Annotated in this window: 52 protein-coding genes, 1 tRNA gene and 1 pseudogene (2 of these 54 only partly in view); 26 read left to right on the plus strand and 28 right to left on the minus strand. The window is 70.8% G+C overall.

Annotated features, from left to right (window positions below):
* From ACFYQA_RS11360 to ssd, 3 genes are all read right to left on the minus strand, one after another.
* A protein-coding gene (locus tag ACFYQA_RS11360; RefSeq protein ID WP_388915154.1) for a type II secretion system F family protein crosses the window boundary here: on the minus strand, window positions 1–531 show its 5' portion. Its footprint begins 321 nt before the window's first position; only the first 531 of its 852 coding nucleotides appear in the window; its start codon is at window positions 529–531; the stop codon falls past the left edge of the window.
* A gap of 136 nt (window positions 532–667) precedes the next feature.
* Window positions 668–1870 carry a TadA family conjugal transfer-associated ATPase gene (locus ACFYQA_RS11365; protein WP_388914902.1) on the minus strand — a complete coding sequence of 401 codons (1203 nt, stop codon included), beginning with the start codon at window positions 1868–1870 and terminating at the stop codon, window positions 668–670.
* 215 nt (window positions 1871–2085) lie between these two features.
* Window positions 2086–3192 (minus strand): septum site-determining protein Ssd, encoded by a 1107-nt coding sequence (ssd, locus tag ACFYQA_RS11370; protein ID WP_386393397.1) that lies wholly within the window; start codon window positions 3190–3192, stop codon window positions 2086–2088.
* Between the two features lie 566 nt (window positions 3193–3758).
* On the opposite strand from ssd, the gene ACFYQA_RS11375 reads away from it, so the two are divergent.
* A complete protein-coding gene (locus ACFYQA_RS11375) occupies window positions 3759–4604 on the plus strand; it encodes an HAD family hydrolase (RefSeq protein WP_388914905.1) in 846 nt (281 codons plus the stop codon).
* A 449-nt stretch (window positions 4605–5053) separates the two neighbouring features.
* Here ACFYQA_RS11375 and ACFYQA_RS11380 read toward each other — a convergent pair whose 3' ends face one another.
* Together ACFYQA_RS11380 and ACFYQA_RS11385 are read right to left on the minus strand one after the other, a co-directional pair.
* The gene (locus ACFYQA_RS11380) at window positions 5054–5917 is read right to left on the minus strand and encodes an oxidoreductase (protein WP_386393392.1); all 864 of its coding nucleotides are present in this window, start codon (window positions 5915–5917) and stop codon (window positions 5054–5056) included.
* A 94-nt stretch (window positions 5918–6011) separates the two neighbouring features.
* Entirely contained in the window at window positions 6012–7283 is a 1272-nt protein-coding gene (locus ACFYQA_RS11385) for a hypothetical protein (RefSeq protein ID WP_388914908.1), read from the minus strand.
* A gap of 306 nt (window positions 7284–7589) precedes the next feature.
* Between ACFYQA_RS11385 and ACFYQA_RS11390 the strand changes: the two genes are divergently transcribed.
* From ACFYQA_RS11390 to ACFYQA_RS11415, 6 genes are all read left to right on the plus strand, one after another.
* Window positions 7590–10184 (plus strand): bifunctional SulP family inorganic anion transporter/carbonic anhydrase, encoded by a 2595-nt coding sequence (locus tag ACFYQA_RS11390; protein ID WP_388914911.1) that lies wholly within the window; start codon window positions 7590–7592, stop codon window positions 10182–10184.
* 205 nt (window positions 10185–10389) lie between these two features.
* Window positions 10390–12345: an acetate--CoA ligase gene (gene acs, locus ACFYQA_RS11395; protein ID WP_388914914.1), complete on the plus strand. Its 1956-nt coding sequence runs from the start codon at window positions 10390–10392 to the stop codon at window positions 12343–12345.
* Between the two features lie 299 nt (window positions 12346–12644).
* Window positions 12645–14081 (plus strand): Na+/H+ antiporter NhaA, encoded by a 1437-nt coding sequence (nhaA, locus tag ACFYQA_RS11400; protein ID WP_388914917.1) that lies wholly within the window; start codon window positions 12645–12647, stop codon window positions 14079–14081.
* A 202-nt stretch (window positions 14082–14283) separates the two neighbouring features.
* Window positions 14284–14772: a phage holin family protein gene (locus ACFYQA_RS11405; protein ID WP_388914920.1), complete on the plus strand. Its 489-nt coding sequence runs from the start codon at window positions 14284–14286 to the stop codon at window positions 14770–14772.
* Window positions 14769–15719 carry an alpha/beta fold hydrolase gene (locus ACFYQA_RS11410; RefSeq protein ID WP_388914922.1) on the plus strand — a complete coding sequence of 317 codons (951 nt, stop codon included), beginning with the start codon at window positions 14769–14771 and terminating at the stop codon, window positions 15717–15719. Before ACFYQA_RS11405 ends, ACFYQA_RS11410 begins: the two co-directional genes overlap by 4 nt.
* A 232-nt stretch (window positions 15720–15951) precedes the next feature.
* The gene (locus ACFYQA_RS11415; protein WP_386393376.1) at window positions 15952–16140 is read left to right on the plus strand and encodes a hypothetical protein; all 189 of its coding nucleotides are present in this window, start codon (window positions 15952–15954) and stop codon (window positions 16138–16140) included.
* A gap of 188 nt (window positions 16141–16328) precedes the next feature.
* Here ACFYQA_RS11415 and ACFYQA_RS11420 read toward each other — a convergent pair whose 3' ends face one another.
* The 3 genes from ACFYQA_RS11420 to nth all read right to left on the minus strand — a co-directional run bounded on the left by ACFYQA_RS11420 (window position 16329) and on the right by nth (window position 19408).
* Complete coding sequence (locus ACFYQA_RS11420) at window positions 16329–17528, minus strand: MarP family serine protease (RefSeq protein WP_388914925.1); 1200 nt, start codon at window positions 17526–17528, stop codon at window positions 16329–16331.
* 117 nt (window positions 17529–17645) lie between these two features.
* The gene (locus tag ACFYQA_RS11425; RefSeq protein WP_386393371.1) at window positions 17646–18347 is read right to left on the minus strand and encodes an NUDIX hydrolase; all 702 of its coding nucleotides are present in this window, start codon (window positions 18345–18347) and stop codon (window positions 17646–17648) included.
* A 122-nt stretch (window positions 18348–18469) separates the two neighbouring features.
* The gene (nth, locus tag ACFYQA_RS11430; protein ID WP_388914928.1) at window positions 18470–19408 is read right to left on the minus strand and encodes an endonuclease III; all 939 of its coding nucleotides are present in this window, start codon (window positions 19406–19408) and stop codon (window positions 18470–18472) included.
* Window positions 19409–19741: 333 nt separating this feature from the next.
* Between nth and ACFYQA_RS11435 the strand changes: the two genes are divergently transcribed.
* Entirely contained in the window at window positions 19742–20416 is a 675-nt protein-coding gene (locus tag ACFYQA_RS11435; RefSeq protein ID WP_055572875.1) for a Crp/Fnr family transcriptional regulator, read from the plus strand.
* A gap of 43 nt (window positions 20417–20459) precedes the next feature.
* On the opposite strand, the gene ACFYQA_RS11440 is transcribed toward ACFYQA_RS11435, so the two are convergent.
* From ACFYQA_RS11440 to ACFYQA_RS11455, 4 genes are all read right to left on the minus strand, one after another.
* Complete coding sequence (locus ACFYQA_RS11440; RefSeq protein ID WP_388914930.1) at window positions 20460–21308, minus strand: MBL fold metallo-hydrolase; 849 nt, start codon at window positions 21306–21308, stop codon at window positions 20460–20462.
* Entirely contained in the window at window positions 21305–22258 is a 954-nt protein-coding gene (locus tag ACFYQA_RS11445) for an NUDIX hydrolase (RefSeq protein WP_388914932.1), read from the minus strand. Before ACFYQA_RS11445 ends, ACFYQA_RS11440 begins: the two co-directional genes overlap by 4 nt.
* A gap of 109 nt (window positions 22259–22367) precedes the next feature.
* Window positions 22368–22838, minus strand: coding sequence for a RidA family protein (locus tag ACFYQA_RS11450; protein ID WP_388914934.1), 471 nt, complete (start codon window positions 22836–22838; stop codon window positions 22368–22370).
* Window positions 22835–22996, minus strand: a complete 162-nt coding sequence (locus ACFYQA_RS11455; RefSeq protein WP_019355547.1) for a DUF4177 domain-containing protein — start codon at window positions 22994–22996, stop codon at window positions 22835–22837. Before ACFYQA_RS11455 ends, ACFYQA_RS11450 begins: the two co-directional genes overlap by 4 nt.
* Window positions 22997–23077: 81 nt before the next feature.
* Between ACFYQA_RS11455 and ACFYQA_RS11460 the strand changes: the two genes are divergently transcribed.
* Both ACFYQA_RS11460 and ACFYQA_RS11465 read left to right on the plus strand, forming a co-directional pair.
* The gene (locus ACFYQA_RS11460) at window positions 23078–24055 is read left to right on the plus strand and encodes an ArsA family ATPase (protein WP_388914936.1); all 978 of its coding nucleotides are present in this window, start codon (window positions 23078–23080) and stop codon (window positions 24053–24055) included.
* 244 nt (window positions 24056–24299) lie between these two features.
* Window positions 24300–25817 (plus strand): ArsA family ATPase, encoded by a 1518-nt coding sequence (locus tag ACFYQA_RS11465; protein ID WP_388914938.1) that lies wholly within the window; start codon window positions 24300–24302, stop codon window positions 25815–25817.
* A 173-nt stretch (window positions 25818–25990) separates the two neighbouring features.
* Here ACFYQA_RS11465 and ACFYQA_RS11470 read toward each other — a convergent pair whose 3' ends face one another.
* Complete coding sequence (locus ACFYQA_RS11470; protein ID WP_388914940.1) at window positions 25991–26326, minus strand: WhiB family transcriptional regulator; 336 nt, start codon at window positions 26324–26326, stop codon at window positions 25991–25993.
* Between the two features lie 417 nt (window positions 26327–26743).
* Here ACFYQA_RS11470 and ACFYQA_RS11475 point away from each other — a divergent pair, with 417 nt between their 5' ends.
* Complete coding sequence (locus tag ACFYQA_RS11475) at window positions 26744–29074, plus strand: transglycosylase domain-containing protein (RefSeq protein WP_388914942.1); 2331 nt, start codon at window positions 26744–26746, stop codon at window positions 29072–29074.
* A 112-nt stretch (window positions 29075–29186) separates the two neighbouring features.
* Here the strand turns inward: ACFYQA_RS11475 and ACFYQA_RS11480 are convergent, their stop codons facing one another.
* A complete protein-coding gene (locus ACFYQA_RS11480; RefSeq protein ID WP_388914945.1) occupies window positions 29187–29651 on the minus strand; it encodes a GatB/YqeY domain-containing protein in 465 nt (154 codons plus the stop codon).
* A 175-nt stretch (window positions 29652–29826) separates the two neighbouring features.
* On the opposite strand from ACFYQA_RS11480, the gene ACFYQA_RS11485 reads away from it, so the two are divergent.
* From ACFYQA_RS11485 to ACFYQA_RS11495, 3 genes are all read left to right on the plus strand, one after another.
* Window positions 29827–30753: a metallophosphoesterase gene (locus ACFYQA_RS11485; protein WP_388914948.1), complete on the plus strand. Its 927-nt coding sequence runs from the start codon at window positions 29827–29829 to the stop codon at window positions 30751–30753.
* A gap of 164 nt (window positions 30754–30917) precedes the next feature.
* Entirely contained in the window at window positions 30918–31730 is an 813-nt protein-coding gene (locus tag ACFYQA_RS11490) for a Pr6Pr family membrane protein (protein ID WP_388914951.1), read from the plus strand.
* A 33-nt stretch (window positions 31731–31763) separates the two neighbouring features.
* Window positions 31764–31837, plus strand: a tRNA-Pro gene (locus tag ACFYQA_RS11495).
* A gap of 138 nt (window positions 31838–31975) precedes the next feature.
* Here the strand turns inward: ACFYQA_RS11495 and ACFYQA_RS11500 are convergent.
* Window positions 31976–32950: a magnesium transporter CorA family protein gene (locus ACFYQA_RS11500; protein ID WP_388914954.1), complete on the minus strand. Its 975-nt coding sequence runs from the start codon at window positions 32948–32950 to the stop codon at window positions 31976–31978.
* A 395-nt stretch (window positions 32951–33345) separates the two neighbouring features.
* On the opposite strand from ACFYQA_RS11500, the gene ACFYQA_RS11505 reads away from it, so the two are divergent.
* A complete protein-coding gene (locus ACFYQA_RS11505; protein ID WP_388914957.1) occupies window positions 33346–33897 on the plus strand; it encodes a DUF5994 family protein in 552 nt (183 codons plus the stop codon).
* A gap of 12 nt (window positions 33898–33909) precedes the next feature.
* Entirely contained in the window at window positions 33910–34134 is a 225-nt protein-coding gene (locus ACFYQA_RS11510) for a hypothetical protein (protein WP_388914960.1), read from the plus strand.
* A gap of 219 nt (window positions 34135–34353) precedes the next feature.
* Here ACFYQA_RS11510 and ACFYQA_RS11515 read toward each other — a convergent pair whose 3' ends face one another.
* Together ACFYQA_RS11515 and ACFYQA_RS11520 are read right to left on the minus strand one after the other, a co-directional pair.
* A complete protein-coding gene (locus tag ACFYQA_RS11515) occupies window positions 34354–34641 on the minus strand; it encodes an SHOCT domain-containing protein (RefSeq protein WP_388914962.1) in 288 nt (95 codons plus the stop codon).
* A gap of 17 nt (window positions 34642–34658) precedes the next feature.
* Window positions 34659–35102 (minus strand): DUF6325 family protein, encoded by a 444-nt coding sequence (locus ACFYQA_RS11520; RefSeq protein ID WP_326753946.1) that lies wholly within the window; start codon window positions 35100–35102, stop codon window positions 34659–34661.
* Window positions 35103–35814: 712 nt separating this feature from the next.
* Between ACFYQA_RS11520 and ACFYQA_RS11525 the strand changes: the two genes are divergently transcribed.
* Window positions 35815–37119, plus strand: a complete 1305-nt coding sequence (locus ACFYQA_RS11525; protein WP_388914965.1) for a cation:proton antiporter — start codon at window positions 35815–35817, stop codon at window positions 37117–37119.
* A 139-nt stretch (window positions 37120–37258) separates the two neighbouring features.
* Here the strand turns inward: ACFYQA_RS11525 and ACFYQA_RS11530 are convergent, their stop codons facing one another.
* Window positions 37259–37543, minus strand: coding sequence for a hypothetical protein (locus ACFYQA_RS11530; RefSeq protein WP_388914968.1), 285 nt, complete (start codon window positions 37541–37543; stop codon window positions 37259–37261).
* A gap of 402 nt (window positions 37544–37945) precedes the next feature.
* Here ACFYQA_RS11530 and ACFYQA_RS11535 point away from each other — a divergent pair, with 402 nt between their 5' ends.
* On the plus strand, window positions 37946–38449 hold the full coding sequence (locus tag ACFYQA_RS11535; protein WP_388914971.1) for a pentapeptide repeat-containing protein: 504 nt from the start codon (window positions 37946–37948) through the stop codon (window positions 38447–38449).
* A 350-nt stretch (window positions 38450–38799) separates the two neighbouring features.
* Here the strand turns inward: ACFYQA_RS11535 and ACFYQA_RS11540 are convergent.
* Window positions 38800–39171: pseudogene (locus ACFYQA_RS11540) on the minus strand (ATP-binding protein); the annotation flags it as partial.
* 296 nt (window positions 39172–39467) lie between these two features.
* On the opposite strand from ACFYQA_RS11540, the gene ACFYQA_RS11545 reads away from it, so the two are divergent.
* The 3 genes from ACFYQA_RS11545 to ACFYQA_RS11555 all read left to right on the plus strand — a co-directional run bounded on the left by ACFYQA_RS11545 (window position 39468) and on the right by ACFYQA_RS11555 (window position 41687).
* Window positions 39468–40382, plus strand: a complete 915-nt coding sequence (locus tag ACFYQA_RS11545; protein ID WP_388915157.1) for a Scr1 family TA system antitoxin-like transcriptional regulator — start codon at window positions 39468–39470, stop codon at window positions 40380–40382.
* Window positions 40345–40482, plus strand: coding sequence for a DUF397 domain-containing protein (locus tag ACFYQA_RS11550; RefSeq protein WP_388915160.1), 138 nt, complete (start codon window positions 40345–40347; stop codon window positions 40480–40482). The genes ACFYQA_RS11545 and ACFYQA_RS11550 overlap by 38 nt, the downstream gene beginning before the upstream one ends.
* Window positions 40483–40772: 290 nt before the next feature.
* A complete protein-coding gene (locus ACFYQA_RS11555; protein WP_388914973.1) occupies window positions 40773–41687 on the plus strand; it encodes a hypothetical protein in 915 nt (304 codons plus the stop codon).
* Window positions 41688–42102: 415 nt separating this feature from the next.
* Here ACFYQA_RS11555 and ACFYQA_RS11560 read toward each other — a convergent pair whose 3' ends face one another.
* Window positions 42103–43143 (minus strand): TerC family protein, encoded by a 1041-nt coding sequence (locus ACFYQA_RS11560; RefSeq protein WP_388914976.1) that lies wholly within the window; start codon window positions 43141–43143, stop codon window positions 42103–42105.
* Between the two features lie 292 nt (window positions 43144–43435).
* On the opposite strand from ACFYQA_RS11560, the gene ACFYQA_RS11565 reads away from it, so the two are divergent.
* Entirely contained in the window at window positions 43436–43738 is a 303-nt protein-coding gene (locus ACFYQA_RS11565; RefSeq protein WP_388914978.1) for a zinc-ribbon domain-containing protein, read from the plus strand.
* A gap of 19 nt (window positions 43739–43757) precedes the next feature.
* On the opposite strand, the gene ACFYQA_RS11570 is transcribed toward ACFYQA_RS11565, so the two are convergent.
* A complete protein-coding gene (locus ACFYQA_RS11570; RefSeq protein ID WP_388914980.1) occupies window positions 43758–44375 on the minus strand; it encodes a hypothetical protein in 618 nt (205 codons plus the stop codon).
* A gap of 98 nt (window positions 44376–44473) precedes the next feature.
* On the opposite strand from ACFYQA_RS11570, the gene ACFYQA_RS11575 reads away from it, so the two are divergent.
* A complete protein-coding gene (locus tag ACFYQA_RS11575; RefSeq protein WP_388914983.1) occupies window positions 44474–45361 on the plus strand; it encodes a sporulation protein in 888 nt (295 codons plus the stop codon).
* 64 nt (window positions 45362–45425) lie between these two features.
* On the opposite strand, the gene ACFYQA_RS11580 is transcribed toward ACFYQA_RS11575, so the two are convergent.
* On the minus strand, window positions 45426–46361 hold the full coding sequence (locus tag ACFYQA_RS11580) for a M56 family metallopeptidase (RefSeq protein ID WP_388914986.1): 936 nt from the start codon (window positions 46359–46361) through the stop codon (window positions 45426–45428).
* Window positions 46362–46367: 6 nt separating this feature from the next.
* Window positions 46368–46757 carry a BlaI/MecI/CopY family transcriptional regulator gene (locus ACFYQA_RS11585; RefSeq protein ID WP_388914989.1) on the minus strand — a complete coding sequence of 130 codons (390 nt, stop codon included), beginning with the start codon at window positions 46755–46757 and terminating at the stop codon, window positions 46368–46370.
* A 139-nt stretch (window positions 46758–46896) separates the two neighbouring features.
* On the opposite strand from ACFYQA_RS11585, the gene ACFYQA_RS11590 reads away from it, so the two are divergent.
* Entirely contained in the window at window positions 46897–47181 is a 285-nt protein-coding gene (locus ACFYQA_RS11590; protein WP_388914992.1) for a twin-arginine translocase TatA/TatE family subunit, read from the plus strand.
* A 27-nt stretch (window positions 47182–47208) separates the two neighbouring features.
* Here the strand turns inward: ACFYQA_RS11590 and ACFYQA_RS11595 are convergent, their stop codons facing one another.
* Window positions 47209–48045, minus strand: coding sequence for a TIGR03943 family putative permease subunit (locus ACFYQA_RS11595; RefSeq protein ID WP_388915163.1), 837 nt, complete (start codon window positions 48043–48045; stop codon window positions 47209–47211).
* Between the two features lie 41 nt (window positions 48046–48086).
* Window positions 48087–49211, minus strand: coding sequence for a permease (locus ACFYQA_RS11600; protein WP_388914995.1), 1125 nt, complete (start codon window positions 49209–49211; stop codon window positions 48087–48089).
* A 298-nt stretch (window positions 49212–49509) separates the two neighbouring features.
* Here ACFYQA_RS11600 and ACFYQA_RS11605 point away from each other — a divergent pair, with 298 nt between their 5' ends.
* Window positions 49510–51516, plus strand: a complete 2007-nt coding sequence (locus ACFYQA_RS11605; RefSeq protein WP_388915166.1) for an NAD-binding protein — start codon at window positions 49510–49512, stop codon at window positions 51514–51516.
* Between the two features lie 81 nt (window positions 51517–51597).
* On the opposite strand, the gene ACFYQA_RS11610 is transcribed toward ACFYQA_RS11605, so the two are convergent.
* Window positions 51598–53583, minus strand: a complete 1986-nt coding sequence (locus ACFYQA_RS11610) for a prolyl oligopeptidase family serine peptidase (protein ID WP_388914998.1) — start codon at window positions 53581–53583, stop codon at window positions 51598–51600.
* Between the two features lie 201 nt (window positions 53584–53784).
* On the opposite strand from ACFYQA_RS11610, the gene ACFYQA_RS11615 reads away from it, so the two are divergent.
* Window positions 53785–54612, plus strand: coding sequence for an SURF1 family protein (locus ACFYQA_RS11615; RefSeq protein WP_388915000.1), 828 nt, complete (start codon window positions 53785–53787; stop codon window positions 54610–54612).
* A gap of 18 nt (window positions 54613–54630) precedes the next feature.
* Here ACFYQA_RS11615 and ACFYQA_RS11620 read toward each other — a convergent pair whose 3' ends face one another.
* Window positions 54631–56223, minus strand: coding sequence for a hypothetical protein (locus ACFYQA_RS11620; RefSeq protein ID WP_388915003.1), 1593 nt, complete (start codon window positions 56221–56223; stop codon window positions 54631–54633).
* A protein-coding gene (locus tag ACFYQA_RS11625; protein WP_388915005.1) for a SigE family RNA polymerase sigma factor crosses the window boundary here: on the minus strand, window positions 56220–56702 show its 3' portion. Its footprint extends 192 nt past the window's final position; only the last 483 of its 675 coding nucleotides appear in the window; its start codon lies off the right edge, out of view; the stop codon is at window positions 56220–56222. The genes ACFYQA_RS11620 and ACFYQA_RS11625 overlap by 4 nt, the downstream gene beginning before the upstream one ends.

Genomic DNA, 56702 nt, shown 5'->3' on the forward strand with positions numbered 1-56702 from the left:
TGCGAGCCCGCGAAGCCCTTCGGCGCCCGGCTGCCGCGCCGCCACCGCGAGCCCGTCCGGGACATCCCCGCCGAAGCGTGCGGCCGCCAGCACCGTCGCCTGGGCATCGCCGAGCCCGCCGGAGTCACGCGCGGCCGGTGACAGCGCCTCACCCGGCTGCCGCCCCGCTCGCACCTCCCCGGCGAGGGCCCCGCACAGCGCGATCACCGCGTCGTTCCTGCGCTCACGGACCCGGCGCTCCCCAGCGGCCAGCCGCACCCGCCGCAGCAGCGGCACCCCCACCGCGCCCGCGACGAGCGGCAGCACCGATGTGCCCAGCAGCGCCAGTACCGTCCCGGCGGCCAGGGCCCACCATTCGGCCCTCAGCCGCCCCCGGATGCGCCCCCACGCTCGGATCACCCTGGGCCATCCCGGCGGCCCGCTCCCGACCGGTCCGCCACCGGCCAGCAGCAACCGTGCCCGCCGGGCTCCGGCCCGCCGGCCGCCCAGCAGCCAGGCGGCGACCCCGAGGCACACCGTGGCCGTCCCCATCGACATTCCGGCAGTCACGTTCACCCTCGGTCCTCTCTCAGCATCTGCCGGTTCCACCGGTTCGACGGCCCCTCGTTCATGGACCGACCGCCCAAAGGCCGCTCTTTCGCGAGCCGACCTTCCACGAGCCGCCCCCTCACAGTCCGCCGCCGTCGCCGGTGTTCCGGAGCAGTGCCCGCAGCCGCTCCCACCCCCGCTCGGGGACGAACGCGTCGGGTCCCCAGCGCAGCGCGGGCACCGTCCGCACCAGCCCCGACGGGTCCCGTTCCAGCACGTGCACCTCGGCGATCCGCCGTCGTCCGGCCCGGTCACGGACGAGGTGCAGCACCACGGACAGGGCGGCCGCCAATTGGCTGTGCAGCCCGAAACGGTCGAGCCCGGCCGCCGTGCCGAGCGCTTCCAGCCGGGCGGGCACATCCGCGGCGGCATTGGCATGAACGGTCCCGGCGCCTTCGTGTCCGGTGTTGAGGGCTGCCAGCAGATGGACCACCTCAGGGCCGCGCACCTCACCCACGACCAGCAGGTCCGGCCGCATCCGCAGCGCCTGGCGCACCAGGTCCTCGAGCGTGACGAGTCCGGCACCCTCCTGGTTCGCGGGCCGGGTCTCCAGGCGTACGACGTGCGGATGGTCGGGCCGCAGTTCGGCCGAGTCCTCGGCGAGGACGATCCGCTCGTCCGGACCGACCAGCCCCAGCAATGCGCTGAGCAAGGTCGTCTTGCCGGTCCCGGTGCCGCCGCTGACCAGGAAGGACAGTCGCGCGCCGAGCAGCGCGCGCAGGATCCGCTCGCCGCCCGGCGGCACCGTGCCCGCCGCCGTCAGTTCGTCCAGGGTGAAGGCGCGGGGCCGTACCACGCGCAACGACAGGCAGGTGCAGCCGACGGCCACCGGGGGCAGCACGGCGTGCAGCCGCGTCCCGTCGGCCAGCCGCGCGTCGACCCAGGGCCGGGCGTCGTCCAGACGCCGACCTGCCACGGCGGCGAGCCGCTGGGCGAGCCTGCGTACGGCCAGTGCGTCCGGGAAGGAGACGCCCGTCAGCTCCAGTCCACCGCCCCGGTCCACCCAGACCCGGTCGGGCGCCGACACGAGCACGTCGGTGACCGACCGGTCGGCGAGGAGCGGGTCCAGCGGGCCGCTGCCGATCAGTTCGGACCGCAACTGTTCCGCGGTGCCCAGCACCTCGGCGGCGCCGAGTACCCGCCCCTGCTCCCGCAGGGCCTGCGCCACCCGCGCGGGTGTCGGTTCGGACCCGCTCTCCGCGAGCCACCGCCGTACCCCGTCAAGCAGTCCGGCAGGCATGTGGGGTCCGTCCCCCGGCGCGCTCTGCGGCGTACCGGACATCCCTCCCGTCACCGGCGCCCCGGCCCCGTGCCCCGCCGCCACTGCGCTCCGGGAGCCCGCAGCAGCCACACCGCCACCCCCGACACCTCCGACACCCACCGGAGCCATGCCCCCGAACCCCGCCGGCACCCCCCGCGGCTCCACCGGCACCGTGCTCTCCCAGCCGCCTGCCGGCATCCCGTGCGGCCCCTCCGGCCTCTGACGCCCTCTGACGTTCACGCGGCCCTCGCCTCCACCAGCGCCCGCTCCCAGAACTCCTTGCAGAAGCGGGCCAACGGGCTCCGGCCGGACGCCCCGGGCGGCCGCCCCGAACCCGGCGGGTGCTGAAGACCGGGCTCGACGGGCACGTCGCCGACGAGGGGCAGTCCGAGCAGCCTGGCCACCTCACGGTCGTCTAGACCCGGTGCGTACGGCCCGCGCACCGCCACCCGCAGGTCGCGCAGAACCATGCCGACGGCGGAAGCGACGCGTCCGGCCGCTGCGACGGCCCGTAGCTCGGCGGGGACCACCAGGAGTCCGAGGTCGAGTTGCGCGAGGATCTCGGCGACCCCGCTGTCGACACGCCGCGGCAGGTCGACCACGACCGTGCCGCCCCCGCGCCGGGCCGCGGCGAGCACGGCGCGTACGGCCTGCGGCGGTACGGTGACGCAGTCGCCGCGGTCCCAGCTGAGCACTCGCAGGGAGTGCAGTTCGGGCAGCGACTCCTCCAGGGCTCCGCCGCCGACCCGCCCCCGTGAGGCGGCGAAAGCGGGCCAGCGCAGCCCTTCCGCCGTTTCGCCGCCGAGGACCACGTCGAGTCCGCCACCCAGCGGATCCGCGTCCACCAGGAGAGTGCGCAGCCCTTCACGCGCCGAAGTGACGGCGAGCGCGCACGCGAGCGTGGAAGCGCCGGCCCCACCCCGGCCACCGAGGACACCGACGGTCAGGGCCGGCCGGCCGACGCCCTCGGCCACATCGGCGATGCGGTCGACCAGCCACTGCTCACCGTCGGGCAGCATCAGCACATGGTCGGCGCCGATCTCGACGGCCCGGCGCCAGACCCCGGGGTCGTCCTGGTCGCGGCCGACCAGCACCACTCCGCGCCGCCGCGCGGCACCGCGCACACGCCGCGCGGCGTCGTCACCGACGAGGACGAGTGGTGCGGCTTCCCAGCTGCCCCGCTGCTCCGGTACCCCGTGATGGACTTCCGGGGTGGCACCGGCCGCCGCGCACAGGCGCAGCAGGTCGTCGAGAAGCCCGGCGTCCTCGGTGACGATCAGCGGTCCGCCCTGCCTGTCTCCTCCGGCTGCGGGCGGCGGATCGTGTGTGACGGTTCCTGCCATTTCCTTCCCCCTTCTCTGCATCTCGCGATGCCTCTGCGGCCCCGCGATTCCCAAACGTGTGAGAACCGGCAAGCCGCCTCGATATGAACGGCCGACAGAAACCGGGCCGTACGCGACTCGACAAACGGAACGAGCGGTGAACTCGCCGCGAGCGGGACGCGTTGGAATCACGGTGCAGCGATCCGGAAAATCGTGTGGATCTCGGTCAAAAACTGTGGACAGGTCGACGCTTGTGAATATCGCCGTCACCCATACCGGTGAGCCCCGAGCAGCTCGCGCGCAAATCCCACAGAGCACCCTTACGGCTACACAGGGTGACCAATCAGGGGCATGACAAAGCAACCGAGGCTCGGCCTGCAAGTGATGCCTCGACCGCGCCGAGAAGAAGGAAAACCCCACCTGGACATGCGACGACCCCCGCCGGGGGGGAGAGCGGGGGTCGTCTCCACGGCCGACTCGGGGGGGGAGGAGCCGGACCGGGTTAGCACGGTCGCGAACGATCCGTGACTTCCATGGTGTACCCGAGAGCCCTCTCAGGCAAACCCACGCGCCACACCTTACGCCGAATGGACTGCACCTATGCTCGGGGCGTGGAAAACCACTCACTGCCCCGCGCAGCCGCCTTCTTCGATCTGGACAAGACGGTCATTGCGAAGTCGAGCACGCTCACGTTCAGCAAGTCGTTCTACCAAGGCGGCCTGATCAACCGCAGGGCAGTCTTGCGTACCGCATATGCCCAGTTTGTCTTCCTGGCCGGCGGTGCCGACCACGACCAGATGGAGCGGATGCGCAAGTACCTGTCCGCACTGTGCCGAGGCTGGAACGTTCAACAGGTCAAGGAGATCGTCGCCGAGACCCTGCACGACCTGATCGACCCGATCATCTACGACGAGGCCGCCACCCTCATCGAGCAGCACCACACCGCCGGCCGGGACGTGGTGATCGTGTCCACCTCGGGAGCCGAGGTGGTCGAGCCGATCGGCGAGCTGCTGGGCGCGGACCGGGTCGTCGCCACCCGCATGGTCGTGGGCGACGACGGGTGCTTCACCGGAGAGGTGGAGTACTACGCGTACGGACCGACGAAGGCCGAGGCGATCAGGGAGCTGGCCGAGTCGGAGGGCTACGACCTCGCCCGCTGCTACGCCTACAGCGACTCGATGACCGATCTGCCGATGCTGGAGTCCGTGGGCCACCCTCACGCCGTGAACCCGGACCGGACACTGCGCCGCGAAGCCGTCGCGCGCGAGTGGCCGATCCTGGACTTCCACCGACCCGTCCGGCTCAAGCAGCGTCTCCCCGCACTCTCCGTCCCGCCCCGCCCGGCCCTGGTGGCGGCTGCCGCCGTAGGAGCCGCCGCGGCCACCGCGGGCCTGGTCTGGTACGCCAGCCGACGCCGCGCGACGGTGGCCTGACCGGCCACCGCGAAGACACGCCGACCTGGCCGGTTTCCACCCAGCACACCGGCGCCCGATTGGCGACCCTTTGAACCCAAAAGTAAAGAAGCGAGTTCCCCACTTCCGCTTGCTTGGAACCTGGAGTACAAAGGACTCAACGGCCCGCGAGACCAAGGACATCCGAGAGGATCACCTTCACAACGCATTTGGCCCCACGGACCGAGCATGGCCACAGGGCACCCACGCGACGTCGACCCGTCGATTACGGGCCAGCCGCACCAGGAACGGGCAAAGTTCCCGGCCTGATGGGCATATATCGAGGACGCTTGGTAACCAGGTGGACATGCCAGCGGCGGTACGAGAATTCGTACCGCCGCATCTCTGCACAACCGCCGGCGCAAACGTCCCTCTACCGCCTTACCGCTTTCACGCCTTCGCTCGACGCACAGGCCGACCTCACGCGCGTATTACGCCGCCCCTCGCTGCAGCGCCTCGCACACCGCCATGGATTCACGCGCCCCCAGCTCGACCGCCCGTCCACAATGAGCGATCCAGCCTGCCAAGCCTTCGGGAGTGCCGGAGACGTAGCCTTCCAGAGCCGTCAGGTAGGCCTCGCGGCCCAGCTCGGCGTGGCCGACCTCGGCCGGGCAGACCGACTTCGGGTCCAGCCCGCTGCCGACCAGCACGATGCGCTCGGCCGTACGCGCGAGAAGGCCGTTGCAGGAGGTGAAGGGGCGCAGCGCCAGCAGCTCGCCGTGCACGACGGCGGCCGTGATCAGCGCCGGGGCGGAACCACCCCCGATGATCAACTCGGCCAGGCCCTCCAGCCGGCCGTGCGCTTCCGCCGCGCCGGGCAGCGGGAGGCCGATCAAGGGCTCGTCGACCGGCTCACCCTCCTTGCGGGGCCGCCCGACCTGGTCGGCGCGGTCGGCCGCCGCCACCAGATGCAGCCGGGCGAGCACCCTCAGAGGCGACTGCCGCCAGATGGTCAGCAACTGGCCCGCCTCGGCCGACAGCCGCAGCGCGGCGCCCATCGTGCGTGCCTCGTCGTCGGTGCCGAAGTCGCTGCGCCTGCGCACCTCCTCCAGCGCCCAGTCCGCGCCGGACAGCGCTGCCGAGCCGCGGGCGCCGCGCAGCGCCGCCTCGGAGGTGATCTCGTTGCTGCGCCGTCGCATGACCCGGTGTCCGTAGACCCGGTCCACGGCCTTGCGCACGGATTCCACGGAGTCGGCCACACCGGGCAGCGAGCCCAGGGCCGCAAGGGGGTCTCCCCCGTTCGAGCTCTTCCGAGAGCTCGGGGGAGGATCGGCGGTCGCTCCTGTCGTACTCATGAGTACGACATTACGCACCCTGGGCCCCCGCCCCGCGACGGAGTGGTCTTCTTCACGCCGGGCCGCCGGCCGAAGCCGCGCCGAAGGCCATCACTCACCCCTTCGTCGCGGGCGCCCCCGGTACTCCCTTGGGGGCCGGAGCGGGGTCGGCGGACAAGAAGGACTCCCAGCCCCGCTTCGGGCTCTCACCCACATTCAGGGTGCGCAGCTTCTCCAGGGCCTGCGGGTCCTGGGCGTCCAGCCAGTCCGCGAGCTGCCGGAAGGAGACACAGCGGACGTCGGGCTTGGTGCACACCGCCTCGACCGTCTCCTCGACGGCGCGCATGTAGGTGCCGCCGTTCCAGGACTCGAAGTGGTTGCCGATGATCAGGGGTGCCCGGTTGCCGTCATAGGCCCGCTGGAAGCCGGCGAGCAGGCCGTCCCGCATCTGGTCGCCCCACAGTTCGTGCTTCGCGGGATCGCCCTGGGTGGTGGTGCCGGACTGGTTGACCATGAAGTTGTAGTCCATGGTGAGCTGCTCGAAGGAGTGCCCGGAGAACGGGACCAGTTGCAGCGACAGATCCCACAGGCCCTGTTTCTTCTTCGGCCACACCTGGTTGTTGACACCACTGGTGTCGTAGCGGAAGCCCAGCTCGCTCGCGGCCTTCGTGAAGTTCTCCTGGCCCTCCAGGCAAGGGGTGCGGGCGCCGATGAGCTCCTTGTCGTAGTCGAAGGGCAGCGGGGCCTCGTCCTTCATTCCGGTGTGTGTCTTCCAGGCCTTCACGAACCGCTTGGCCTGGGCGATCTCGTCCTTCCAGTCCGCCACCGACCACTCGCCGACCCCGCCGTCGGCGCCACAGAAGTGGCCGTTGAAGTGGGTGCCGATCTCGTTGCCCTCCAGCCACGCGAGGCGCAGCTGCTTCACGGTGGCGGCGATGCCCTCCGCGTCGTTGAAGCCGATGTCGGAACGGCCCGGTGAGTGCTGCGGCGGGCGGTACAGGTCACGCTTCTCCTCCGGGAGCATGTAGACGCCGCTCAGGAAGTACGTCATGGTCGCGTCGTTCTCCTTGGCGACCTTGCGGAAGTGCGAGAAGAGCTTCTGGCTGTCCTCACCCGCGCCGTCCCACGAGAAGACGACGAACTGCGGGGGCTTCTCACCCGGCTTCAGCCGCTCGGGCTCTGCCAGGTGCGGCTGCGCCCCGGTGTACGCGGTGGAGCCGTCACCGATCAGCCGGACCGCACGTTCCGGCGCCGGCGCCGGCTTCGCCTTCTCGAGGCCGGGCAATTCCTTGCCTGAGCCGTCGGTGCCGGTTCCGCAGCCGGCGAGCGAGGCGGCACAGACCGCGGTGATCACGGTGCCCACGGCGATCCTTCGGGTGGCGGCCATGTCCGCCCACCTTCTTCCTTCTCTCGGGCCAACCCTGGCGGGGGATGTCTGGTGCTGTGCCGGTCCGCACCGGCAACGCCGCCAAAGTCGCATGGGGCCGAGAAGGAATTAATACGACAAGCCGATGAAATGCCTGCTTCACCCGCGAAGATGATTGACTACACCATTTGCCGGGAAAGTCTATGCCTGCCCTTTACTCTGAATTACGATTCGTTTACTGACAGTTGGGATCCCCTCGTCATCAAGGCGCCTCATCACCGTTGACCGGTCCCGCCCGCTCTTGACCCTGCCGAGGAGACGGGAAGCATGCCAGCCTGCGTTCCCACCCGTACCGCCGACCCGAACCGGCCCGAGCGTGCCCACCCGCCCCACAGTCCGCCGCCGGACCGGCCCCGCCGCCTCCCGCGCATCGCGGGGGCGGATCTGTCGGCCGCCGTCGCGGTCTTCCTCATCGCCCTGCCCCTGTCTCTCGGCATCGCCCTCGCCACCGGCGCTCCGCTCCAGGCCGGCCTGGTCGCCGCCGCCGTGGGCGGGGTCGTCGCCGGACGGCTCGGCGGCTGCCCGCTCCAGGTCAGCGGTCCGGCCGCCGGGCTCACCGTCGTCACCGCCGACCTCATCCAGCAGTACGGGTGGCGGACGACCTGCGCCATCACCGTCCTCGCCGGGCTCGCCCAGATCGGCCTGGGCTGCCTGCGGGTGGCCCGCGGCGCACTCGCCGTCAGCCCGGCGATCGTGCACGGGATGCTCGCCGGCATCGGCGTCACGATCGCCGTCGCCCAGGTGCACATCGTCCTCGGCGGTACCCCGCAGAGTTCCGTCCCCGACAACCTCCGCGCACTGCCCGCCCAGTTGGCGAACGTGGACCCCGCGGCCGTCGCGGTGAGCGTGCTCACCCTCACCCTGCTCCTGCTGTGGCCGAAGCTGCCCGGACGGGCCGGCCGCGTTCTGCGCATGGTCCCCGCTCCACTCGTCGCCGTCACCGGGGCCACTGTGGCGGCCGCGGCCACCGGTCTCCTCCTGGCCGAGGTGGACCTGCCGTCCTGGCGCAGCCACGCACTCGCCGGGCTCCCCGAGGGGCCTGTGCTCGGGCTCGTCGCCGCCGTGCTCACCACCACGCTGGTGTGCAGCGTGCAGTCGCTGCTGGGCGCGGTCGCCGTGGACAAGCTGGTGTCCCGCCGCCCCGGTCCGGACCATGTCCCCCGCTCCGGCCTGGACCGCGAACTGCTCGGCCAGGGCACCGCGAACATCGCCTCCGGCTGCCTCGGCGGCCTGCCCGTGGCAGGGGTCGCCGTGCGCAGTTCCGCGAATGTGCGCGCCGGTGCCGTGAGCCGGAACTCCACGATGCTGCACGGCGTTCTCGTAGTGGTCGCCGCGCTGCTGATGGTTCCGGTCCTGGAGCTCATCCCGCTGGCCTCACTCGCCGCCCTGGTGATGGCCGTCGGCATCCAGATGGTCTCCCTGCACCACATCCGTACGGTGACCCGCCACCGGGAAGCCCCGGTCTACGCCGTGACCGCCGTCGGTGTGGTGTTCGCGGGGGTCCTGGAGGGCGTCGCCCTGGGGATCGCCGTCGCCGTGGGCGTGGCCCTGCACCGCCTCACCCGTACCCGGATCACGCATGAGGAGAAGGAAGGAATCCATCACGTACATGTACGAGGACAGTTGACGTTCCTCGCAGTACCGGGACTCAGCCGGACCCTGCATCTCGTGCCCCAGGGGGCCACCGGTGTCGTGGCATTGGACGGCTCGTTCATGGACCACGCGGCGTACGAGGCGCTGCAGGACTGGCAGAACGCGCACACCGCCCGGGGCGGAGCGGTGGAGATCACCGGCCGCCGGCCCGGAGTCGGCGTTCGGATCGCCGAACCCGCGGTCCTCACCTCTTCTCCCGCGGCGGACGGGACCGGCGGGACCGGCGGGACCGGCGTGCCGCCCGGCGCCGGGTGCCGCTGTCGGCCCTGGACCGCCTGGCGCAACCACCAGTGCGAGCCCCCGCTCTCCGCACCGGTGAACGGCCGAAGCGACCACGAGAGCCGTGACACCGGCGACCTCCACGACGCAGAAGAAAGACAGGGCGGTCACGGCGGGTGGCCGACCTGGCCCGGCACAGGGGACGACCCGTCGGGCACGGGCACGGGAACAGGCGCGGGCACGGGCGCGGGCGCGGGGCCTGTCTCCCGCACCGGGAGCGTGTCGGGTGCCGGTGGGCCGGGGGCGTCCCGGACCGGGGCCGACCTGGTGCGTGGGCTCAGTACGTTCCAGCGGAGCACCGCTCCTTGGGTACGTGGTGAGCTGGCACGGCTGGCGCGCGAGGGACAGCGGCCGACGCAGCTGTTCCTCACCTGCGCCGACTCGCGACTGGTCACCTCGATGATCACCTCCAGTGGTCCGGGCGACCTGTTCGTGGTCCGCAATGTCGGCAACCTCGTGCCGCCGCCAGGCGAGGAGAGCGGTGACGACTCGGTGGCGGCCGCCCTCGAGTACGCCGTGGAGGTACTGGCGGTGCGGTCCATCACGGTGTGCGGGCATTCGGGCTGCGGTGCGATGCAGACGTTGCTCGACCCCCAGCCGGACGGCGGCCCGAGTGCCCGCACACCGCTGAGGCGGTGGCTGCGGCACGGGCTGCCGAGCCTGAAGCACGTGCAGAACGGGAGCGGGCCCTGGGTGCGACTGGCCGGGCGGGCGCCGGCCGACACGGCCGAGGAGCTCTGCCTGGCCAACGTCATCCAGCAACTGGAGCACCTGCGCGCCCACGAATCGGTGGCCCGCGCCCTGAAGGACGGGCTCCTGACGCTCCATGGCCTCTACTTCCACGTGGGGGAGGCGCAGGCGTACCTCCTCACCGAGGTCGCCGGGGAGCGGGTGTTCGACCGGGTACGGGCCGAGAACCTGGCGCTGTGAAAATCCGCCCTCCGGGCATACGAGGCATTGCCGAGGGTGAACCGCACGCCACCGGCGTCCGTGGGTAGGGATGACCCCTGGCCACGGAAGCAGAGCCAACCTCAAAAGGTCTAAACCACTTTGCCGACGCCCCTTGTCAGCGCACCCCTGGGTCTGATGAGCTATGGCCTGGGAGACAACGGACACTCCGGGAAAGGCAGATGCCGTGAGCAACGAAAGCCTGGCCAACCTGCTCAAGGAAGAACGCAGGTTCACACCCCCCGCCGACCTGGCCGCCCACGCCAACGTCACCGCGGAGGCGTACGAACAGGCCAAGGCTGACAGGCTCGGTTTCTGGGCCGAGCAGGCCCGCCGACTGACCTGGGCCAAGGAGCCCACCGAGACCCTCGACTGGTCGAACCCACCGTTCGCCAAGTGGTTCAAGGACGGCGAGCTCAACGTCGCCTACAACTGCGTGGACCGGCATGTCGAGGCCGGGCACGGTGACCGGGTCGCCATCCACTTCGAGGGTGAGCCCGGTGACAGCCGCGCAATCACCTACGCCCAGCTCAAGGACGAGGTCTCTCAGGCCGCCAACGCCCTGCTGGAGCTGGGTGTCCGGAAGGGCGACAGGGTCGCCGTCTACCTCCCCATGATCCCCGAGGCCGCGATCGCGATGCTGGCCTGCGCCCGCATCGGCGCCGCGCACTCCGTGGTCTTCGGCGGCTTCTCGGCGGACGCGCTCGCGACCCGTATCCAGGACGCCGACGCCAAGGTCGTCATCACCGCCGACGGCGGCTACCGGCGCGGCAAGCCGTCCGCGCTCAAGCCCGCCGTGGACGAGGCGGCCGGCCGCGTCGACAACGTGCAGCATGTCCTCGTCGTCCGCCGCACCGGCCAGGACGTCGCCTGGACCGAGGGCCGCGACGTGTGGTGGCACGACCTGGTGGGAGGCCAGAGCACCGAGCACACCCCTGAGGCGTTCGAGGCCGAGCAGCCGTTGTTCATCCTCTACACCTCCGGCACCACGGGTAAGCCGAAGGGCATCCTGCACACCTCCGGCGGCTACCTCACCCAGACGGCGTACACCCACTGGTCGGTCTTCGACCTCAAGCCGGAGACGGACGTGTTCTGGTGCACGGCCGACGTCGGCTGGGTCACCGGACACTCGTACATCGTCTACGGGCCGCTCGCCAACGGCGCGACCCAGGTCATGTACGAGGGCACGCCCGACACCCCGCACCAGGGCCGCTTCTGGGAGATCGTGCAGAAGTACGGCGTGACGATCCTCTACACGGCGCCCACCGCGATCCGGACGTTCATGAAGTGGGGCGACGACATCCCCGCGAAGTTCGACCTGTCCTCGCTGCGGGTCCTCGGCTCCGTCGGCGAGCCGATCAACCCCGAGGCCTGGATCTGGTACCGCAAGAACATCGGCGCGGACCGCACCCCCGTGGTGGACACCTGGTGGCAGACCGAGACCGGCGGGATCATGATCTCGCCGTTGCCCGGCGTGACCGCCGCCAAGCCGGGCTCCGCCCAGACCCCGCTGCCCGGCATCGCCGCGACCGTCGTCGACGACGAGGCCAACGAGGTATCGCACGGCGGCGGGGGCTATCTGGTCATCACCGAGCCGTGGCCGTCGATGCTCCGCACCATCTGGGGCGACGACCAGCGGTTCCTCGACACGTACTGGTCCCGCTTCGAGGGCAAGTACTTCGCGGGTGACGGTGCCAAGAAGGACGACGACGGCGACATCTGGCTGCTCGGCCGGGTCGACGACGTGATGCTGGTCTCCGGGCACAACATCTCCACCACCGAGGTGGAGTCGGCGCTCGTCTCCCACCCGTCGGTCGCCGAGGCGGCCGTGGTCGGCGCGGCGGACGAGACGACCGGGCAGTCCATCGTCGCCTTCGTGATCCTGCGCGGTACGGCCGCGGAGACCGAGGAACTGGTCGCCGAGCTGCGCAACCATGTGAGTTCCGCGCTGGGACCGATCGCCAAGCCCAAGCGGATCCTGCCGGTGAACGAGCTGCCGAAGACCCGTTCCGGCAAGATCATGCGCCGTCTGCTGCGGGATGTCGCGGAGAACCGTGAACTGGGAGACGTCACCACGCTGACCGACGCCACAGTGATGAATCTGATCCAGGCGAAGCTTCCTCAGTCGTCCAGCGAGGACTGACCCGAGGACCGGCCCGAGAACCGATCTGAGAACCAACCCGAGGAGGGTTCTTGGTTTCTCCCCTCGGGCCCGCCGGTCACGGCCCGCCCACGGGTCGCGGAGGCACCCGGCGTCGCACGTACGCCGGGTGCCTCTGTGATCTCCGTCACCGAAGGCCCTTCGTGCGGTGCCGGAGCACGTTGGCTACAGTGACCACGAAGGATGGCCACAGCAGGCCGTCCCCCCACAGTTGTCTCATGGAGCGCCGGGAAGTCTGGTCGGCACACGATTCGTGCTGCCCGACGACCAGAGGACCACCCGTGACCTCCCCCCGCACCCCCAGCCCGCGCAAGGCCTTCGGCCGCCTCTCCCTGCCCGAGCGGACCTACGTCGCGGACGCGCTGCGCACCGAGACCGTCGGCGGCATGCTGCTGCTCGTCGCCGCGATCACCGCGTTGATCTGGGCGAACGTGCCCGCCCTGCAGGACAGCTACGAGAGTGTCAGCGACTTCCACTTCGGGCCCGAGGCGCTCGGGCTGAACCTGTCCGTCGCGCACTGGGCCGCCGACGGACTGCTCGCGGTCTTCTTCTTCGTCGCCGGCGTCGAGCTCAAACGCGAACTCGTCGCCGGTGATCTGCGCGATCCCCGGGCCGCCGCGCTCCCTGTCATCGCCGCCCTGTGCGGCATGGCCGTACCGGCCCTCGTCTACACGCTCACCAGCGGCATCGGCGGCGGTTCACTGGCCGGCTGGGCCGTGCCCACCGCCACCGACATCGCCTTCGCGCTCGCCGTACTCGCCGTCATCGGCACCTCGCTGCCGAGCGCGCTGCGCGCCTTCCTGCTGACCCTCGCCGTCGTCGACGACCTCTTCGCGATCCTGATCATCGCGGTCTTCTTCACCGACAACCTCAATTTCCTCGCGCTCGCCGGTGCCGTGGTGGGCCTGGCCGCTTTCTGGCTGCTGCTACGCAAGGGCGTACACGGCTGGTACGTGTACGTGCCGCTCGCCCTGGTCGTCTGGGGCCTGATGTACAACAGCGGGATCCATGCCACCATCGCCGGTGTCGCCATGGGCCTGATGCTGCGCTGCCACCGCCGCGAGGGTGAGGAGCAGTCCCCCGGCGAGCGCGTCGAGCACCTCGTCCGACCCCTCTCCTCGGGCCTCGCGGTCCCGCTGTTCGCCCTGTTCAGCGCGGGCGTGGCGATCTCCGGTGGCGCGCTCGCGGACGTGTTCACCCAGCCCGAGACGCTCGGCGTGGTCCTCGGCCTGGTCGTCGGCAAGACGGTCGGTATCTTCGGCGGTACGTGGTTGACCACGCGTTTCACCAGGGCGTCGCTCAGCGACGACCTCGCCTGGGCGGACATCCTGGCGGTGGCGGTACTCGCCGGGATCGGTTTCACCGTCTCCCTGCTCATCGGCGAACTCGCCTTCAAGGACGACGCGTCGATGGCGGACAGTGTCAAGGCCTCCGTGCTGGTCGGATCGCTGATCGCCACCGTCCTCGCGGCCATGCTGCTGAAGGTCCGGAACGCCAAGTACCGCAAGCTGACCGAGGCCGAGGAGCGCGACGACGACCTCAGCGGCGTCCCGGACATCTACGAGGAGGACGATCCGGCGTACCACCTGCGCATGGCGGAGATCCACGAGCGCAAGGCCGCCGAGCACCGCCGGCTCGCCCGGGAGAAGACCGAGGGACACCACGGGCTTGCCGAAGTACCGGACGGGGCAGGCGAGGACCACGACGATCCGGCATGATCTGACGGAACAGTACAAAGGTCAGGACAGTCGGAGCCGGTCGGATTCGGTCGGATTCGGTCGGAGCCTGCCGGACACACACAACCGGACACACGCGGTCGACGCAGGTGATGGGGCGGACAGGGGCCGTCAGGCGGCAGACTGATCCTTACTCAGAGGTACGCAGAGGCACGCAGGACGAAAGCAGAAGAGGGAGACCGCGATGAGCGCACCCGACGGCAGCCCGGTCGGCGCCGAACGCAGCATCGGCCAGTTGTTCGCCTCGGCGACGGAGAACATGTCCGCGCTGGTGCACGACGAGATCGCACTGGCGAAAGCACAGCTCAAGCGGGATGTGCAGCGGGGCGCGACGAGCGGCGGACTGTTCACCCTGGCCGGTCTCGTACTGTTGTTCTCCCTGCCGATGCTGAGCTTCGCCCTGGCCTACGGCATCCACACCTGGAGCGACTGGAACCTGGCCCTCTGCTTCCTGCTGTCCTTCCTGGCGAACTGCCTCGTCGCCGGTGTCCTCGCGCTGATCGGCGCCGTCTTCGCGAAGAAGGCGAAGAAGGGCCGCGGCCCGCAGAAGGTGGCCGCCTCGGTGAAGGAGACGGCGGTCGTGCTGCAGAAGGCCAAGCCGCACCCGCGTCCGGAACTGCCCAAGGACCGGGTCCCCGAGGCGATCGAAGCTGTGACACGCTCGTCATCATGACGGACCCCGCCACTCCTTCGGCGCAACCACTCTCGGCCGTACGCCTCGGCATCCCCGGCGGTGCCAAGGTGACCCACCGGGACGTCGCCGCCAACGGCGCGCGTTTCCACGTCGCCGAACTCGGCGACGGGCCGCTGGTGCTGCTGCTGCACGGCTTCCCGCAGTTCTGGTGGACCTGGCGGCACCAGCTGACGGCGCTCGCCGACGCCGGGTTCCGCGCGGTCGCCATGGACCTGCGGGGCGTCGGCGGCAGCGACCGCACACCGCGCGGCTACGACCCGGCCAACCTCGCGCTGGACATCACCGGGGTGATCCGTTCCCTCGGTGAGCCGGACGCCGCGCTGGTCGGGCACGACCTGGGCGGATATCTGGCCTGGACGGCGGCGGCGATGCGCCCCAAGCTCGTACGACGGCTCGCGGTGTCGTCCATGCCGCATCCGCGGCGCTGGCGGGCGGCCATGCTCGCCGACGTCAGGCAGTCGTCCGCCATGTCGCACATCTGGGGGTTCCAGCGGCCCTGGGTCCCGGAGCGGCAGCTCACCGCGGACGACGGGGCGCTGGTGGCCAAGCTGATCCAGGACTGGTCCGGGCCCCGCCCGCCCGAGGAGAAGGCGCTGGAGAACTACCGGCGGGCCATGTGCATCCCGTCTACGGCGCACTGCTCGATCGAGCCGTACCGGTGGATGGTGCGGTCGCTGGCCCGGCCGGACGGCATCCAGTTCAACCGCCGGATGAAGCGGCCGGTGCGGGTTCCGACCCTGCATCTGCACGGCTCTCTCGACCCCGTGGCGGGCGTCCGCAACGCTGCCGGGTCCGGGGAGTACGTCGAAGCGCCGTACCGCTGGCGGCTGTTCGACGGGCTCGGCCACTTCCCGCACGAGGAGGACCCGGCGGCGTTCTCCTCCGAGCTGATCAACTGGTTGAAGGACCCGGAACCCGACCGCTGACAGCCCGCCGGGCGGCTTCCACGTCCCTTCCGTGCTCCTTCCGCACCCCTTCCGTGCTCCTTCCGCACCCCTTCCGTGCTCCTTCCGCACCCCTTCCGCTTCCCCTCCCGTACGCAGGACCGATCATCAGATCTGAACACCTGTCCTATGAGCGGCCACTTGCCTGGCGCATAGGCCAATTGGCCCTGCGCGAGGTGGTTATCGACCATGGGTCAGGGGCAGTGGTCGGAGTATGGGCTGGACGCACAATTACAGTGACGCAAGCCGCGACCGCCGCTCGGCGGGCGGTATGGGATCCCACCAGCAAGGCGGTGCACCGGAGATGGCAGGTACGGATCTCAGGGTCGGGATTCCGCATATCCTCCGCCGCCGGGCCCGCTGGGTCTCGGTGCGGCTCCGCCATCATCACCCACGCGGCTGACGAGGGGCGTACGCCCGGCCGTGCCCCCGATGGGCCTCCTGGGCGTACGCCCGTCCCCGACCCCCTCCATACGAACCCCTCCGTACGACCTCTCCGGGCGGGCCTGTCGTAGGCCCCGTCCGTACCACTGTGTCTGCGGACAGCCGTACGTCCGTTCGCAGGCACAGTGGTAGCAGGCCTCGTGCCGCTCAGAGTGCGCAGCTGTCGCTGTCCACCTGCTGGGTCGCGGAGCGGCCCTTGTCGATGTCCTCCTGGATCTCGTCCACGGTGAGGGCGTATCCCGTCTCGGCGTCGTCGAGGGACTTGGCGAACACCACACCGTAGACCTGGCCGTCGGGGGTCAGCAGCGGGCCGCCCGAGTTGCCCTGACGGACCGTCGCGAACAGGGAGTAGACGTCACGGCGGACTGTGCCCCGGTGGTAGATGTCCGGGCCGTTGGCCGTGATGCGCCCGCGGACCCGCGCCGACCGGACGTCGTACGCGCCGTTCTCCGGGAAGCCGGCGACGATCGCGCCGTCCTCCCTGTCCGCGTCCTCGGTGGTGAACCGCAGCGCGGGCGCCTTCAGGTCCGGGACGTCGAGGACCGCGATGTCACGCTTCCAGTCGTAGAGGACGACCGTCGCGTCGTACTTCCTGCCCTCTCCGCCTATCTGCACGGTCGGCTCGTCGACGCCGCCCACGACATGCGCGTTGGTCATCACGCGGCGCTCGGAGAACACGAAGCCGGTGCCCTCGAGGACCTTGTTGCACTGCGGGGCGGTGCCCATGACCTTGACGATGGACCGCTGTGCGCGGCCGGCCACCGGGCTACCGGCCAGGGCGGGGTCGGGGGGCCGGACGTCGGTGATCGGCTCGTTCGCGAACGGGCTGAAGACCTGGGGGAAACCGTTCTGCGCGAGGACGGAGGAGAAGTCGGCGAACCAGGTGTCGGTCTGGTCGGGCAGCACCCGGGAGACACCGGTCAGCACCTTGGACTGGCGAACCTCTTTGCTGAGCGTCGGCAGGGTCGTTCCCGCGAGGGCCGAGCCGATCAGCCAGGCGACCAGGAGCATCGCGACGACGTTGACCAGGGAACCACCGGTGGCGTCGAGCGCCCGGGCCGGGGACCAGGTGATGTAACGGCGCAGCTTGTTGCCGAGATGGGTGGTCAGGGCCTGGCCGACGGAGGCGCAGACTATGACGACGATGACCGCGACGACGGCGGCGGCCGTGCTGACCTCCGCGTTGTCCGTCAGGACGTCCCAGACGACAGGGAGAAGGTAAACGGCGACGAGACCGCCGCCCAGGAACCCGGTCACCGACAGAATGCCGACGACGAAGCCCTGGCGGTAGCCGACGACCGCGAACCACACGGCGGCGACCAGCAACAGGATGTCCAGCACGTTCACCGCTTTTTGCCTCGCCTCGTCATTCCGGTCGTTCTTACTCGGCCGGAGTCCGGGGGCATACGGCACGAACCGCCGTCGTCACAAGCCCCCGTACCGCACGGCACCGCGCCCACCCTGTCATGACCGCCAGTCCAGCGGGACCTGCTTGTCCCGGTCCCAGGGGCGCTCCCACCCCGCGTAATGGAGCAGCCGGTCGATGACCCCGGCCGTGAAGCCCCACACCACGGCTGATTCGACCAGGAATGCCGGACCCCGGTGGCCGCTGGGGTGGAAGGTGGTCGTGCGGTTGTCCGGATCGGTGAGATCCGCCACGGGGACGGTGAAGACCCGAGCGGTCTCGTTCGGATCGACGGCATCGACCGGGCTGGGAGTTCGCCACCAGCCCAGGACCGGCGTGACGACGAAGCCACTGACGGGGATGTAGAGCTTCGGCAGGACGCCGAAGAGCTGGACCCCGTCGGGATCGAGCCCCGTCTCCTCCTCGGCCTCGCGCAGCGCGGCCGACAGCGGCCCGTCGGTCAGCGGGTCTCCGTCCTCGGGGTCGAGGGTGCCGCCGGGGAAGGCCGGCTGCCCGGCATGCGAGCGCAGCGCCGCCGACCGCTCCATGAGCAGCAGCTCCGGTCCGCGCTCGCCGTCACCGTCGCCGAACAGGACGAGAACGGCGGCCTGGCGCCCCGCGCCGTCCGCCGGGGGCAGGAAACGGCTCAGCTCGCCCGGTGCGACCGTCTCCGCGACCCGGACCACCGGGTCCAGCCAGTCGGGCAGTCCCTCCTTGCTGAGCGTCACCCGGCCGCCCCGGGGATCGGTCACCCGCGTCATCGCCACCCCTGTCGTCCTGGCCCCCGCCGTTCCCATTCCCCGTCCAACGCCCGGCGGTGCCTAGATCGTTCCACCGGCGGCCGTCGTGTATGCCCTCGTGCACGCCTCCGTGCACGCCCTCGTCATGCGGCGCCCAGGGGCGGGGCCGGCCGGCCGCCCGCGTCGAGGTAGGCCTGCGGGGGGTTCAACCGCTGGCCCGGGAAGCCGCCCTTCTCGTACTTCAGCAGCTTCCGTGCCTTGTCCGGATCGGTCTCGCCCTCGCCGTACGCCGGGCAGAGCGGGGCGATGGGGCAGGCGCCGCAGGCGGGCTTGCGGGCGTGGCAGATGCGGCGGCCGTGCCAGATCACATGGTGCGAGAGGTCGGTCCACTCGCTCTTCGGGAAGAGCGCGCCGACGGCCGCCTCGATCTTGTCGGGGTCGGTCTCCTCCGTCCACTTCCAGCGGCGCACCAGACGCTGGAAGTGCGTGTCCACGGTGATGCCGGGGCGGCCGAAGGCATTGCCGAGCACGACGAAGGCCGTCTTGCGGCCCACACCGGGCAGCTTGACGAGATCCTCGAGGCGGCCCGGCACCTCGCCGCCGAAATCCTCCACCAGCATCTTCGAAAGGCCTATCACCGACTTGGTCTTGGCCCGGAAGAACCCGGTGGGGCGCAGGATCTCCTCCACCTCCTCCGGGTTGGCGGCGGCCAGGTCCTCGGGGGCGGGGTATTTCGCGAAGAGGGCGGGGGTCGTCTGGTTGACGCGCAGGTCTGTGGTCTGAGCCGACAGGACCGTGGCGACCACGAGTTGGAAGGGGTTCTCGAAGTCCAGCTCGGGATGGGCGTACGGGAACACCTCGGCGAGCTCCCGGTTGATCCGCCGGGCGCGGCGGACGAGGGCGATGCGCGACTCCGCCTTGGGCGGCTCGACGGCGGCCGCGGACCTCGCCCCGGCCGCACCGCGCGCCCTTCCGCTTCCCCTCGCGGTCGCACGCGCACTCGCACTCGCACTCGCACTCGCGGCAGAGTCCGAAGCCGGGGTCGAGTCCGAAGCCGCACTCGCGGTCGATTTCTTCTTCACCGGCGCCTTCCCTGTCGGTTTCTCCGTTTCCCTGCCGCCATCGGAGCTCTGTTCGCCCACGGCGGAATCCTGGCGTGCCGCCACCCGATCAGCCCCTCGGGCCTGCGCTCTTACCGGCGATTTGGACACCCGGCCAGCCTACGGCTCGGCGCCGACATCCGCCCCGGCCCCTGAAGATCGGACCCCAATTGGACCCCTGCCGCTTACCCGGGCAGGCCCGTGCGGCATCCTTGTGACAGATCACACTGTTTGGACTGTCCGGCAAAATGGGCACCCCGGTCCCCTGGTACGTGGGGCCAGGATCCCCTGAGCAGGTCGACAAGGAGAGAACACGTGGACGACGTTCTGCGGCGGAACCCGCTCTTCGCGGCGCTCGATGACGAGCAGGCCGCGGAGCTTCGCGCCTCGCTGACCGAGGTGACCCTCGCACGGGGCGACTCCCTGTTCCACGAGGGCGATCCCGGAGACCGGCTCTACGTGGTCACCGAGGGCAAGGTCAAGCTCCACCGCACCTCCCCCGACGGCCGCGAGAACATGCTGGCCGTCGTCGGGCCCAGCGAGCTCATCGGTGAGCTGTCGCTCTTCGACCCGGGCCCGCGCACCGCGACCGCCACGGCGTTGACCGAGGTCAAGCTGCTCGCCCTCGGCCACGGCGACCTCCAGCCCTGGCTGAACGCCCGCCCCGAGGTGGCCACCGCGCTGCTGCGGGCCGTCGCGCGCCGGCTGCGCAAGACCAACGACGCCATGTCGGACCTGGTCTTCTCCGACGTTCCGGGCCGGGTCGCCCGTGCCCTGCTGGACCTCTCCCGCCGCTTCGGCGTGCAGTCCGAGGAGGGCATCCACGTCGTCCACGACCTCACGCAGGAGGAACTGGCCCAGTTGGTCGGCGCGTCCCGCGAGACGGTCAACAAGGCCCTGGCGGACTTCGCCCAGCGCGGCTGGCTCCGTCTGGAGGCCCGCGCAGTGATCCTCCTGGACGTCGAACGCCTCGCGAAGCGGTCCCGCTGACCTGACCCCGGCCCCAGGGGGCAACGGACCCCGGGGACCGGGGCTACAGGCCCCGGGGTTCCTCGATGAGCCCGTGCTCCCGCAGGTACTCCAACTGCGCGCGGACCGAGAGCTCCGCGGCCGGCCAGAGGGAGCGGTCCACATCGGCGTAGACGTGGGCGACGACATCGGACGGGCTGCGGTGGCCGTTCTCGACGGCCGTCTCCACCTGGGCGAGGCGGTGCGCACGGTGGGCCAGGTAGTACTCGACGGCGCCCTGGGCGTCCTCCAGTACGGGGCCGTGGCCCGGCAGGACCGTGTGGACGCCGTCGTCGACCGTGAGCGAGCGCAGACGGCGCAGCGTGTCCAGATAGTCGCCGAGGCGGCCGTCGGGGTGGGCCACGACGGTCGTACCGCGCCCCAGGACCGTGTCGCCGGTGAGGACGGCCCCGTCGGCCGGCAGGTGGAAGGCCAGCGAGTCGGCGGTGTGGCCGGGTGCGGGAACGACCCTCAACTCCAGGCCGTCCACGGTGACCACGTCCCCGCCGGCCAGGCCCTCGCCCCCCAGGCGCAGTTCCGGGTCCAGCGCCCGTACCTTCGTACCGGTCAGCTCGGCGAGGCGGGCGGCGCCCTCGGAATGGTCCGGATGACCGTGCGTCAGCAGGGTGAGGGCCACGCGCTTGCCGGCCCGCTCGGCGGTGTCGACGACGTTGCGCAGATGCCCCTCGTCCAGCGGGCCCGGGTCGATCACGACCGCACGCGCGGAGCCGGGTTCCGACAGGATCCAGGTGTTGGTGCCGTCCAGGGTCATCGCCGAGGCGTTCGGGGCCAGGACGTTGACCGCCCGCGCGGTGGCGGGTCCGGAGAGGACCCCTCCGCGCGGTTGGCCGGGAAGGGCTGCCGCGTCCGTCATGTCGTGGCTCCACCGTTCGGGATGTGCTGGGTGAACTCGTCGTACCCCGGCCAGGACAGCACGATTCCGTCCTCGTCGAGCCGCGCGGTGGCCAGCACCGGCGCGAGGTCACGCGCGGGTGCCGCGTCGAGCGCCTGCGCCGCCGCCGTGTACGCCGTCAGCTGGCGCAGGGTCGCGATCGTCGGCGGCATCATCAGCAGCTCGCCCCGGTCGTACGCGGCGGCCGCCTCGCGCGGGGCGATCCACACCGTACGGTCGGCTTCCGTGGAGGCGTTCCGGGTGCGCTGCCCCTCGGGGAGGGCGGCGACGAAGAACCAGGTGTCATAGCGGCGGGGCTCGAACTCCGGGGTGATCCACCGGGTCCACACACCGAGCAGGTCCGAGCGCAGAACCAGCCCCCGGCGGTCGAGGAACTCCGCGAAGGACATGTCCCGCGCGACGAGCGCCACGCGGTCCGCCTCCCAGTCCGGGCCCGTTGTGTCGCCGATCACGGAGTCGGGCGTCGGGCCCGCGAGCAGCACACCGGCTTCCTCGTACGTCTCGCGCACGGCGGCGCAGACGATCGCCTGGGCCGTCCTTTCGTCGACGCCGAGTCTGTCCGCCCACCACGCGCGCGTGGGGCCCGCCCAGCGGACGTGAAGGTCGTCGTCGCGCGGGTCGACGCCACCGCCGGGGTAGGCGTACGCACCCCCGGCGAAGGCCATGGATGCGCGTCGGCGCAGCATGTGGACGACATAGCCGTCGCCGGTGTCCTTCAGGAGCATGACGGTGGCCGCGCGCTTCGGCTCGACCGGGACGAGGGTGCCGTCCGCGAGCGCACGGATGCGCTCCGGCCATTCCGGTGGATACCACTGCCCACCGGTCTGCCCAACGGTCTGTTCGCCGGTCTGCTCACCGGTCCGGCCACCCGTTTGGCCCTCGGCCTGCCCACCAGCCTGCGCATTCGCCATGGCCGGAGGCTATCTCGTGACAGGCTGATGTTCGAGTGGCCGACGGGGGAGAGGGGGCGGGGCCTCCCCTGCCCCCGCGGGCCATCGGATCATCGGCCGCCCGCGGCCGTCAGTCCGTCTCGGTCAGTTCCACCAGGATCTCGATCTCCACCGGAGCGTCCAGCGGCAGTACCGCGACGCCCACCGCGCTGCGGGCGTGGACGCCCTTGTCGCCGAGGACGTCGACCAGCAGCTCGCTCGCGCCGTTGAGGACGCCCGGCTGGCCCGTGAAGTCCGTGGCCGAGGCCACGAACCCGGTGACCTTGACCACGCGCGCGACGCGGTCCAGGTCGCCGGCGACGGACTTCACGGCGGCGAGGGCGTTCAGCGCGCAGGTGCGCGCCAGCTTCTTGGCCTCTTCCGCCGTGACCTCGGCACCGACCTTGCCGGTCAGCGCGAGCTCGCCGTCCACCATGGGAAGCTGGCCGGCGGTGTGGACGTACCGCCCTGAGAGCACGGCCGGACGGTACGCGGCCAGCGGCGGAACGACCTCGGGCAGCCTCAGGCCGAGCTCGGCCAGCTTCGCCTCGACCTTGCTCACGCCTGCTTCTCCCGCTTCAGGTAGGCCACCAGCTGCTCGGGGTTGTTCGGGCCGGGAACGACCTGCACGAGCTCCCAGCCGTCCTCGCCCCAGGTGTCCAGAATCTGCTTCGTGGCGTGGACCAGCAGCGGAACCGTGGAGTACTCCCATTTCGTCATGCGGCGACTCTAGCCGTTGGTTTCCGGGGAACTCTCCCCCGGAGCCGCCGGGGCGCGCGGGGAGGAATTAGGCTCAAAGGCGTGAGCAGGCTTCAGGTCGTCAGTGGCAAGGGCGGAACCGGCAAGACCACGGTGGCCGCGGCCCTCGCGCTGGCTCTGGCCACGGAGGGGAAGCGGACGCTTCTCGTCGAGGTCGAGGGCCGCCAGGGCATCGCACAGGTCTTCGAGACGGAGGCGTTGCCGTACGAGGAACGGAAGATCGCCGTGGCTCCCGGCGGCGGGGAGGTGCACGCCCTCGCCATCGACGCCGAGCGGGCCCTTCTGGACTATCTCCAGATGTTCTACAAGTTGGGCAGCGCCGGGCGGGCCCTGAAGAAGCTCGGCGCGATCGACTTCGCGACCACCATCGCGCCCGGTGTACGGGACGTCCTGCTGACCGGCAAGGCGTGCGAGGCGGTACGGCGCAAGGACAAAAGCGGGCGGTTCGTCTACGACTACGTCGTGATGGACGCCCCGCCGACCGGGCGCATCACCCGTTTCCTCAACGTCAACGACGAGGTCGCCGGACTCGCCAAGATCGGCCCGATACACAATCAGGCGCAGGCCGTGATGCGGGTGCTGAAATCGCCGGAGACGGCGGTGCACCTGGTCACGCTGCTGGAGGAGATGCCGGTCCAGGAGACCGTGGACGGCATCGCCGAGCTGCGGGCGGCCCGGCTGCCGGTGGGGCGGATCATCGTGAACATGGTGCGCCCGGAGCTGCTGGAAGCGGCCGATCTGGAACTCGTGGGGACGGTCACGCGTTCTTCCGTCGCGCGGTCGTTGTCCTCCGCCGGTCTCGGCGGCGCGCGGCGCGGAGGGCACGCCGAGCGGCTGGTGGGCCCGCTGCTCGCGCAGGCGGAGGAGTACGCCGAGCGGTACGCGCTGGAGGCCGAGCAGCGTGCCGCGCTGGCCGGGGTGGACCTGCCCCGGCACGAGCTGCCGCTGCTCGCGGAGGGCATGGACCTGGCGGGCCTGTACGCGCTGGCCAAGGAACTCCGCGCCCAGGGTGTGTCATGACCGGCAGGAACCCTCCCGCCGGCACCGCGCCGACCACGGGCGTGCTCGATCCGGGCGTCGTCGCGGGCATACCCGGCCCGGGTGTCGTCGCGGACGTACGCGTCGCACCGGCCGTCGCGCCGCCCCCCGTCACGAGCCGGATGCCGAACCGGGAAACCCGTCGAGAACCGGGCCCGAAGTACCGGAAGTCGAGCCATGAACCGAGCCAGGAACCGAGTCGGAAGTATCGGAAGCAGGGAATGTCATGAGCCGTAGTCCGGAACCGGCGCACGCACACGACCCGGCCGACTCGGGCAGCTCGGCCCACTCCGGCAGCTCGGCCCGCCACCGCCTCTCCCCCGTCCCCACGCTCGACGTGGACCCGCTGCTCGAGGACCGCGGCACCCGGATCGTGGTGTGCTGCGGGTCGGGCGGGGTCGGCAAGACGACCACCGCCGCGGCTCTGGGCCTGCGCGCGGCCGAGCGGGGGCGCAAGGTGGTCGTTCTGACCATCGACCCGGCCCGCAGACTCGCCCAGTCCATGGGCATCGACTCGCTCGACAACATCCCCCGCCGGGTGAAGGGCATAGACGACTCCGCGGGCGGCGAACTGCACGCGATGATGCTCGACATGAAGCGCACCTTCGACGAGATCGTCGAGGCGCACGCGGACCCCGAGCGGGCTTCCGCGATTCTGGGCAACCCCTTCTACCAGTCGCTCTCGGCGGGCTTCGCGGGCACGCAGGAGTACATGGCGATGGAGAAGCTGGGGCAGCTGCGGGCCCGTGACGAGTGGGACCTCATCATCGTCGACACCCCGCCGTCCCGGTCCGCGCTGGACTTCCTGGACGCGCCGAAGCGGCTCGGCTCCTTCCTCGACGGCAGGCTCATCCGCCTCCTGCTGACCCCGGCGAAGGTCGGCGGCCGGGCGGGGATGAAATTCCTGAACGTCGGGATGTCCATGATGACCGGCGTTCTGGGGAAGGTGCTCGGGGGTCAACTGCTGAGCGACATGCAGACGTTCGTGGCGGCGATGGACTCCATGTTCGGCGGGTTCCGTACGCGCGCGGACGCCACCTTCAAGCTGCTCCAGGCGCCCGGGACCGCGTTCCTGGTGGTCGCGGCCCCGGAGCGGGACGCGCTGCGCGAGGCCGCGTACTTCGTGGAACGGCTGGCCGCCGAGGACATGCCGTTGGCCGGCCTGGTCCTCAACCGGGTCCACGGCAGTGGCGCCGACCGGCTGTCGGCCGAGCGGGCACTCACCGCCGCGGAAAATCTTGAGGACTCCCGCATTGTGGATCAGGAGGACGGGAAAGCTGGACTTCGTAACTCCCCCGACACACAAGAAAGTTCGGACGGCCCCACTGCGGAGACTCCCACTCCGGAAGCACCCGAGCCCCCTGAGGCGCCTGAAACATCCGAGACACCTGGAACTCCAGAAACCGCCCCTCCCGAGACACCGGCACAGGACGACGTCCCCGACGGAGGCTCCCCCGCCACCGTGGACGACACCGGCGCCGCCAGTGCGGACGAGGCGGACGAGGCGGACGAGGAACGGTCCGTCGACCAGCTCACCGCAGGTCTGTTGAGGCTGCACGCCGAGCGGATGCAGCTGCTCTCCCGCGAGCAGCGCACGCGTGACCGCTTCACCGCGCTCCACCCCGAGGTGGCGGTGACGGAAGTGGCCGCGCTGCCCGGCGACGTGCACGACCTCACGGGGCTGCGGGACATCGGCGACCGGCTCGCGACCAACCGGCCGGAGCTGCCCGAGGCGGGCGTCTGACCCGCCGTCCGACCCGCGTCGGCACGCCCTGACGGCGGCACCATGCCTGTCGCCTTCGGAGGCCCACCCGCCTTCGGAGGCCCACTCGACCGCGGGGGCCGGTAAGGCCCGCCCGGGGTCCCGCTCACGCGGAGTGGAGCAGAGGCCGCGGAGGCCAAGGCCCCCGAGAGCTCTCAGCCCACCGCCGCGAAGCTCGCGAACACCTCGTCGTCGAGGGGCATGACATCCGGCCCCCGCTCGTACTCCGTGCGCGCGGTCTCCAGCAGCCGGCGCCAGGACGTCACCGTGGGCCGCCGGCGTAGCAGTGCGCGGCGCTCACGTTCCGTCATGCCTCCCCACACGCCGAACTCGACGCGGTTGTCGAGCGCGTCGGCCAGGCACTCCGTGCGTACCGGACACCCGGTGCACACCGCCTTGGCCCTGTTCTGCGCTGCTCCTTGAACGAACAGTTCATCCGGATCAGTAGTGCGGCAGGCAGCCTGCGCACTCCAGTCGGTAACCCAGCCCATACCGGCGCCGTCCTCTCCCGAATCGAGGCTCCCCCACGGCGGCAGCGGCATATTCACCGCCGCCAGTTGAGGACGTTACGGAAGGTGGGCACAGCGCAACACCCCCAGCGGGCCCAATCTTGAATGGCCCGAACGGACTATGGGTAAGCGGCAGATCACCCGGGGGAGTGAGCTGACGACATGCGCGACAATCCCGACGTTTCAGGGCGTTTCACTTGCGCCACAACGGACACCATGTGACACGGAAGGTGGATCCGGACACGTATCCCACACGCTCTGACGAAAAAGTCGGAGAGATCCGGAACGATTCGGAGTCGCCCGACGTATTGATACGTGACCTCACTGCTGTGACAGTTGTGGGCAGCTTAGGCCAAGGCCTGTACGCGTGTCCGGCAAATGAGAACGTAGGCTGCTCCCATGCCAAAGAAGCGCTCGGGTGGTGGTCTGTCGGCAACGCAGCAGGCCGCCAAGTTCCTCGGTGTCAGTGTCCTGTCGGGGGCCGTGCTGGCCGGTATCGCGCTGCCCGCCGTGGGAGCGCTGGGCCTCGCCGCCAAGGGGTCGGTGGAGAGCTTCGACGAACTCCCCCTCAACCTCAAGACTCCCCCGCTGAGTCAGCGCACCACCATCCTCGACGCGGGGGGCGGCAAGATCGCCACCGTCTACTCGCGCGACCGCACGGTGGTCGACCTCAAGGACATCGCGCCGCACCTCCAGAAGGCGATCGTCGCGATCGAGGACTCGCGCTTCTACGAGCACGGCGCGGTGGACCTGAAGGGCGTACTGCGCGCGATGAACCGCAACGCGCAGAGCGGCGGCGTCTCCGAGGGCGCGTCCACCCTGACCCAGCAGTACGTGAAGAACGTCTTCGTGGAGGAAGCCGGCGACGATCCGACGAAGGTCGCACAGGCCACCCAGCAGACGATCGGCCGCAAGATCCGCGAGCTGAAGTTCGCGATCCAGGTCGAGGAGGAGCTGGGCAAGAAGAAGATCCTCGAGAACTACCTGAACATCACGTACTTCGGCCAGCAGGCCTACGGTGTGGAGGCCGCCGCCCAGCGCTACTTCTCCAAGCCCGCCAAGGACCTGAACCTCCAGGAGTCCGCGCTCATCGCCGGCCTCGTCCAGTCGCCGAGCCGGTACGACCCGGTGAACGACGAGACGGAGGCCCTCAAGCGGCGCAACATCGTCCTGGCGCGGATGGCCCAGGTCGGCGACATCTCCGAGGAACAGGCCGCCGAGGCGTCGGACACACCGCTCGGACTGAAGGTCAGCAAGCCGAAGAACGGCTGCATCACGGCGGTCGACGGCGCGGGCTTCTTCTGTGACTACGTGCGTCAGGTGTTCCTGAAGGACCCGGTCTTCGGCAAGACCCCGGAGGCGCGGGCCAAGGTCTGGAACCACGGTGGCCTGACGATCCGTACGACGCTCGACTCGCAGGCGCAGAAGTCCCTGCAGGAGTCGGTCAAGAGCCACGTCAACAAGAGCGACGAGGTGGCCACCGCCGCCAGTGTCATCGAGCCCGGTACCGGCAAGATACTCGCCATGGGCCAGTCGCGTCCGTACGGCTTCGGCAAGAACGAGACGCAGATCAACCTCTCCGTGGACCAGGGCATGGGCGGCGGCGCCGGCTATCAGCCCGGTTCGACGTTCAAGCCGATCGTGGCCGCGGCCGCCCTCGAGGGCGGGATGCCGGCGACGAAGACGTACGCCTCGCCGTACCAGATGGACTACCCGGCCCCGGTCCAGGCCTGCCAGGGCAAGACGTGGAACGAGTCGGGCGTCCCGGTCGAGAACGAGAACGAGACCGAGGTCGGCCCGTACGACATGAAGGAAGCGACCGCGAAGTCGGTCAACACCTACTACATCGAGATGATCAGCGAGATCGGCATCTGCCCGGTGACGGAGCTGTCGAAGAAGATGGGCATAGGGCGGGCCGACGGCAACAAGATGCAGCAGGCGCCGTCGATCGCCCTCGGCACCCAGGAGATGTCCCCGCTGACCATGGCGAACGGTTACGCCACGTTCGCCTCGCGCGGCATGTACTGCACGCCGGTCGCCATCGAGTCCATCAGCCGGCGCGTCGGCGAGAAGTCGAAGTCGCTCCCGGTCCCGAAGTCGACGTGCTCGCGCGCGATGTCGGAGAAGACCGCCGACATCATCAACACGCTCCTGCGAGGCGTGGTCGAGGACGGTACGGGTACGGAAGCCGGTCTCGGCGGCAGCCGCCCGAGCGCGGGCAAGACCGGTACGACGGACTTCCGCTACGCCGCCTGGTTCGTGGGCTACACACCGAACCTGGCCGGTGCGGTGTGGGTCGGCGACCCCGAGCACAAGCGGCAGATGACCGACATCACGATCGGCGGAACCTGGCACGAGAAGGTGTTCGGTGGTCAGGTGCCCGGCCCGATCTGGCGCGACATGATGAGCGGCGCGCTGAACGGCAAGGAGGCCCCCGAGTTCAGCCTCGTCAACATCCCGGACCGCAAGAAGCCCGACGAGGACAAGGGCCGGGGCCGGGGCCGCGGGAACGACGACCGTGACGGCAACCGCAACGACGGCCGCAACGACGACGCCGGCGGGTTCATCGGCGGCCTGGTCGGCGGCGGAAACGGCGGAAACGGCACCAATGGCGGCACCGGAGGCACCGGAGGCACCGGTACCAACGGCGGGGCCGAACCCGACCCGACCATCTCCGTCCCGGAGGGCTTCTTCCAAGGCCCGGGCAACGGGCCGGGCGGACGGCGCTGACAGCACACCGGCGGCACAGCACACCGGCGGCATCGCGAAGGGCCCCTCTTTCCCGCACCGGGAGGGAGGGGCCCTTCGCCGTCGGCCGGACCGGCCGCTCGCTGCGGTCTGCTCAGCCGGCGAGGAGCTTCTTCACCGCGGCGGCCACCCGGCCGCCCTCGGCCTGTCCGGCCACCTTCGGGTTGACGATCTTCATGACCGCTCCCATGGCCCGCGGGCCCTCCGCGCCTGCCGCCTTCGCCTCCTCGACGGCCTGGGCGACGATCGCGTTCAGCTCGTCGTCGGACATCTGCTGGGGCAGGTACCGCGCGAGCAGCTCGCCCTCCGCCTTCTCCCGCTCGGCCTGCTCGGGACGCCCGCCCTGCGCGAAGGCGTCCGCCGCCTCACGGCGCTTCTTCGCCTCACGGGTGATCACCTTGAGGACCTCGTCGTCGGAGAGCTCGCGCTTCGCCGTCCCCGCGACCTCCTCCTTGGTGATCGCGGTGAGCGTCAGCCGGAGCGTGGAGGAGCTGAGCTCGTCGCGCGCCCTGATGGCAACGTTGAGGTCGTCGTGCAGCTTCGACTTGAGCGTGGTCATGCCCCGATTGTCGCAGGAAGGGGAGGAGGGGCGCCCGCGCATTTCCTCCCTGCCCCAAGACTCCCCCAAGACCCGGCGTCCCGGGGCGTGTCAGGGCGGACGGGTACCGGCTCCGGCCGGCCGCCGGAAAGGTACCGCGGACATCCCCTCCCCCCGGATCTGACACGATGGGCGCATGCGCGCGCGATACGGAATCCCCCTGGGAATCACGGCGGCCGGTGCCGCCGGGCTGGTGTACGCGGCGGGCTTCGAGGCCCGCTCCTTCCGGCTGCGGCGGGTGACGGTCCCCGTCCTGCCCGCCGGAATGCGCCCCCTGCGCGTCCTGCAGGTCTCCGACATCCACCTGGTGAGCGGCCAGCGCAAGAAGCAGCGCTGGCTGCGTTCGCTGGCCGGCCTGCGCCCGGACTTCGTGATCAACACGGGCGACAACCTGTCCGACCCGGAGGGCGTCCCGGAGGTCCTGGACGCCCTGGGCCCCCTGATGGAGTTCCCGGGCGCCTATGTCTTCGGCTCCAACGACTACTACGGCCCCAAACTGCGCAACCCTGCCCGCTACCTGATCGAGAAGGCCCAGGGCCGGCACGGCCTGAACGGCAACGACCCGGCCGCCAACGTGATCCACAACCCGTGGGAAGACCTGCGGGACGGCTTCGACGGCGCGGGCTGGCGGAACCTGACGAACACCAGGGACACCCTGAAGGTCGAGGGCGTCACGATCGAGCTGACCGGCCTGGACGACCCGCACATCAAACGGGACCGCTACACGGAGGTGGCGGGCGGCCCGTCGGGCACGGCGGACTTCTCGATGGGCGTCGTCCACGCCCCCTACCTGCGCGTCCTGGACTCCTTCACGGCCGACGGCTACCCCCTGGTCCTGGCCGGCCACACCCACGGCGGCCAGCTCTGCATCCCCTTCTACGGCGCGCTGGTCACCAACTGCGACCTGGACACCGACCGCGTGAAGGGCCTGTCCACGCACACGTCCGAGGGCCGCACGTCCTACCTCCACGTCTCCGCGGGCTGCGGCACCAACCGCTACACCCCGGTCCGCATCGCCTGCCCGCCGGAGGTAACACTGATGACCCTGGTGGGCCGGGAGTAGCAGGCCCGAGGGGCCGGACGGGGCCGGAGGAGCCGAGCGGGGCCGGAAGGCCAGGCGCAGGCCGGAGGGCCAAGCGGGGGCCGACGCGGCCGGCTCAACCCTCATGTCACCCGTCCGGCTCACCCGCATCGCCCCGACCAGGTGGTTCACCCACTCTGGGGTCCATGACCGCCCCGATACCCAGGGACATCCCTGACCTCCCCGTCATCCCGGGGAGACGGACGAATCTCATGCCCTCGTCCGCCCCCGCGGGAGCCGTGGCGCCACCGGTGCGTCGGCCCCTGGTAGCGGCGTACCGCCTGCTCCTGGCGCTCGCGGCGCTCGGGGCGGCGACCGTCGAGATCCTGCTCGGCAGCCCCCCACGAGTCCTGAGCCACTTCGCGATCCAGAGCACGCTCCTGCTGGCCGCGGTCACGCTCGCGTCGGCCCGCCGGGCCTGGACCGCCCGCCGCCCCCTCCCGGCCGCCCTGACCGGAGCGACGCTGGTGTACGTGGTCGCCGCGGCCCTGCTCCAGCACGTACTCCTGGCGGACGCGACACCGGCGTACACGATGACGGGTCCGGCAGGGACGACAGGGACGGCAGACCTGACCGGCCCGGCCGGCACGCTGGCCGCGCTCGCGCCCCCCGCCCTGCACACGGTGCTCCCGATCGCGGCGGTACTGGACTGGCTGCTCCTCTCCCCACCGGCCCGCATGCGCCTCGCCCACGCCGCCGCATGGCTCCTGTACCCGATGGCCTACCTGGCCTTCACCCTGGCCCGCGAACTGTTCCTCCCCGCTGGCCCGGCCCGCCACCTCTACCCCTTCCAGGACACCGACCTGCACGGCTACCGGTACGTCCTGGGCATCTCCCTCCTCCTGCTCGTCGCCCTCTACGGCCTGGCCCTCGCCCTCATCGCCGTGGACCGCACCCGCCCGGACCCCCTCCGCCTCGGCGCCAAAACCGGATTTCGTCTCCAGCCACCGGTGGGCTAAAGTAAACGTCGTCGCCACGAGAGCAGCGACAATCGGGGTGTGGCGCAGCTTGGTAGCGCGCTTCGTTCGGGACGAAGAGGTCGTGGGTTCAAATCCCGCCACCCCGACAGTGAAACAACAAGTCAGGCCCGGTGCTGGGAGATCAGCACCGGGCCTGACTTGTTGTGCGGACCCGTTTTGGGAGCCGACTTCGGGAACCGGCTCCCAGGGCCCGTCTGCCGACGAGAACGCAGGAGCGTGTGTGGTCAGAGCCAGTCCCAGCGCTTGAAAGCGAAGTACAGCGTCAGAGAGACAACAACGATGACGGCGCTGGAAACGATGAATCCCGACTGGTGTCCGAAGCCGGGGTAGGGAAGGTTCTGTCCGTAGAAGCCAGTGATCGCCGTGGGTACGGCGATGATCGCGGCCCAGCTCGTCACCTTCTTCATGATCAGGTTCATCCGGTTCGCCTGCACCGATAAGTTGGTTTCCATCACCGAGGCCACCAGGTCGCGCAGCGACTCCGTCCACTCGTCGGCACGCAGCACGTGGTCGTACACATCGCGGTAGTACGGCAGCAAGGGGCCGTCGACGATGTCGAGGTCGGGGCGCATGAGGGTGTTGACGACCTCCCGCATGGGCAGAACCACGCGCCGGAGCCGGACCAGTGATTTCCGCAGGGCGTAGGACTGGCGCTGTACGGTCTGGATCTGCCGGCCGCCTTCGGCGAAGAGCAGATCGTCCAGTTCCTCAATACGTTCGTCGAGTTGCTGTACCGCGGCAAAGTGCCCGTCGACGACATAGTCGAGCAGGCCGTGGAGCAGAAAGGCGACCCCGTGCGCTGCCAGAGCCGGAGTACGGTCCCACCGGGCGACCAGCTCGTCGAGAGCGAACGCGGCGTCCTTGCGGACCGTGATCAGCGCCTGTGGCGTGAGGATGACCGCGAGCTCACTCATCGTCAGTCCCGCGCCGTCCGGGTCGACGGCTACCGCGTAGACACTGAGGAAGTGATGGGTACGGTAGTTGTCGAGTTTCGCCCGTTGTCCCTCGTGCAACGCGCCCTCGAGAGCCAGCTCGTGGAGACCGAGTTCCTCGCCGACCGCCGTGAACTCGGCGCGGTTCGGGCGGTACAGGTCCAACCACACGGTCGAAGACGGATCCGCCAGATGCCGTGAGATGTCCTGGACCGGGAAGTCCTCCTCGACCAGGGAGCCGGCGCGGTACAGCCGAGTGTGGGCCATGTCGCGCACACTAACGGCACCAGCGGAACATCAGCGGACACCACTGCCGGGCATGCACCCCGACCGGCGGTACCGCCCCGATCACCTTGAAGTCGGCGACGCAGCAGAGACAGCCCTATGGGTGCTCGGTCCTCCAGACGTCGTTCCTGGGGCTCGTGGCGTTCCTCGCCGGTCCGAGGGTCCTCCGCGGGGATCGGGTGTGCCCGATGGGTGCCGGCGGTTCCGGACGCGTTGCCTCTCGGTAAAACGCCTGCTCACGCGCACGTCCCGGGGTCTCGGAGCGGCGTAGAGTGAAGGAATCGGGAGTACTTCGCATACTGGCCACCACGTCGGTGTCGTTCCCGGCGAGCAACAACACCGGCCTCCAAGAGGAGACTCGGGGACAGGTCCGCGTCATGACCGCGACCATTGAACCTAAGATCATCAAAGAACGTCTGCCTTCGGCGTCGGCCCGGCTGTCCCTGGTCCCGACCGGCTCGGTTCCAGGTCTCCTGGACGGTGCCTGGTGGCCCCGCTCCCGTGATCTCCTCCGGGAGATCCCCACTTTGACGGACGCGCTGGACGCGTGCTGGGGTCGGCTCACCCACGTCACCGTGAACCCAGCCCACTGGCCCGTCATCCCGCGCAAGGTCCCCGTCACGGGGCACACGGTGCATGTCGGCTGGTTCGCCGACGAGCAGGACCCGAACAAAGTGATCCTCTTCTCCTACACGGTGGGCCGCCTGGACCTGCTGGTGATCCCTCCGGAGACGGAGCCGGCCGCCGCCGCCCGGTTGATGGCAGCAGCAACCGTTCCCGGAGGTAGCCGCGCCTCCAGCGGTCTGATGGCCGACGAGGCCATGAGCCACGACGCGGCAGAGGCTCGGGGCCGGGAAGAGGAATGGGAGACCGACGGCGGTGCCGCTTCGGCAGCCGGAGCCGCGATCGGGATCTTGAGTCCGCCCTGAGGAGGTGAGGACGTGGAGACAGCCGTCACCGTCGCCGTGATCATCTTCGTGATCATTGCGGGGATGTTCCTGATCCACCGGCTCAACGCGCAGCATGACGAAAGGATCGGGGCGTTCCGCTACAGCGACGCCCTGCCGGAAATCGGTCGGCAGCCCCGTAAGAGCCCACGTGCGACCGCGTCGAAGGGTCCTCCTGCCGACGCCGCACGCCGTGAGCATCGCGAGGGGAGCCGCTGATGACGCGGCCCTGCTTCCAGCCGGGGCGGGCAGGGCGGGGAGTGGCTCACAGGGCGGCGAGGCGCCCGTGGCAGGCGGCGCCAGGACAGCGCGGGTATGGCAAGGTCTGCCCCTGATCGTTTCGGCAGTGCCTCCGATCGGGGCTGATCGTGGTGCATGGTTCACGGCACCGTCAGGGCGCCTGGGGGAAAGCAGCGTGGAGCCCTCGACGAGAGCCGGTCATGATCCGAGGATCCTGCGCTTCTGCTCCTCGAACTCGGTCTCGGTGAGCACGCCCTGAGCCTTGAGTTCGCCGAGCTGTTTCAGCTGTTCGATCTTGCTGGTCATGTCGGGGGCCGGCGGAGCCGGAGACTGCGGGGCAGGGGACGTCGGCTGAGGCGAGAGTGCCTCGGATTCCTGCTGAGCTGCCCAGCGTCCCTGCTGGCGGCGTGACACGCGGTTCGATACGGCGGTCGCCGTTCCGGCGATGGCGGCGGTACGCGCGACCCCGCGGATGAGACCCGGCATGGTGGTTTCCCTTCTGCTCAGCGAGCGGCTTCAGCCGCGTCGAGGGCGTCGAGGACTGCGGACACCGGGATCCGTCCGGAGGCGACCATCCTGGCCCCGCCTCGGCGCAGAGCGGTGGCGAAGGGCGCGGCCCACAGGTTCTCGTAGACCAGGATGCCGGCGGAACTGCCGGGCTCCAGCGCGGTGGCCGCCTCCTCGATGTCGTCCTGGCCCAGGAGACCGGAGGAAGCACCCTCGAAGACGGCCAGGTCGAGTTCGCCGTCGCCGGTCAGGTCGGCGATCTCCATGCCGGTCACGGAACCGTCGTCGTCCTTCTTGACGAACATCAGGTCGAGGATCCTGATCAGGCCGCGGTCCACAAGATCGACCAGCAGGGGAAATCCCTCACCCGTCATTCGGTTACCGGGAAACTCGACGACCAGATAGTCGATCGGGCCCACTTCTTGGGTTTCGTCGCTCACGGCGTCACCTCTGGTGCTCGCGTCCGGTGCTCGCAGCTCTCCCCGTATTCCAATTGCACCATCGGGCCGTGGCGTTCGCACTTCGGTGAACCGTTCACCCGCCTGGTCCACCGGGTCCGCCCGCGTCGGCGTGCCGCATCGCGTGGATCTGCCGGTGTCCACTCCCGGGGAGCAGCCTCACGTCCAGCTCGGCCCCGCTCGCTCGTCGCGGGCCTGGACTCGGACGCGGTTCGCGGCGGTCGGCCGGTTCTGGGCGCCCGCCCTCCGGACGGCCCTGCCGCGGCTCGTGGCCCCGGGAACGGGCGGCTCGTGGCCCCGGGAACGGGCGGCTCGTGGCCCCGGGAACGGGCGGGTCGTGGTCCCGGGAACGGGCGGAGGCCGCCGGGCCCGCCGGGCGTCCGCCCGTCCGTTCCCCGGGCCCCGTCGGGTGGGCGAGGATGCGCGCAGATCTCGACCGTGATCGGTACGCACACCTCGGTCAGAACCGGCACCGGCCCGCTTTCGTCCGGTGTGCGGCCTCGCACGAACCGGCAAAGGCCCCCTCCCCGGCTCCGCGCGCCAGGACCGAGGGTCCCCGGCTCGACCGAACCGACACCTAGAGTGAGAGGTCATGCCACTGCGTGACCGTGATGGATGGCGTGGTCGGGCGCGTGGCGCGTCGCCCCGGCACAGCTGCCCGGGCGGTCACCCCGGTCCCGGGTGAGGAGTACGGATGAGCCAGTGGGGTGTGGTGGTGGCCGGTGGCGTGGTCGTCGGCTACGGGGCGCTCTCGCGGCGGCTGTCGACGACGGTGCTGTCCGGGCCCCTGGTGTTCGTCGTGTGCGGGCTGGTGATCGGGCCTCTGGGCCTGGACCTGATGAACGCGGACCGGGATCCGGAGGTCATCCGGACGCTGTTGGAGAGCGCGCTCGTCCTTGTGCTGTTCACGGACGCGGCGGCGATCAGGATCGAGGACCTGCGCAGGGAGGGGTTCCTGCCGTTGCGGCTGCTCGTGATCGGGCTGCCCGTCACGATGGCGCTGGGGTGGCTGGTGGCCTGGCCCCTCCTGCCCGGTCTGGGTGTGTGGGAGCTGGCGCTGGTCGGCGTCATCCTGGCTCCGACGGATGCCGCGCTCGGACAGCAGGCTTTCTCCAACGAGCGGGTCCCGGCGCTGGTCCGAGGCGGCCTGAGCGTCGAATCGGGTCTGAACGACGGTCTGGTGCTCCCGTTCTTCGTGCTGGCGCTGGCGGCGGCGGGCGAGGGGGAGGGACATCCGGGCGTCGTCGTGACGTTCCTGCGGGCGCTGCTGCTGAGCGGTGCGATCGGGCTCGCCGCCGGTTGGGCCGGGGCGGGCGTGTTGCGTTGGTCGGTTGCCCGGGACTGGAGCACTCCTGCGTGGCGGCAGTTCCTGACGGTCGCCGTTCCCCTGGTCACCTACGCGCTGTGTGACGCGGCCGAAGGCAGCGGCTTCATCGGCGCCTGGGCCGCCGGTCTGGCCTTCGGAAGCCGGCTGCGTGGCGCGCCGTCAGGACGTGTCGCTCGCGCCGAAGGCCCGGGTCCCACGCAGAGCGCGAAGTTCAGCGAGCGGCTCGGGCTCCTGCTCTCCTCGGTGAGCTTCCTGGTCTTCGGCGCGGTCATCCTGGGGCCGGTCCTTCAGCACCTGACGTGGCGGATGGTGGTCTACGCGCTGATCAGCCTGACCGCGGTCCGGATGCTGCCGGTCGCTCTGGCCATGGCCGGCACCGGTCTGCGGGCCGCCTCCGTCGCCTACATCGGGTGGTTCGGTCCGCGCGGGCTCGCCTCCCTGGTCTTCGGCCTGCTGGCCTTCGAGGAGCACCTGCCCGGGGCGACGCTGCTGAACGGCGTCATCGCCGTGACCGTGGGCCTGAGCGTTCTCCTCCACGGCGCCACGGCCCCGTTTCTGGGAAACCGCTACGGCGACTGGTTCACCAGGACGCTCCGCACCGAACCGGGCCTGCGGGAGAACGCACTCGGCGCCGACAAGGCTCCCGGCATACGCGACCCCCACAGCCCTTGACGAACACGGCGACCGTGCCACCCGTGGCGTTCGGGCCCGCCGATGACGAACCACAGGTGGTGCGGTACAGCCCCGCTCCGAGCGTTTTCGCAGGCGTCGGCGGTTGCGGCAGCTCCCCCTTCCGCACCTCAGACACCCCCTAGCGGGCGAGCGACCCGTTCTGGTCGCCGGAAGCGGACTGCCACGCCTGCATGCCCGCCCGGGACGCCTCCTTGGCCTGCCGCCACTTCATGGCCGCCTGCTGGGCCGGAGGCACGTCCATGTCGCGGATCATGCGCCGACCTGCGGCAAACACGGCGGCGGCCGCGATGACCATGCCGGTGCCCGCCACCACGGCACCGGCCGCGGTGAGCACGGCACCGGCCGTGACGAGCCGGGTGTCGATGTCGATCGAGTGCAGGGGCTGGTGATGGTGATGGTTCATGACTCCACCATCCAACGACAGGCGGCCACCTCGCATCCCGGGCAACGGCACAAGAAGCCGGAGCGCCCCCGTACGGGCAGGTGCGGCCTTGGTGGCAGGCGAGGGGGCGCCGGTGACCGGGGCCGGTGGCGACGCGCTGACGATCGCCGTGGTGCCGGGCGTCACCGCCGGCACGGTCATCGCACAGGAACCCCGTCCGGCACGGAGGCCGGGTCTGGCCCGAGTCGCCGGGAACGCCGCCCGGAGACACGTTGAAAAGGGAGCACCACATCAGAACATGCAGGCGGACCCGCTCCGCTTCGGACAGGTACGCGGCGGCTCCGCCCTCGACCCGCACAACTCACGGTGATCAACGGTGGCCGTACCCGTTCCCGGACCGGCCCGGACCTGTGTGATCGGCCGGTGGGCGTGGGCGGCGAACCGTCGGAAATCCGGGCGACGGCCACCGGCCCGGCTGACACCCTGGCGCACATGACCACGTCACCGACGGCGAGACAGCGACTTGCCGCGCTTCACAGCCATGCGGCCGTGAACCGTGAGGACTTCACCGGCCAAAACCTTGCTTCCACCCGCACGTCGCGGCTGCGGTTCACCCGCTGCTTGTTCATCGGGGCAGATCTACGCCACGCCACCCTGGACGGGTGCTGGTTCAAGTTCTGTGACCTCAGTGGCGCAGACCTGCGCGGGGCTTCACTGCGCGGGGTCAGCCTGGCCGGATGCGATCTACGGGGTGCCGACCTGCGCGACACCGATCTGACCGGCGCCAGAATCGGAAGCGTGAACACCGGTAGGCCCCCGCGCGGGCTGACCGACGTCACCGGGGCCCGGTTCGAGGGAGCAACCCTGCGCAATGTTCAAGCGGAAGGCGTCCTCGGTTGGCCACCCGAGCACGACGGGAACGAGTAGGGCCTGCCGGGCGGTGCGCCGATCTCCACCCCGACCAGGCTGAGGTCGGGCACCGGCCCGCGCCAACCGAAGCACCCGGCGACGCCACGCGAGACCACGACCTACAGCCGGAGTATCGAGCGGCAGCAGGATCACACCCGGTCCCATGCCCGGAGCGCCGAGCCGACCATGTACCCCATGGCCGTCCACGTCACGCCTCACGCCTCTTTGCGTGTTCTCTCACGCGGCAAGGAGGGAACGCGCAATCGTTCGCCTTGCGGCTCTTCCGGATCCGCGGGCCGCTCGAGAACCGTTCGGGAGGGGTGCGGGTCAGCCCCCCGGGGATTTTCGCGGGTGGCCGGGGGGCTTTCCTCCACGGGCACCTCCGCCCATACCGTCTTGCCGACGGGCCTGCGAGGCGTCGATCCCCAGCGCAGGGACAGGACGTCCACCAGAAGCAGTCCCCGGCCCGACTCCCCCTCCGGGCACGACGTGGGCGGGGCCGGGGGCAGCCGCTTCTCCGAGGCGGCGTCCGTGACCTCGATGCGCACCAGGTCCGCGGTCGTGTCGAGGGTGAGCCGGAGGCGGAAGTCGCGTCCGGGGGTCCGGCCGTGTCGCACGGCGTTCGCCGCGAGTTCGCCGACGACCAGGGCGACCGCGCACGACGCGTCCGACTCCGGCGGGTGGCCCCACTCCTCCATGCGCCGGACGGCGAGGCGCCGGGCGAGCTGCGCACCTCGCAGTGAGGAGGCGAACTGCCCGGACCAGGAGGGGGGTTCGTGTGCGGTGCCGTCGAGTGCGGCAGCGGCAGCGGCCGTAGTCCGGCGCGGCCCCTCTCCCGGGGCTGTCGTTCCTGTCAGCACGGCTTGTCCGTCCTTGTCCGTCGAGCTGAGACGTCTCGCGGCGCACGCGATGCGTCACGTTCCGTGAACAAGAGTCGTCCGATCGCCCTACGCTCGAAAGGTGACATCGCATTACCTTTCAGGCGGTAAGGAACGGAAGTGACGCTTTGGCCAACGGAATTGATCCGAGTACGTCGATGGCGGCGCTGTTCGGCGCCCGTGTACGCCGGCTCCGCACGGCGGCCGGGCTGACCCAGGCCGAGCTCGGCGCCAGGACACATGTGGTCAGCACGCGGATCACGCAGATCGAGCGGGCGTCCGGGGCGAAGCCGACGCTGGAGCTGGCGCGTGCGCTGGACGCGGTTCTCGGCGCGGACGATCTGCTCGTCGAGTTGTGGCCCTACGTGTACCGGGAGGCGTTTCCGGACTGGTCGCGGAAGTTCATGGAGTACTCGGAGCGGGCGGGGGCCATCAAGCAGTACGCGGCTCATGTGGTGCCGGGTCTGCTGCAGACGGAGGACTACGCGCGGGCTGTGCTGAGTGTCGGCCGGACGCTGGGCGGCGAAGAGCAGTTGGAGGAGCGGGTCGCCCTTCGGTTGGGACGGCAGGAGCGCCTCGGTACGCCCTGCCGTCCCGAGCTGTGGGTGGTCCTCGACGAGGCGGTGCTCAGGCGTCCCGTCGGAGGCCAGGCGGTGATGCGCGAGCAGTTGGCGCTGCTGCTCGGGACCGCGTCGGAACCTCACATCACCGTGCAGGTACTGCCGTTCGACCAGGGCGAGCACGACGTCATGGGCGGCTCGCTCACGGTGCTCACCCTGCCGGACGGTTCGGAGACCGCCTACACGGAGGGCGCGCACTACGGCCAACTCATCGAGGATCCAGGGGAAGTCAGGAGTTTCGCGCTGACCTACGATCGGCTGCGGGCGGCAGCTCTGCCCCCGCTCATGTCCCTCGACATGATCCGATCCGTGATGGAGGACAACCACCGTGGAGCGAAGGTCCCATCCCGATCCGACCGGCGCCGTCTGGCGCAAGAGCAGCTACAGCAATCAGGAGGGGGGCGACTGCGTGGAGGTGGCCGACGGGTTCCGGGCCGTCGTGCCCGTCCGTGACAGCAAGGCCGCCCCGCACGGTCCGGCACTGTGCTTCACAGCCGCCGCCTGGGCCGCCTTCATAGGCGAGTTGAAGGGTGACAGGCAGCACCGTCCCTGAGGTGGCCGGGTTTCGGTCGTCGTCCGTCCGCCGGGGTCACCGGGTCCTCGTCCGCGAGGGTCCGGTGGGCCGCTGACCTCCTGAAAGAACCGGGGGAAAGAACTACCCGCCCGCCCACCCTCCCCGCCGGAAGGCTCGCGTCACTCGTGCGGGTGACCGGCTTGCGGGCGCGGGATTCGGGCGGTTACGTTCACCGCGACAAGCTCGACAACCGCAAACAGATACGGCCCCCGGCCGGGAGTGGCTTCCCGAACGAGGGCCTCACCGATCAGGAAGCACCAACCTTCCCAATGGCTGACTCGCAGTCTAACGCGCGCCTGCGCGCCGACGCCGGAGCTCCGGCCTCCGGCGTGATCCACGTACGCGCCCGGCTCACCGCCGACTTCACCGTGATCTCCAACGCCCTCGCCCAGCGGCGCGGCAGCGCGGTCACCATCGGCGTGGCGGTCTACATCCTCTCCCTGCCCACCGGCTCCCGCGTGTCCATCGAGGCCCTGTGCGCGCACTTCAGCGAGGGCGAGATCCTGATCTCCCGGGCTCTGAGGGAGCTGGAGTCCGCCGGGTACCTGGAACGCCGTTGCGAGCGCCTGTCCTCTGGGCAGATCCGCACCCGGACGTACTTCTACGACGTCCCCGGCGGCGCACCGCAGCCGGACCCGGACGACTCCTCGGAACCGCCGAAGCCGACCCGGCCCCGGAAGTCGCCCGCTGCCGAGCGCGCCACGTCCCCGTCGTCGACGGCGGTCAAGGAAGCGACGTCCGCCCCTGCCTCCGTCCCCGCTGCGGACCGGCCGGAGGAGCCGACGGCACTCTCCGACGCCGACCCGCAAGCGGTCGCCGTGCTGGCCTCGCTCCGCCGCGTCGATCCGCGGCTCCTCCTGTCCGAGCGGGAGGCCGCGCGGCTGGCGCCGGCCGTCGGGCAGTGGCTCGCGGCAGGTGTCACGCCCTCCCGGATCACCGCACATCTCACGGCACGGCTCCCCGACCACTTCCTGACCCGCCCGGCAGGCATCCTCGCCTTCCGCCTCCGGGAAACGCCCCTGCCCGCGCCCCCTCCGGCACCGCTCCCGTCGTTCGCCGAACGCCCGGCCCTCCTCCCGTTCCAGACCTGCGAGGGCTGCGAGCGCGCCTTCCGCGCGCCGGAACCCGGGCAGCGCTGCCGGGACTGCCGGCGCCACGGTAAGAAGTCGCCCGCCGCCGCCTGAGCCGACGGTTCAGAGCGCTCGGCCGACCGGGAAGGTCTCGAAGGCCGACCGGAGGAGACGTGCCTTGCCGCCCCTCTCCCGGGAGGGGAGGCGGGCGGCGCCCCGGCTCGGCCGCGTCAGTACTTCTGACGTCCGAACTGCTTCGATTCCTTCAGGTGTTCAGAACACTCGGTGTTGTGGCAGGGGCCGGGGCGCCACACGGGCACGACGATTCCGAGAGTCTTGTGCCTCCCCTTCACCATCGTGGTCACTGGCTGCTTGCAGACCGGGCAGACAAGCGCTCCCTGGGGACCGGCCTCGCGTTCTGCTTTACTCATTCTTTAATACTAGGCTTTTCGGTCATATAAGGACACCGGGAGCGTGCGCGCATCCTCCGCGCCGATCAGCCCGCCGGTCGAGGCGGATCCTTCCCCTCCTAGTCCTGTTCGGCAGGTGCGTCTCCGTCGGGGCCGGGGTTCTCGGTGGTTGCCGACTCCGGCGACGAGGCCGCCTTCCCGTCCTGACCGGCGGGCGCCGGATGGGGCGGGGCGGGTCGGAGCAGGCTGAGGGCCACGGAACCGGCCAGGACGACGACGATGACCGCGAGACTGACCGGTGAGGGGACCTCGGGAATGCTGGTGCTGATCGTCTTGTGGGATGCCTGAAGGACGAGCTTGACGCCGATGAAGGCGAGGATGATCGCAAGGCCCTTGCTCAGGTAGTGGAACCGGTCCAAGAGTCCCGCGAGCAGGAAGTAGAGGGCCCGCAGACCGAGGATGGCGAACGCGTTGCTGGTGTAGACGATGAAGGCGTCGTCGCTGACGGCGAGAACGGCGGGAACGCTGTCGACGGCGAAGATCAGATCGGCCGCCTCGATGGCGGCCACCACCGCCAGGAGCGGGGTGGCCATGCGCTTGCCGGCTTCCTTGACGAAGAACTTCGCCCCGGCGTACTCGTCGCGGACCGGCATGATCTTGCGGAGCAGCCGTACGGCGAAGCTTCTGCCCGGGTCGAAGTTCTCCTCCTCGTCCTTGAGGAGCTTGTAGGCGCTGTAGAAGAGGACGGCGGCGAAGGCGAAGAGCACGGCGGTGAAGCGGCTGACCACGGCGACGCCGAGGGTGAGGAAGATCCCGCGGAAGACCAGGGCGCCCATGACGCCGAAGAACAGCACACGGTGCTGGTAGGCGCGGGGCACCTTGAAGTACGCGAAGATCACGGCGAAGACGAAGAGGTTGTCGACCGACAGGCTCTTCTCCAGGAGCCATGCGGTGATGTACTCCGTGCCCGCCGTCGCCCCGAGGACCAGGAAGACGACCGCACCGAAGGTCAGGGCGAGGCTCACCCACAGAACGCTCCAGGCGCCGGCTTCCTTGAAACCGATGACGTGCGCGGTGCGGTGGGCCAGCAGATCCGCCGCCAGCGACACCACCACCGTCGCGGCGAACGCCCCCCACAGCCAAAGCGGCACCTCAAGCACGCCAGCCACCCCTCCACGACCCATACCGATACAAAGAGGCCATTCATCGCATTTTGTGTCCATTCATGCACTTGAGCGATCCAGGAGGCCGGGCCGGTGCCCCGACCGGGCGGTGTGCGGAGTGTGGCAGTCTTCGGCCTGCCACATTGCCGACTGCTCACCGATCACTCGCGGATCGCCCACCGACGGTTTACGGCCAGTACTTTCGTAGTAGCGGCAGCGGCAGCGGCAGCGGCAGCGGCAGCGGCAATGGATGGTTCAGTGGGCGAGGGCCCGGGACAGGAGCGATGGCATGATCATTTTCGGCACCAAGGGGTACCTCTACCAGCTCGCGATACTCACGCTGGTGTGCTCCCAGTGCGGAAATCCCTCCGCGCACACGCTCAGGAAGCGGGTCACGAAGTTCACGCTGTTCTTCGTGCCGCTGTTCCCGGTCTCGACGAAGTACGCGACGCAGTGCACCTTCTGCGGCGCCGAGTCGAAGGTGACCGCGGAGCAGGCCGAGCAGTTGCAGGCGCAGGCTTCGGGTGGTCCCGGTGGCGGTCAGGCGTACGGACAGTCGCCCCAGCAGCACCAGCAGCCGTACCAGCAGTAATGCCGCACGCCGCTGGTCCTCAGAAGTACGGGCCCGCGAGGGCGGCCCACGGGGCGGCCACGGCGACGGGGACCAGGGCCAGGATCCAGCGGGGCTGGTGGCGGGGCGGGCGGGTGAACGCGAAGGCCAGTGCCGCCGCGCCCAGGACGAGCCCCGCATATCCGGCGTACCAGCCGCGTTCGACGGCGCCCCGCGCCCACAGGCTGATGCCGGTGCCCTCCAGCTGCTCCTCGAGCGCGCTGCCCGTGTACGGATCACCCCACCCGGCCGCCACGGACGCCACCTGGCAGGTCACCAGGGCCGCGAGGACGAGGAGGACGGGGGTGGGGAATCGTTCCTCCACCGTGTGCCGTACACGCCACAGCAGGTAGAGGACCACCCCCGTGACCGCCGGGGCGACCGACACCGTGTACGCCGCCGTGTAGACCCTCGTGTATGCCCCGTCACCGGCCTCCGCCGAGGGCGCGCCCGAGGTCGCCGCCGCTCCCAGCACCTCGGCGCGGTCGAGGAGGCTCCAGATCTCCGGAATCGCCACGTACCGCGCCGACGCCCACAGGAGCACCAGGGCGCCGACGAGCAGCCACTTCGCCCTGGTACCGAAGCGGCCTGCGTCAAGCACCCGGTCGGGCAGAGTCATGGCCGGATGATAGCCACAGCGGCTGCACGGACCCTTCCGGGCAACCCATCTATGCTCCACGCGGCAGGTCAGGTGGCAGGTAAGGAGCGGATGCCTCGATGGTGTTCAAGCGGCTGCTCGGTTCGTCGGGTGTGGGCGGTCCCTCGGTCGACACGATTCTGGAGCCGGGGCCCGTCCGGCCCGGCGGGACGCTCGCCGGGCAGGTGCGGCTCGTGGGCGGCGACACCGCGTTCGACGTCGAGCAGGTGGCCCTTGAGCTCGTGGCCCGGGTGCGGGACGGGGGAGGGGAGGGTGGGGGAGCCGCTGCCGTCGCCTTCGAGCGCTTCGCCATCGGGGGTGGGTTCCGGCTGGACGAGGGTGAGGCGCGCACCGTGCCGTTCGGGGTGACGCTGCCGTGGGAGACACCCGTCACCGAGCTGGAGGGCCGGGAACTGGACGTCCGCCTCGGCGTGCGGACCGAGGTGGAGGTCACCGGGACGCAGGGCCCGGACGCCGGCACCGACCGGGACCCCGGCCTCGACCCCGGCTCCGGCCTCGATCCGCTCGATGTCGGCCCGCTGCCCGCCCAGGAGGCGATCCTCGAGGCGTTCCGGCAGCTCGGGTACGGGCTGCGGTCCGCCGGTCTCGAGCACGGCCGCATCGGCGGCACCGGGCAGCGGCTGCCCTTCCACCAGGAGATCGGGCTCACCCCGGCGCCCTCGTACGCGGACCGGGTGGAGGAGATCGAGCTGACCTTCCTGACCCACCCGGGCGGCATCGACGTCGTCCTGGAGGCCGACAAGCGGGGCAGCGGGAACGCGGGCGGCGACGACGACACCGGACACGACGCGCTCAGCCGGTTCACCGTGGGCCACGACGACGCCCGCGACTGGGCCACCGAGGTCGACGGCTGGGTGCGTGAGCTGGTCGAGCACCGGGAGGCGTACGGCAACGACAGTGCGTACGGACACGGCGGACCGCACTCCTCCGGGCCGGGTATCGGCTGAGAATCCGGCTCCCGCCAACGCCTCGCGGCAGTGTCATGACAGCGGCTTCATCACAGCGGCTTCATCACAGCGGCGTCGCCGTCCACAGGATCCAGAACAGGGTCACCGCCGCGTTGGCGGACGACATCGCCGACGCGGCCGTACCGGCGGCCGCTCCCCAGGCCGCCAGACCCGCCGAGGTGAACACCTCCGGCCAGGGCCCGGTCGCCGGAGCCGGGGCGAGCAGTGCCGCCACCCGGCGGGGGATCGGTCCCGGCGCCGCGAACGCGGGCAGGGGCGGGCCGCCGTCCCGGGAGGCGAGGGCCGCCCTGCCGATGGCGGTGGCGACGGTACGGCGGTCGCCGACCGTACGGGCCGCCTCCTCGTCCGCCCAGCGCTCCGCCGCGTACGACACCGCCGTGTGCAGAGGGCGCAGGAACGGGTTGGCGTGCGCGGCCAGCCGTACGGCCATCAGGAACCGGTGATGGCGCGCGGTGAGGTGGGCGCGTTCGTGGGCGAACAGCGCGCGGCGTTCGGCGGGGGCGAGGTGGTCCAGGAGCGCGGTGGTGACCACGACGCGGTCGCGGCGCGGTCCGCTGCCCGGAAGGGCGTACGCGTACGGGGTGTCATCGGGCAGGACCGCCACCTCCGTGTCCGGCAGACCGTCCAGGGCACGGTGGGCGCGGCGGCGGGTGCGGACGTGCCGCCACAGGGTCCGGGCGCAGGCCAGCAGCACCGCGCACAGCGCCGGGATGGCGGCCTTTCCCACGATCTCGTCGTACGGGACCGCCTCCCGCACCTCCGGGTCCGACCAGCCGTCGGGCAACGGGTTGCCGGGCAGGGTGGCGGTGCCGACCACCATCACCAGGCACAGGCACACCGTGCTGCACACCGCCATCACCGCCGCCACCCAGGTCAGCATCCGCGTCGCGGTGCGCGGGTGGAGATGCTGTGCGGCGAGCCGGGCGATCGGCCATGCCGTCAACGGCAGGACGAGCGGCAGGAAGACGAACACCCCCATGAGGCTTCAGTCTTCCCCGTCGCTCCGGGGCTGACGCAGCAGTTCCCGCAGCAGTCGTTCGTCGTCCGGGCCGAGGCCGGTGACAAAGCTGGCCAGGACCGCCTCCCGGTCGCTCTCGGCGTCCAGCACCCTGCGCATCCGGTGGGCGGCGAGGCCGGCGTGGTCGGAGGCGGGGGTCCAGGCGAAGGAGCGGCCCGCGCGTTCACGGGTGACCGCGCCCTTCGCGAGCAGCCTGGTGAGGATCGTGATGACCGTCGTATAGGCGAGGTCCTGGCCCAGGCGCTCCTGTACCCAGCCGGCCGTCGCGGGGCCGTCCGCCTCCCGCAGCGCCGACAGCACCAGTGCCTCCAACTCGCCCTGCCGACGCCGCCGGTGACGCTGACTGTGTTCGACCACGGCCTGCCTTCCTTCCGTCGCCCTCCCGTTCCCGGGCGGTCATCGTACAGACGAGCGAACGCCGTCAAATTCTCTACATTGCTGTAGATTCTACGGGCGGCATCCGGCAACGGCTCACGAGAAGGACGGACGGACCCCCATGTTCGGACTGAGCGAAATCGCGATCATCCTCATCGTCCTCATAGCCGTGCTCGCGGCGAAAAAGCTGCCCGAGCTGGCCCGCTCGGCCGGAAAGTCCGCCCGCATCCTCAAGGCCGAGGCCCGCGCGGCGAAGGCGGAGGCGGAGGCGCAGGAGGACGAGCAGCGGTCCCCGTCCCAGCAGCCGCACCATCCGCAGGGGGAACAGTCGGACGCCCCTCGTGTCATCCAGGGGGAGACCGTCACCCGGGACACAGCCGTCGACGGCAGCCGCACCCAGCAGTAGCGGTAGCGGTAGCGGTAGCGAGCCCGCTCAGCCGTTCCAGATGTCGTCGTACGGGTCGTTCGGGGTGGGGACCGGCTGCGCCGACGTGACCTCGAAGTAGGGGACAGGACCGTCGTTGACCGGGTCCTTCGTCCGGCGCGGGCTGTAGGTGCCGCTGACCTCCAGCCAGTCATCCGGTTGCAGCACCGGGGGGACCTCGCCGGTCAGGGCGATCTTGACCGGCTGTCCGTCCGCCGCACAGCAGTTGAGGGACATGCGGACCAGGTAGGGGGTGCCGGACGCGTCCAGGGCGACGAAGCCGGTGATCTCGATGGGCCGGTCACGGAGGTCGCGGCCGTCGTCGTAGACCGCGCGGGCCGCGTACTCCCCCACCCCGAGGCGAAGTGGGCCCTCACCGGCGGGGAGGTCCGGGAAGCCGAACGGCTTCTGCAAGGCCGTACCCGTGTGGGTGGCGCTGTACGAGCCGAGGGCCGGCGGCGCCACCAGGATCAGGGCGAGGACGGGGAGGGCCAGGAGCCAGGAGATACGAGGCTCGCGATGCCCCCGGTCGTGATCATGCTCGCCGCCACCACCGTCGCCGCTTCCGCCCCCGCTCTCGTCGCCGCTCTCACCACCGTCGCCGCCCCCGCCCCCGCTACCCTCGCCGTTTCCGTCCCCGTTCCCGTCGCGGGCGCGCTTTCCGGACGCTTCGCGCCACTCGTACCAGACCGTCGTCATCGCCGTCACGACGAGTACGGCTCCGCACAGCAGGAGCAGCGGGCGCAGGCCGGCCTTGACGTAACGCAGATGGAGGTCGGTCAGCCCGGCGTGCAGCACGGTCGCGCCCAGGAGGAACAGCAGGGCCGCCTGCGCCTGCCGGTTCAGATCGAGGTTCGGGTTCGGCTTCAGGTTTCTGCGCAACCGGTTCACAGCAGCACCGCTCCTGTCAGGACCGAGACCGCCACCGCCAGGACGAGGGTCGCCGGGGCGAAACGCAGGGCGAATCCGCGGCCGAACGTGCCCACCTGCATGGCGAAGAGCTTGAGGTCGATCATGGGGCCCACGACGAGGAAGGTGAGCCGGGCCGTCAGCGAGAACTGGGTCAGGGACGCGGCGACGAACGCGTCCGCCTCCGAGCAGATCGACAGGAGAACGGCCAGCGCGGCCAGTACCAGGACCGACAGCACGGGATGATCGGCCGCCCGTTGCAGCCAGTGGGCCGGGACGACCGCCTTCAGCGTCGCCGCGGCCATCGCACCGACCACCAGGAAGCCGCCGGCGTGCATCACGTCGTGCCGGACCGACCCCCAGAACGCCGCGCCCCGGCTCTGCCCCTCGTAGGACGAACGGGACGGCGGACGCAGCCAGTCCGCGCGGCCGTGGCGCTGCCACAGCCAGCCCATCAGACAGGCCACCAGCAGGCTCGCCACGAACCGGGCGAGGACCATCATGGGATCGTTCGGGAAGGCGACCGCGGTCGCCGTCAGCACGATCGGGTTGATCGCGGGGGCCGACAGCAGGAACGCCAGGGCCGCCGCCGGGGCCACTCCCCTGCGCACCAGCGCCCCCGCCACCGGGACGGACGCGCACTCGCAGCCGGGGAGCACCGCGCCCGCCGCGCTCGCGACCGGGACCGCCAGGGACGGATGTTTCGGCAGGGCGCGGGCGAAGAAGGACGGCGGGACGAACACCGCGATCGCCGCGGACAGCAGGACGCCGAGCACCAGGAAGGGCAGCGCCTGGATCATCACCGCCACGAACACCGTCGTCCAGCTCTGCATCACCGGGGCACCCAGGGCGCGGCGGATCGGGTCCTGGAGCATCACGGCGGAAAGCAGGAACAGGACGAGGAGAAGAGGGGAGTCGAGGTGCCGGGACTCCTCGGGCACCCCGCCGCCGTCACCGTTGCCGCCGTCACCGTTGCCGCTGTCAGCGTTGCCGTCACCGCCGGGCGCCGTGCCACCGCCGGTCCCACTGCCCGGTCCACTCCCCGGCCCGCCCTCCGGCCCGCCCTCCGGCCCGGGTCCCGGCCCGGTCGGCCTGTGCCTCATCCCGTTTCCCCGCGGAGTCGGCTTGGTCATGGCCACGGGCCGGGTACCTCCGGAATCGCGCACGGAGCGGGAGCGGGGACGTCAGCCGGGCGGGGGCGCGTCTCCCCTCCCGTTCCCGTGGATACGGAGCGAAGGACGAGCGTGTTCAGCACCATTGAGCATCGTTGGGCACCATTGGGCATCGTTCGGCACGCACCGGGCACCGCGTACGCCTGGAACCGTCTGCGTGTATACGGCAGTCTTTCCTCTCGTGGTGAGCCTTCCGAATCAGACCCTGCCGGGCGTCCCCCCTGCGCACATGGTGGTGTGCGGTGACGACGGACTCGCGCACCGTCTCGCCGCCGAACTCCGGGGCGTGTACGGCGAACAGGTCACGCTCGTCGTCCCGCCCTCCGGGCTCCGGGTGCGGGAACCGGTGGTGGGGCGGGCCCGTGCCGCATCGGCCGCGCTGCTCGACCGGTTCGTGAACGCCACCGTCAACCGAGCGGGCACCCAGGGCGGTTCGGACGAAACGTCCGACGAACGGCTGGTGGAGGCCGCCGAACCCACCGACGCCGTACTCGTCGAAGTCGGTGTGTCGCGGGCCGCCGCGCTGGCCCTGGTGTACGACGACGACGAGACCAACATCCGTGCCGCCCTCAACGCCCGCCGGATCAACCCCAGGATCCGTCTCGTCCTGCGCCTCTACAACCGGCGCCTGGGCCGGCACATCGAGGAACTGCTCGATCAGGCAGCCGAGTTGTCCGGCGGTGACACACAGGGGCAGGGGTATTCCAGGACCGACATCTCCACCACCGTGCTGTCCGACGCCGACACGGCCGCCCCGGCCCTGGTCGCCACCGCCCTCGTCGGCACCAGCAAGATCGTCGACACCGACGGGCTGATGCTGCGCGCGGTCGAACGGCATCCCCCGCGCCCCGGCGAGGTCGCCGATCCCGGTCTGTGCACGCTGGCGTTGCTGTCCGCGACGAGCAACGACCCGGCCGGCTCCGAGGGTTCGGAGGACAGTGGCGACCAGGGGCCGCAGATGCTGCCCGACGCGGCGGCCGTCGCGGCGGCGACCGGACGCGGCACGATGGTGCTGGAGCAGGTGTCGTACTCCGGACCGCCGCTGCCCGTCATCAGGGCCCAGGTGCCGCCGTTCGCCTCGCTGTTCTCGCAGCGGCTGCGGTGGTCGCTGGCAGGTATCGCGGCGGCGGTGGTGGCGCTGGCGGTCGTCCTGGCCCTGGCCACGGACGACCACCCGCTGCACGCCACCTACGTCACCCTGCTCGACCTCTTCGCGATCAACGAACCCGCTCACAACGACTCCATGAGCCGACAGATCCTGCAACTGCTGTCCGGGCTGGTCGGGTTGCTGCTGCTGCCGGTGCTGCTGGCAGCGGTCCTCGAAGCGATGGGCACCTTCCGCACCGTTTCGGCGCTGCGGAAGCCGCCGCGCGGGCTGAGCCGGCACGTGGTGCTGCTCGGGCTCGGCAAGATCGGCACTCGGGTGCTGACCCGGCTGTGTGAACTGCACATCCCCGTGGTGTGCGTCGAGGCCGACCCGGAGGCGCGGGGCATGGCCACGGCACGGCGACTGGGTGTACCGGTGGTGCTCGGGGACGTCACGCAGGAGGGCGTCCTGGAGGCCGCGAAGATCCATCGGGCTCACGCGTTCCTCGCGCTCACCAGCGTCGACACCACCAACCTGGAGGCCGTGCTGTACGGGCGGGCCCTGCGCGCCGACCTGCGGGTCGTCCTGCGGCTGTACGACGACGAGTTCGCGACGGCCGTGTACCGCACCCTGCGGGCCGCGCACCCCGACGCGGTGACCCGCAGCCGCAGCGTCTCCCACCTGGCCGCGCCCGCCTTCGCCGGGGCGATGATGGGCCGGCAGATCCTGGGAGCCATCCCGGTCGAGCGGCGGGTGCTGCTGTTCGCGGCGCTGACCGTGGGCGGGCATCCGCAACTGGAGGGGAAGACGGTCGGCGAGGCGTTCCGGGCCGGAGCGTGGCGGGTGCTGGCCCTGGACACGGCGGCGACCCGGTCGGCGGCGCCGGGCGCGCACGGGAGCGGCATCTGGAACGGCTCCGGGAACGCCGCCGGGGCCGGCACCGGAGCCGGCCGCGACACCGGAGCCGGCCGCGGCAGCGGCCCCGGCGGCGCCACGGTGGCCGGTGAGCCGCCGGGGCCGTCGGGGCTGGTCTGGGACCTGCCCGACACGTACGTCCTGCGGAACGAGGACCGGGTGGTGCTGGGCGCCACCCGGCGAGGGCTGGCGGAACTGCTCGGGCGCAGGGGAAGGGGACAGCCGGGAAGGTGACCCGGCGACCCGGACGACCGGGGACCTGCCCTGCCGGTGCTTCCCGGGCCGGAGCCCGAAAAGCCCCCCCGCCGCAATCCCTCAGCCCTGCTCTCCCGCCTCCGTCTCCGTCTCCGCCCCCGTTCCTGTCCTTGTCCCCGTTCCTGTTCCTGTTCCCAAGTGCCTTTCCGCGAAGTCCAGTTCCAGGCGGACCTGCTTGATCCGCTCATCGACCACCAGGGAACCGTGCCCCGCGTCGTAGCGGTAGACCTCGTGGGGGGCTTCGCGGGACTGGAGGCGGTGGACGTAGTTCTCGATCTGCCGGATCGGGCAGCGAGGGTCGTTCACCCCGGCCGAGATGTAGACCGGCGCCTTCACCCGGTCGACGTAGGTGATCGGGGAGGATGCCTCGAACCGGTCGGGCACCTCCTCGGGCGTGCCGCCGAGGAGCGTGCGGTCCATCGCCTTCAGCGCCTCCATCTCGTCGTGGTACGCCGTGACGTAGTCGGCGACCGGGACCACCGCGATGCCCAGCGTCCACGCGTCGGGCTGGACGCCCAGGCCGAGCAGGGTGAGGTAGCCGCCCCAGGAGCCGCCGGTGAGGATCAGGCGGTCGGGGTCCGCGAGGCCCGAGTCGATCGCCCACTCGCGGACCGCGGCGATGTCCTCCAGCTCGATCAGCCCGACCCGGTGCTTCAGCGCGTCGGTCCAGGCTCGGCCGTAGCCCGTGGAGCCCCGGTAGTTGACGCGGACCACCGCGTACCCGTGATCGACCCAGGCGGCCGGGCCGGCGGCGAAGGAGTCGCTGTCGTGCCAGGTGGGGCCGCCGTGGATGTCGAAGACGGTGGGCAGCGGGCCGGTCACGCCCTCGGGCTTCTGGACCAGGGCGTGGATACGGCCACCGGGGCCCTCCACCCAGACGTCCTCCACCGGCACCGAACCGGGCGAGCGCATCCCCGGCGGGTCCAGGACGACCTCGCCGGTCGTGGAGCGGACCGCCGACGGCTGGGCCGAGGACGACCACAGGTACTCCACGCTGCCGTCCGGCCGGGCCGTCGCGCCCGAGACGGTGCCGCGCGGGGTGTCGATCTCCACCAGCTCCGGGCCCGCCAGGTCGTAGCGGAACAGCTCGCTGCGGCCCTCGAAGCCGTGTGCGACGAGCAGTCCCGTGCCGTCCGGGAACCACTCGGCGCTCACGTCACCCGGCAGTTCCAGGGAGAGGTCCGTCTCCTCGCCCGTCGCCACGTCCCACACCAGGGGCTCCCAGCGGCCGCGCCGCTGATGACCGATGAGCAGACGCGTGTCGCCGTCGACGGGGGCGAAGCCCAGCACCTCCAGGCCCAGCTCCTCGGTGCCGCCCTTGGTGTCGTCCAGCTCGGCGACCGTGGTGCCGTCGGGGCGCAGCACGCGCAGCGCGGAGTGCATCGCGTCGCCGTGCTCGGTGTGCTCGATGGCGATCAGCGATCCGTCGTGCGAGAGGTCCCCGACGCCCGCCGACTCACGGTGCCGGTAGATCTCCACCGGTGCCACGGGCGCCTCGGCTCCTCCAGTCCCCTCAGCCCCCTCAGCCCCTTCGGCCCCTTCGGCCCCTTCGGCTCGTGGGACGGTCCGCACCAGGTGGATCGTCGTACCGTCCTCGTCCGTGGAGCGGCCCACGACGGCCGTGCTCCCGTCCCGGCCGAGGGCGAGACCGGCCGGGTACGAGGCGTCCAGACCCGGAGCGGCGAGCTCGTCGGGACCGCCCGCGAACGGCTGGCGGCGCCAGACGCCGAACTCGTCACCGTCCTTGTCGTCGAACCACCAGATCCACTCGCCGTCCGGCGAGAGCGCGCCGTCCGTGGTGCCGTTGGGCCGGTCCGTCACCTGGCGCTGCTCACCGGTCGACCGGTCCCAGGCATACAGCTCGTACGTCCCCGTCGCGTTCGACACGAACAGGGAACGGTCGGGGGCGTCCTCCGCCCAGTCGGGCAGGGACACCCGGGGTGCCCGGAAGCGCTTCTCCCAGTCGGGCATCCGCTCGCCCTGATGTACTCGCTCGGTCCGATCCGTCCGCCCCGCCAATGCGCCGGACCCGTTGCTCTCAGTCATGGCCCCATAGTGCCCTTCCCAACGGGTATCGCGCCGCCGAGACCCCCAGCCTGTGGACAACCGAGCCCCCGGCCTGTGGACAACTGAGGTCCCGGCCTGTGGACAAACGGGATCCTCAACCTGTGGACCACCGGCGGGATCCCGGGTCTCCAAGGCTGCCCCGCGGGCCTGTTCCCGGGCGCGGCACCGTACGGTGGGGGTGTGTACCGGTTTCTGCTGACGCCCCGATGGTGGGGGATCAACGTCTTCGTGCTGCTCGCCATCCCCTTCTGCATCTTCATGGGTTCATGGCAGTTGGGCCGGTTCGAGGACCGCGTCGAGGACCACCGCGGCGCCGAGGACAACGTCGCCTCCGGCCGGCAGGAGGAAGCCCGGCCGCTGGACACGCTGCTGCCGGTCACCAAGGCGACCTCCGGCAAGCCGGCCACCGCGAGCGGCCGCTACGAGGAACAGCTCCTCGTGCCCCACCGCGACCTCGACGGCGAACCCGGTCACTACGTCCTGACGCTGCTGCACACAGACACCGGCAAGGTGCTGCCCGTCGTACGGGGCTGGCTGCCCGGCGATCCGGAGCCGGCCGGCACGCCCGCGCCGCCGGACGGCGAGGTCACCGTCACCGGGGCGCTCCAGGCGTCCGAGACCCCCGGCAGCAATGGCGTCGCCGCTCTCAGCGGCCTGCCCGAGGGACAGACCGGCGCGATCAGCTCGGCGTCCCTGGTGAACCTGGTGCCCCACGACCTGTATGACGCGTGGATCACTCTCGACCAGGGCGACTCGGGGATGCGGGCGGTGCCCGCGGTCGCACCCAGCGGTACCGGGCTGGACCTCAAGGCCTTCCAGAACCTCGGCTACACCGCCGAGTGGTTCGCCTTCGTGGGCTTCGTGATCTTCATGTGGTTCCGGCTGGTGCGCCGCGAGGCGGAACTCGTCCGGGACACGGAACTGGGCCTGGTCCCGGACGAGGACGCGAAGCCCGAGCCGGGCCGACAACATGACCAGCAGGACCAGCCCAGCCCGTCAGGGGTCTGACGGGCAGGCGTTGTCCGCTCAGCTCGCCGTGGTCGGCAGCAGTCCCGTCCAGTAGACGGTCCCCGCGCAGGCGTTGGACACCGTGGCGGTCGCCGTTCCCGTTCCCGACATCGGGGTGTACGTCAGCGTCACGCTGCCGTCGGCCGTGCCGTCCGCCCTGAGGAGCTGGGGCACGGTACCCGTCTCGCCACCCGTGGACGTGCCGTCGCCGACCGTCGGGTCCTCGGAGGGGCTGGGGTCGGGCGAGGGCTCGCCGGTACCGCCGTTGTCGCCGCCCCCGCCGTCGGTGGGGCAGGGCTCGGAGGGCACCCAGGCGAACTTCACGTCGTACGACTCACCCGGCTTGAGCACGAGCTGCCCGGCCTCCAGGGACGGGTCCGGCAGGCCCGCCGCCGCGTCCCCGGCCATGTGACGGGCCGAGCCCACCTTGGTGGCGTCGGCCGCGCCCAGCGGTGTCACGCCCAGGCTTCCCGGCCCGCTGACGGTACAGCCGGTGGTGGACACGTTGGCGACCCGGAAGGAGCCGTAGACCGCACCGGTGGAGTCGGGGGCGTCGCTGCTCGCGACGGCCGGACCGAGCTGTGCGGCCGTGCAGACGGGTGACCCCGAGGCGGCACTCGCCGAGGGGTCCGCCCCCTCCGTCACGCCGGTGCTCGCCCCGGTGCCGACTTCCTTCTCCTTGTCCTTCTTGCCGTCCTTCCGGTCCTTCTCGATCTGGTCCGAGGCCCCGCCCGCGGTGGTCTCGCCGCCGTCGGGGTCCAAGCCCTCGTCGGTGCCGCCCTGGGCCTGCGAGGCATGGCCGACGGCGGACGGGTCGGCGTCGGCGGAGTTGGAAACGTGGACGAGAGCCGGTACGCCCGTGCCGACGAAGAGGAAGGCGGCTGCCGCGCCGACGAGGATCTGCCGCTTGCGCGCCCGGCGGGCCGGCACGGCGCGCCGCAGGTAGTCCAGCGAACCCTCACTCGGCTCCACCACGCGCACCGAGCTGTGCAGCAGGCTGCGCAGCTCCAGCTCGTCCGGGTCGAGCAGGCCGGTTCCCTGGCCCGCTCCCTGCCCCGCTCCCTGACCCGCTTCCAGCTCGGGCCCATGAGCGTCCGGGCCGTCGTTGCGGTCGCTGCCGTCGTTCACAGTTCCGTTCCCAGCGTGCGATTGCTTCGTCTGCTGCCCGAGCGGCGACACCGGCCCACGCGGCACGCGCGGACCGTCTCCGCCGGAGGATCCCGGGCCGTCGGCTCCGGTCACGCCCTCGGCGTCGGACGTGCCATCGGACTCGGACGTGCCATCGGACGCATGTGCCCCAGCCGTCCGCTCCTCGGCCGCCTGTTCCTCGGCCGCCTGTTCCTCGACCGTCCGCTCCTCGGGCGCGCCCTCTTCGGGTTCGCGCTCCCCGGCCGCACGCACTTCGGGCTCCCGTTCCTCGGGTTCACTTTCCTCTGGTTCCCGCTCGTCGCCCTCGGGCTCGGGCTCGCGCTGTTCGCTCCCGGGGGTACGCACGGGCGTGCCTTCCTCCGCCCCGCGCTCCTCCTGCTCGCGCTCCTCGCCGCGCACGTCCTCGCCGCGCACGTCCTCGCCGCGCACGTCCTCGCCGCGGGCGTCCTTCCCGGCGCTCATACCGTCGCCTCCATGGCCACCCGCAGCGCCGCTATCCCGCGCGAGCCGTACGCCTTCACCGAGCCCAGCGAAACGCCGAGCGTCGACGCGACCTGCGCCTCGGTCATGTCGGCGAAGTAGCGCAGCACCAGCACCTCGCGCTGACGGCGCTGAAGCCCCTTCATCGCCTTGATGAGGGAGTCGCGTTCCAGCAGGTCGTACGCGCCTTCCTCTGCGCTGGCCATGTCGGGCATGGGCTTGGAGAGCAGCTTGAGGCCGATGATGCGGCGGCGCAGCGCGGAACGGGAGAGGTTGACGACCGTCTGGCGCAGATACGCCAGGGTCTTCTCCGGGTCCCGGACGCGTTTGCGGGCGGAGTGGACGCGGATGAACGCCTCCTGGACGACGTCCTCGCAGGAGGCGGTGTCGTCGAGGAGGAGCGCGGCGAGGCCCAGCAGCGAGCGGTAGTGCGCGCGGTAGGTCTCGGTGAGGTGGTCGAC

It is taken from the genome of Streptomyces sp. NPDC005774 (assembly GCF_042871645.1).
Classification (GTDB): Bacteria; Actinomycetota; Actinomycetes; order Streptomycetales; family Streptomycetaceae; genus Streptomyces; species Streptomyces pratens.

Coding starts and splice junctions, on each gene's coding strand:
- ACFYQA_RS11365 (WP_388914902.1), bottom strand. CDS start 1,870: ATGTCCGGTACGCCGCAGAGCGCGCCGGGGGACGGACCCCACATGCCT.
- ssd (WP_386393397.1), bottom strand. CDS start 3,192: ATGGCAGGAACCGTCACACACGATCCGCCGCCCGCAGCCGGAGGAGAC.
- ACFYQA_RS11375 (WP_388914905.1), top strand. CDS start 3,759: ATGGACTGCACCTATGCTCGGGGCGTGGAAAACCACTCACTGCCCCGC.
- ACFYQA_RS11380 (WP_386393392.1), bottom strand. CDS start 5,917: ATGAGTACGACAGGAGCGACCGCCGATCCTCCCCCGAGCTCTCGGAAG.
- ACFYQA_RS11385 (WP_388914908.1), bottom strand. CDS start 7,283: ATGGCCGCCACCCGAAGGATCGCCGTGGGCACCGTGATCACCGCGGTC.
- ACFYQA_RS11390 (WP_388914911.1), top strand. CDS start 7,590: ATGCCAGCCTGCGTTCCCACCCGTACCGCCGACCCGAACCGGCCCGAG.
- ACFYQA_RS11405 (WP_388914920.1), top strand. CDS start 14,284: ATGAGCGCACCCGACGGCAGCCCGGTCGGCGCCGAACGCAGCATCGGC.
- ACFYQA_RS11410 (WP_388914922.1), top strand. CDS start 14,769: ATGACGGACCCCGCCACTCCTTCGGCGCAACCACTCTCGGCCGTACGC.
- ACFYQA_RS11415 (WP_386393376.1), top strand. CDS start 15,952: ATGGGCTGGACGCACAATTACAGTGACGCAAGCCGCGACCGCCGCTCG.
- ACFYQA_RS11425 (WP_386393371.1), bottom strand. CDS start 18,347: ATGACGCGGGTGACCGATCCCCGGGGCGGCCGGGTGACGCTCAGCAAG.
- ACFYQA_RS11440 (WP_388914930.1), bottom strand. CDS start 21,308: ATGACGGACGCGGCAGCCCTTCCCGGCCAACCGCGCGGAGGGGTCCTC.
- ACFYQA_RS11445 (WP_388914932.1), bottom strand. CDS start 22,258: ATGGCGAATGCGCAGGCTGGTGGGCAGGCCGAGGGCCAAACGGGTGGC.
- ACFYQA_RS11455 (WP_019355547.1), bottom strand. CDS start 22,996: ATGACGAAATGGGAGTACTCCACGGTTCCGCTGCTGGTCCACGCCACG.
- ACFYQA_RS11465 (WP_388914938.1), top strand. CDS start 24,300: ATGAGCCGTAGTCCGGAACCGGCGCACGCACACGACCCGGCCGACTCG.
- ACFYQA_RS11470 (WP_388914940.1), bottom strand. CDS start 26,326: ATGGGCTGGGTTACCGACTGGAGTGCGCAGGCTGCCTGCCGCACTACT.
- ACFYQA_RS11475 (WP_388914942.1), top strand. CDS start 26,744: ATGCCAAAGAAGCGCTCGGGTGGTGGTCTGTCGGCAACGCAGCAGGCC.
- ACFYQA_RS11480 (WP_388914945.1), bottom strand. CDS start 29,651: ATGACCACGCTCAAGTCGAAGCTGCACGACGACCTCAACGTTGCCATC.
- ACFYQA_RS11485 (WP_388914948.1), top strand. CDS start 29,827: ATGCGCGCGCGATACGGAATCCCCCTGGGAATCACGGCGGCCGGTGCC.
- ACFYQA_RS11490 (WP_388914951.1), top strand. CDS start 30,918: ATGACCGCCCCGATACCCAGGGACATCCCTGACCTCCCCGTCATCCCG.
- ACFYQA_RS11500 (WP_388914954.1), bottom strand. CDS start 32,950: ATGGCCCACACTCGGCTGTACCGCGCCGGCTCCCTGGTCGAGGAGGAC.
- ACFYQA_RS11505 (WP_388914957.1), top strand. CDS start 33,346: ATGACCGCGACCATTGAACCTAAGATCATCAAAGAACGTCTGCCTTCG.
- ACFYQA_RS11515 (WP_388914962.1), bottom strand. CDS start 34,641: ATGCCGGGTCTCATCCGCGGGGTCGCGCGTACCGCCGCCATCGCCGGA.
- ACFYQA_RS11525 (WP_388914965.1), top strand. CDS start 35,815: ATGAGCCAGTGGGGTGTGGTGGTGGCCGGTGGCGTGGTCGTCGGCTAC.
- ACFYQA_RS11530 (WP_388914968.1), bottom strand. CDS start 37,543: ATGAACCATCACCATCACCAGCCCCTGCACTCGATCGACATCGACACC.
- ACFYQA_RS11545 (WP_388915157.1), top strand. CDS start 39,468: ATGGCGGCGCTGTTCGGCGCCCGTGTACGCCGGCTCCGCACGGCGGCC.
- ACFYQA_RS11555 (WP_388914973.1), top strand. CDS start 40,773: ATGGCTGACTCGCAGTCTAACGCGCGCCTGCGCGCCGACGCCGGAGCT.
- ACFYQA_RS11565 (WP_388914978.1), top strand. CDS start 43,436: ATGATCATTTTCGGCACCAAGGGGTACCTCTACCAGCTCGCGATACTC.
- ACFYQA_RS11570 (WP_388914980.1), bottom strand. CDS start 44,375: ATGACTCTGCCCGACCGGGTGCTTGACGCAGGCCGCTTCGGTACCAGG.
- ACFYQA_RS11575 (WP_388914983.1), top strand. CDS start 44,474: ATGGTGTTCAAGCGGCTGCTCGGTTCGTCGGGTGTGGGCGGTCCCTCG.
- ACFYQA_RS11580 (WP_388914986.1), bottom strand. CDS start 46,361: ATGGGGGTGTTCGTCTTCCTGCCGCTCGTCCTGCCGTTGACGGCATGG.
- ACFYQA_RS11590 (WP_388914992.1), top strand. CDS start 46,897: ATGTTCGGACTGAGCGAAATCGCGATCATCCTCATCGTCCTCATAGCC.
- ACFYQA_RS11600 (WP_388914995.1), bottom strand. CDS start 49,211: ATGAGGCACAGGCCGACCGGGCCGGGACCCGGGCCGGAGGGCGGGCCG.
- ACFYQA_RS11605 (WP_388915166.1), top strand. CDS start 49,510: ATGGTGGTGTGCGGTGACGACGGACTCGCGCACCGTCTCGCCGCCGAA.
- ACFYQA_RS11610 (WP_388914998.1), bottom strand. CDS start 53,583: ATGACTGAGAGCAACGGGTCCGGCGCATTGGCGGGGCGGACGGATCGG.
- ACFYQA_RS11620 (WP_388915003.1), bottom strand. CDS start 56,223: ATGAGCGCCGGGAAGGACGCCCGCGGCGAGGACGTGCGCGGCGAGGAC.